Raw genomic sequence first — 43,232 nt, 5'->3', positions numbered from 1 at the left:
AAGTAAAAAAGGCGTGAACTGCATAAGCAGTCACGCCTTTAAAAACATAAAGTTAACGCTTAGAAGTGGAGCTCTAAGCCTGCGAACACACCATCAAATTCCATGTCAGCGTAAACGTCATCAAGGTCTTCAATATCAACCGTTACGTTTCTGTAACCTACTTGAAGCGTCATATCGACCGCTAAACTTTCAATAAACGAATATTGAATAGCGGCTTGATAATCACTTAGCTCGTGGTCATCGAACGATAAATAACTGCCTTCGAAATACGCTGATAGCCCCGTAAACGGGAGACCTAGCTGAACTTTTGAATATGCCATTGGTACAATGCCAGAAAATTCAGCAGAGCCACTAGTGTCACTTGCAGTATCGACAACAAATAGTGCACCGTCGATGTATTTTGCATTTATACCAAGGTCAAAGCTTACCAAGTCGTTGTCAAATAACTCGTAGTACAAGATAAAATCAGTTGCATCAAGTTCAACATCGGTATTAACGGTCGTGCTTTGCGCAAAGAGTTCACCATCGAAGGTAAAGGTTGAATCCAGCGTGGTAGTACCCGAATTATCTAATGTAGTGTGATTTATCTTCACATTCGGTAAGAAAGGCACTGGGTGTTCAAAGGCAATATATAACGCCGTATTGGTTTCATCGTCAAAGTTGAAATCAGCAGTGTTGTTGCTATCTGCAAAACCGCCTTGCGTGTCGGTTTGCCAAACGTGAGCTCCAACGTAAACGCCTGCAATAGTGTCTGCTTGAGATGAAACTGAAAATAATGCGCATCCCAATGCGGCAGCTATAAGACCCTTTTTCATTAATTATCCTTGATTAAGAAGTTCTGATATTTCAATTAAAGCAGCGTTTGCTCGAGAAATATAGTTAGCCATAACTAGAGAGTGATTAGCTAACATACCAAAGCCGCTGCCGTTTAAAATCATCGGACTGAATACAGACTGTTGTGTCGCTTCCAGTTCGCGAATAATTTGCTGGAGACTCACTAATGCGTTCTTATCTTCTAACACATCGTTAAACTCAATTTCTACGGCTTTTAAAAAATGCAGTAAAGCCCATGTAGCACCACGTGCTTCATAGAAATTATCGTCTAATTTCCACCAGCTTGTCTGAACAACACGTTGGTTTGAACTAGGAGTCGATTGCTTCGCGTTAGCATCACCAGCTAAATCTGTATTAACTCTAGCAGATCCTACGCTGGCACTTAATCTTTGTGAATAGCTGCCTAACCGTTTTTCAACTTGTTTCAACCATTCGCGCAAATTATCTGCGCGGGTGTAAAACTGACTCTCTGAGTTACGGGTGTTTGCCAACTCGTCTCGGTATTTTTTAAGCAGTTCAATACCATCAGAATAGCTCGATTCAGACGATGGTAATGTCCAGCTCTTATGATCCATATTGAATTTAGGGTGAGCTTTTGTCAGGTATGGGTTTTCAATTGATTGAGACTGTGAGCGGCTGAAGTCTTTGCGCATAGAAAGCGCAAGGTCTCGCACCATCTCTAATGCTCCAAACTCCCAAGCTGGCATATTATCTAAAAAGACACTGGGTGGAATGACATCATTTGAAAGATAGCCACCAGGCTTATCTAACAAAGTTTCTGATACGTCAATCATGGTAGTAGTTAGTGTGTAACCCGCTATACTAGTCGGGTTCTCAACGGGTGAATTCTGCTCTAAGCGCTTTCTGACACCAAATGTGTCTGGAGATAAACTCCAATACCACCCGATTAACCAGAAAAGTAAAAAGACCACCACAGCGACAATCGCTATCCGTTTTGAGTTAATAGATTGTCTCATATAAACACCAACCTTCCTTTTAAATAACAAATAGCCGACGGTGGTCAGCTATTTGAAACAACTAATATTATGTGAAAAATGCGAAACCTTTATGACGGTTATCAACATAACACCACCTTTTACTACGTTAACACAATATAAAATTAATTATGTTAATTATAAAGTATGATGCATGTTTGTATCATTTTGCTGCTTATAAGCAGCAGAGTTGCGATTTTTCAGCGCATATAGTGCAATAGCGATAAGGATAATTGGCCAAAAAGCACTAACGCCCAGAACAAGTAACGCTAAGAAACCAGCACCCAACGCTAATAAAATTGTGCCCACAACGCTTATAGCAACAACAAAGCCCACTATGGCAAGTGCAACTCCAATTAGCGAAAGCACAGCCACGTTCTCCCAAGGGCTAAGCAGTTCGTCAGACATTACAAGATGCATACCTAACCAGCTATCTACAAGGCTTCCCAAGCAATTAACCAGTACAATGGCGATAACCAGTGCAATCAGAAAGTTTTTCATTACACTAACCTCGGTAGTAGTATAACGGCAGCCACGTAAGCCACTAGCGTGATGGGGGTTGCTATGAACAATCCCGCTACTGCTGCCGCTCTTACCCATACTGCATCGATATCAAAATAACGTGCAACGCCTGCACATACACCTGAAATAATTCCAGAATCAAGGTCTCTATAAATTCGTTTTTGTGATGGTACTTTCATCATCTTCTCCAAAAATGTTTACTTTCGATATCTACAATATAGATTGGCGGCACCTAAGGTCGCTTAAGCGACCTTTTTCTTCTTAAGCTCTGCCAGTTCATTTTCAATCGCTTCGTCTGCTTCCATTGCATCGAATTCGGCTTGTAATGATGTTGCTTCATTAGACTTTGTTAAGTCATACGCATCCACTTGCGCCTCAAGATGATCAATACGCTGCTCGTAGCTTTCAAAACGCATCATGGCATCATCAATTTTACCTTCGTGGTCAGCTTGCTTCACTTTCAAACGTGTTTGCGCTGAGTTTTTGCGTTGAACTAAGGTTTTTTGCTTAGCTTTGGCTTCGGCCAACTTACTGTTCAAACGTGCGGTATCGCCTTGAATCTTTTCGATACTCTCGGCAAGTTGTGATTCTTGCTCTTCGAAAGAGGCAAGTTTTGCAACGTATTTTTGCTTCTCAATTAGTGCCGCTTTTGCCAATGACTCTTTGTCGTTGTTCATTGCGATTTGCGCTTTGTGCTGCCAACCTTCCACTTCTTTATTTGCGGCTGCGATATGACGCGTCAGGGTTTTCTGCTGAGCAATAAAGCGCGCTGCGTCGGTGCGAACTTCAACCAGGGTTTCTTCCATTTCTTGAATAATCAAACGAATGATTTTTTCAGGATCTTCAGCTTTGTCTAACATAGCGTTGATGTTTGCTTGAACAATATCGTTAATGCGTGAAAACATACCCATGATTCTTTCTCCGTTAAAAATTGTGTTGTGGTTTCCAGCATTTATTTTTTAGTCCACACTGCTGGTTACCGCTGACTGAGTTCTCCTCAACACTTTTAGTATTACAATGACCATGCCATTTATTTAAGCTATTGATAATAATAAATTTATTAAAAATTAATTTGAAAACAGCTTGTTCATTTTAAGAGCGGATACGATTAATTAGCGCATTTAACCAACCCTATTGTTAATTTGACCACTTCCGAATTATGCTTTTAGGTTTTAGTTTTACCTCGGCACTTGGTTGTTAAATAGGCATGAAAAAAGCGCCCGTAGGCGCTTTTATCAATGCTGTTTAGGAATTACTCGGCGTCTTCTTCATCGCTCTGCGCTTTTTCAGCGACAACTAAATCAGTAACACTTACCTTACCGCTTCCACGAAGTTCTTGCGGGCTCAATTCAAAATGGTAGGTGGCATTGGCTACTGCTTGGTATACATCAGAGCGTATTTCTTGTGTCGTTGTAGTGACAGCATTCGAAACCACATTTGTCAAAAACGTTTGAAGCACTGACTCTTCTGCATTTGCTACGCCGCTTGTCATGCTTGCTGTCAGTAAAGTTACTGCGATTAGTGAAGTTTTCATAATATCCCTCTAAATTTAGTCAGTGCAACAACACGTTGTCGTTGCGATACTTAGAGGATTGCGAGAGGTGTGCCAACTCCTTAATATTATATTAAGCAGCTGATTTATATAAATTTAAAGAAAAGCTCGCCAAAATGCGAGCTTTAGATGAAATTGAACAATTATTAAACTTTGGTCAAAAATACTAAATCGTTAGTCTTTTTGACTATTGTACTCAGCCACTTCTTTTTGCGTGCTCTCGACAGCGTCGAGTGCGTTTAAAAGTAAATTAGGATCTGGATTTTTACCTGTACCGTTTTGGCTTAAGTATCTTCGCCAAATTCGACCACCCGCTTGCCCTTGATAAAGGCCCAGAATGTGGCGAGCTGCATGCCAAGGTTTGAAATACGGGTCGTCTTGGCGCTCAATGTACTGCTGCATTTGCAGTACTATCTCACGACGTGACAGGCTTTGTGCATTAGCATCACCGTATATATCTTTATCAACGGTAGACATAATATACGGGTTTGCGTAAACCTCACGCCCTACCATAACACCGTCAACGCTCTCTAGCTGTTGCTGGGTTTCAGCAAGTGTTTTAATACCACCATTAATGCTAATCGATAACTCAGGGCGCGCTTGTTTTAGTCTGTGAACCCTAGGGTAATTTAACGGAGGAACTTCACGGTTTTCTTTTGGGCTTAGACCTTGTAGCCATGCTTTTCTTGCATGAACAATAAAGGTATCACACCCAGCGGCTGCCACTATATCGATAAAGCGAGCAAAATCTTCATCTTCATCCATATCGTCAATACCAATGCGGCATTTTACAGTTACAGGAATATCTACAGCAGCTTGCATAGCTTTGACGCAGCTTGCCACCACTTCGGGTTGCGCCATTAAACAGGCGCCAAAGCTACCGTTTTTCACTCTATCACTCGGGCAGCCTACGTTTATGTTTACTTCATCGTAACCACGCGCTTGTGATAACTCAGCACACTTAGCCATGTCAGACGGGTCGCTGCCACCTAGCTGAACAGCAATTGGATGTTCTTCTTGGTTATAACCAAGGTAATCGCCTTTTCCGTAAATAATCGCGCCTGTAGTGACCATTTCAGTGTAAAGCAGCGTGTGCTTAGACATTAATCGTAAAAAGTAGCGACAATGTCTGTCTGTCCAATCCAGCATTGGAGCGACAGAGAAACGGCGGTTAAAGGGGGTGATTAGCACTGCGTTACCTTTTCTTATCTGTAAAACGTGGTTAAAAATGCGCCATAAAATTAGGCGATGCGCATTCTACCTAGCTATGTGCCAAAACAAAAGCGGCCAAGATTATAAACATGGCTTTGGCATATTTTATTTTTCACGAAGCTCAGAGTTAGAAAAAATGTTGTAGTAATAGGTTGCTGACCAAGTCAGCATCATAAAACCAACAAGGGAGATTGAATCGATAATAATTGCCAGCTCACTGTGCGGTGTATGGGTCAAACTTCCTAACGTCGTAAAACTACTTGCCGCAATATGAACGTAATCATCTATGGATAAACTAACATCACCTTGAAATCCATTGACACCCCATACTTCATAGGCGAAATATGTCATCAAGGTATACCAGGCAATCTCGACAAGGTGAATGAGAAAGAGGCACACTACTACCGATACACTCATCTTGAAATGAGAAGAAAAGCGTTTTGAAAACTGAGTGATTGTTCTTAATCCCCAGTAGTGAAATATGATTATTTCTATGGCGCTGAAAAGCATAAAGAGAACGCAGGCAAAGAGTAACATTATTCACCTACAGCTTCTTCGTATGCGTCGGTTTGGACACAATGATGAGCGATTTGCTTTCCAAAATCTGCGCATGTTCCTAAACCAGGAATATTAATATACCAAGGTGTCACGAAAGCAGATCCCACATAAAGTTGGGTAGACTTGCCATTTATCAATAACTCGTGATTTTCAGTAACCGACCACTCATCACCGTTTATGAACGCCTCTCTTTCGTAGGTTTTTCCGCTGAAGGTTAACAAGCCCTTAAGTTTTGCTAGTTTGTCTTCACATTCGATTATACCTTTAGCGTTAATTTTTATGCCCTCTGCGTTATCATCTTCCTCTAACTTTGCATCTTCAGTCTGTTCGAAAGTGAGTACTTTGCTGTCATACAATGCAATGATCCGATTTGCGCTCTCTAGTGGAATTGAAGCGAAACTCGCCGATAGCTGCGACTTTATATCTTGATGCTGAGTAAGAAAATCCTTAAGTAACAGGGGCGATTGCTGAATGTAATCGATACCCGCAGCAATAACAGCGGGCCAATCCGACTGACGACTTTCATCAGCTAAAGAAAGCAATTCAGCCTTAAGCTTTAAAATAGGATGGCTTTGTCCATTGCGCTGATTGAGAAAAGTAAGGCTTTCAGCGAAAGACATGTTTTTTATCTGATGATAAATTTTCGGCATGCTTTGCTTAAAAAGGGGCAATAACTTGTGGCGAAAGAAACTTTCCACATTACTAACATCGATTGCACAGTCTGCATTTAATATTTTTTTGTAGTCAGCAACAGCATCACTGTTATACCAAACTTTCGGAAACACTCCCGAACGTGAACGCATTACTACTTGGAAGTCGTGTTTACTTCGATATTCAAGCCCACTCGCAGTGTCGTAGAACTTCCCTTTAGTTCTCGCAATAGATAAAGCGGCGTCAATTGCCGTCAATGACATTCCGTCAATGTTAAATTCGCTGGCATCTTCATGTGTATATTGCTTTGGGGGGTAAGCCCAAAGCGCATCATCAAGTTTGTCTTTGGCACATAGATCGCCGCCCATGTTGACCACAACACGATCGAAACCTGAACACCGTTCTTTGTTCGTATCAACGGTAAACTGTTGGTTATCTAAAACAATGGATTTGACTTCAGAATGAAGTTTTACGGTAACGTCTAAACCTGTTTGTTTTAGGCTCTGAATCGCTCGATTAAAGCAAAAGCTTAAATACTCTCCTAATACTCCTCTTGGAATAACCTTGTTTGCTGAACCCTCAGAATAGTCAGCGCGCGAAAGAAAAGTCTTTAGGGTCGTTGGAACCTTGTTTTCACTATATATTTCATGGAGCCAAGCGGAAAAAGAGACGTTAAGCTTTGGGATTTCATTCTCTTTTAAATTGGAAAGTAAATTGGGGCTAGCATTTTCATTTCTAAATGGCGTCCCTTTTCCGGGCTCAGCATGTTTTTCAAATATCACTACGGACTGCGGAAAGACATTTTTATCCAATAATTCGCAAAGAAAATAAAGCGTCGTTGGCCCCGCTCCTATTATAGCTATGTTTTTTTGCACACAATCTTCGCAACAATGATTTTCCACTACAACAATCCTTTATCCCTTTATTATTTTTATTTAATCTAGGGTGAATTAGATCATTCAATTTCATATTTATAGCTTCGGTAGTTACTCCTCGCCTACTGATAAAATTTCGTTCTAGACGCTTCTGTATTCATGGCTACAGGAATTCTGCAAAAGAAATAATGTGACTTTCGATGAAAACGAGCATGTATTTAATGTTTTGCGTTTGCCGCACCAATTAGATATAGAGTTAGCGCTGTCTATAAAACCCTACTAATTAACGCCTTAACTTTTCATTAGATTCGAAGGTCTGCCTATCAGCCTCACTTAATAGTGCTTGAAGTATCCTTGCACTGTTAAATTATTAACAACCCGCTGAAAAAATTTGAGTTTTTTACATAGGTATTTACCACTATTATGCTTTTAGCGTATTTCAAAGTTAGCGATTAGCGGCTATTGTATAAAGTAATAACCGTAATTATTAGCACAAATAAAAATGTGACCGCAGACTACTCGCTATTAAAAGCAAAAGAACTGCACCTTCCGGAGACATTTTATGGCGGACAAGAAGCCGAAGGATCAACAAGCACAAGACGTTAACGAAACGCAAAGCGCTCCTCAACCAGCTGACGAACTTGCTCAACTTAGAGAAATATTGTTCGGTCAAACAAACCGTGCTTTCCGAGCGGACTTATCAGCTCTTGAGTCACGTGTGAACGACAGCTTTACTAAATTAAACACGCATCTTGATAGTCAATTCAACGATATACGTAAACTTATCGATCAACAGATCACTGAATTATCGAATCAGCTAGCTAGTGCGAATAACAATAATAGTAACGTACAAGAGCAGCTGCAGCACACTACGGACAAGTTACAAAGTGAACTAGAGATCGCCGAGACTGCCGCGAAAAACGACAATGACACACTTGAAGCTCACGTGGTTAAAGAACTGGAATCACTCGACAACTTATTTAGCAAGCGTCATCAAGAGTTGTTGGAAAAGCTTCAGCAGGTAACCAGCGAGCTTTCAGAGAGTAAAACTGACAGGAAAACACTGGCAAACTTACTTTCAACTATGGCAACCAACCTCGCTACCGATCATTAATTAATGAGTGACAAGGTGCCGTCGTCTGAATTGCCGGACAACTCTCTTGAAAAAGTCAGAGAGCTACTTATTGGACGAGATGACAAGTTCGTTCAACAGAAACTTGATCGTGACGCAAAGGGCTTTGTGAGCAATGTTGTTTCTGAAGCGTTATTTGAACGGGAAACAAAAGATGGCTCGGTTAATAAAGTTCTTGTCCCCCTTGTCGAAAAATCTCTGCACCGCTCTATTGAAGCTAACAGCGAAAAGATTGTAGGCACACTTTATCCGTTAGTCGGTACGCTAGTAAGAAAGGCCGTTTCTTCATTTCTTGTGGAGTTTGTTGAGCGAACCAATGCGTTAATTGAAAATAGCTTTAGCCCCAAAAGTATCTCGTGGCGCTTTAAAGCCTGGCAGTCTGGCGTTAAATACTCTGAATATGTCGCTTCGCAAATTTACCAGTATCAAGTTCAACAACTGCTAGTCATTCATCGAGAAACCGGTACCTTGCTTCACAGTATCTCCTCAGATCCTGATAAAGAAAAAGATGCGGATCTCATTTCCTCAATGCTAGTGGCCATCAATGATTTTGTTGCAGATGCGTTTGGCGTCACCGCTACCGAGACTGATAACGAGCTAGGCGAGATTAAAACTGAAGATTTCACGCTACTGATTAAAATTGGCCCTCAAGCATTACTAGTCGCAGCGGTAACGGGAAGTATTCCTCCTGAGGTTCGCGGTAAACTTCAGCAGGCTTTGGAAGATTTTCATCAATTTTACCAACAACCTTTAGTCAATTATGAGGGAGACAATGCCCCTTTTGACGGATGCGAAACTATCCTTGCGGATTGCTTAGTCAGTGAAAGAAAAGAAGGTGAAGGCAAAAAGTCGAAACGTTTAATAGGCGCTGCCGTGCTTTTAGTAATTTTTGTAGCGTTAGCGATATTGTCATTTATGCGACTATCCCTAAGCATTTTAAAAAGCGATCTACACGAGCTTACGCCTCCCCCTGGTATAATTGTCACCGATACCTATATCTCAAATGGCATTGTACATACAAAAGTACTGCGCGACCCTGTTTCCACCAGCATTGAACAATGGTTTAGCGACAATGGAATCGATGCAGAAAAGGTTACGGTAATTGAAGAGCCTTTTGTTTCCTTAAAACCAAGCGTAGTAGAGCGAAAACTTGAAACGCTCGTTGCCGAATACCCACTTAACGAGCTTGAAAGCATAACTATAGAAAAAAAGGAAAACCGCACATTCCTGATATCAGGAGTTGTTTTTAACACAACCGCCATAGACCTTACCCAGCAAATAAGTGCAATCCCAGGTATCTCGACAGTTGCTGTGGACACTACTACTCTTAAAGTAAAACCGGCATATGATGTTGATGATGCAGTACTTCAAAAAGCGGCGCTAAATCGACTCGTTGATAAGGTTTCTTCACAAAATGTACTTTTTGCTACTAACCAAGAAGCGCTTTCTGAAGTACAGTTAGCAAAATTAGAAACGCTGGCAAATGACATCAAGCAATTATTAACCCATGCAGATAAGACAAGCACTGTTGTTAGTATTATTGTGATGGGCGCCAGTGACAATTCAGGCTCCAGCGCACGCAATCGTGCTTTAAGCCAAAAACGAGCAGAGAATGTTGTGAATTCATTAATATCACTTGGCGTTGCAAATGATATTCTTATACCCGTAAGCTTAGGAGAGTTACCATTGCAGAAGGCATCAATGGGACGTTCAGTTATGTTAAATGTTTTAATATCCAGTGAGCAATAGAAAGGAAGCTTTGCGGTGATACAGAAAAAAGTTTGTATTCTAGGGCCTACTGGTGTTGGTAAAACAAGCCTAGTTAAGCAGTTTGTTGAAGGTATTTTTTCCGAAAAGTACAAGACGACTATTGGCGTAAAAATCGACAAAAAACAAGTTAATAAAGACGGACGAGGTGTTCAACTTCTTCTTTGGGATTTAGAGGGTATCGATAGATACTGCGGTTTTAATCCCCGCTACCTTCGCGGAGCCAGTGCCTATATTATTGTAGTTGATCAGACTCGCTCTCAATCTTTGCTTGAGGGTATCGAAATTCTTGATCTTGCTCAAGAGCACTACCCTGACATTCCCGCCTTTTTCGTAGTGAATAAAACCGACCTACCTACTAGCTGGCATTGGAGTAGGAAGAACTGATTACTTACGCTCAGAGATTTTCTTCACTTACCAAAACAAGTGCGAAAACCGGCGAAAATGTAGAAAACTTATTCAGTACAATTGCGTTTTGGTAGGAGAGTGCCATGGATATCCATTTATTAAATGCGTTGGGTATAACTAACTGCGCGTTGTTTAAGTGCAATTCTGAGAACGATATTACGTGTTTAACACCGGAACTTTCATGGCTATCGAACGTTGTTGCACTTGACGAAAACAATAAACTGCAAAAGAAACATATCCCATCTATCTTTTTAGATGATTTCTTTTTCGATGCTGATGAGGTGTGGAAAGGAGAAACTTCGTTTACCCTATCTTCAGGCTTTTGGACCGAAAAAAACGAAAATCAGCTTTTGCGTCTTGAAGCTTTAGCGATAAATAGTGGGGCCGGCTCTCGCTATCTTGTGGTTAAAAATGTTGAAGAACAATTTGATGAAAAACAACAGACGCTCCAAGCAGCCCGTGAATTGCTGCTAAGCCACCATGAGATTGTAGGGCAGCACGAATATATTAGGCATAAATTAAACAATGTTCTGCGCAAAAACACCCGACTCCAAAAGCTAGTACCGCCTATACAACAAGCTATTCATAATTTAGATACAGGCGTTGTGATTTTAGACAGCGAGGGTGGTTTAATTCTAGACAACAAAGCTTCTCATAGGCTTCTGCTTTGTAATAGCACTATGCCAAGTTCTATTCGTATCAGCGAGTTGATAAAGGACATTGATGCGCCGTCTACCTTTCTACCTACTTTGATACAAAAGAAAGCGCCGTGGCAGGGGGAAATATACTGGCAACCCGTAGACGATTATAAAGTCTGGCTTCAGGTAACCATTCACCCAGTTCTTCATGGCGACGAGCTCACTCATTGGGTTTATTTATTCACTGACATCACGCACATACACAACAAAGAAGAAAGCGTGCTTACTGCTAGCGGCATGGACTCATTAACGAAAGTTGCCAACCGAAATTTGTTCACCGATACGGTAAGGCGGTTAGTACAGGAAGAGACCGCTTTTAAGCTGTTCATTATTGATATCTGTGACTTCAAAAAGATAAACGAAGCGCTGAGTTATCAATCTGGGGATGAAATTCTAAAATCTTTTGCTTTACGACTACAAGCCTTCGTGGGTAACAGCGGATTTATTGCTCGAATAGGCAGTAACGAATTTGCACTAGTGAAACGACTAGATACTTTTAAAGATGTAAGTGCCAGTGAATATGTACAGCAGCTTTTAAACAAAGTTACACAGACCTACACCGTACTTAATGGTAGCGAGCCTAATCTCAGTATTAATGTTGGTGAAGCAAGCTTTCCTCAAGATTGCTCTTCAGCAGAGACCTTACTCCAATGTGCAGATATCGCGCTTCAGGCTGCTAAATATCAGGGCAGAAATATCTCACTTGTTTACAGCGACGATCTGCATAGTCAGCACAATGCTATTTACGAACTTGAATCGAAACTTCGACGAGCGATTGCAAATAATGAGTTAAAACTATTTTTACAGCCTATTGTTGACCTTTCTTCGGGTAAGATTGTGAAGTGTGAGGCGCTAACCCGATGGATAACACCGGAAGGTAAGTTTATATCGCCGGAAGTTTTTATACCGTTAGCAGAGAAAAGTGAGCTTATTTTTCCCTTTGGCGAGTGGCTTATTAATGAAGCCTGTTATGCCATTGAGGCGTTAAAGGCTTCAAGTCTAGACATCAGACTGGCTATCAATATTTCCGGTCGTCAAGTATCCGATTTAACGCTGCTCAATCAGATTAAAAACGCGCTAGAAGATCATCAGCTTCCCGGCTCCAACCTTTCTATAGAGTTAACAGAGAGCGTATTCATTGATAGCTTAGACACAGTTTCTGTGTTACTCAACGAGCTTAGGGCTATGGGAATTACCGTGTCTATTGACGATTTCGGTACAGGTTTTAGCTCGCTAGTGTATCTGAAGAAGCTTCCTATAGATGAGCTTAAGATTGACCGCTCTTTTGTAAGTGAGCTTGAGCAAAACACCGATGACCAAGCCATTGTGCAGGCTATTCTGGGGCTAGCGAATAATTTAAATATCAAAATTATCGCCGAAGGCATAGAGACTCAACAGCAGCAACAGTTTTTACAAAATCACCAATGCGCTTACGGACAAGGGTATTTGTATCAGCGCCCGGTAGCGATTGCTGAATTTATCGCACTAGCGCAAAAGTTAAAGTAGCCTACCTACAGCCTTTAAATTAGTTCGACACAAAAAAGCCAGTGAGCTTAGTCACTGGCCTTAGAAAAACCGTCAATTTTTTTTAAGACGGGCATATTTTAGGACGAGATCGCGGCTTAAATAAACACGCTTAAATTAATCCCATATGCCCTGCGTGAAACTCCAAATGCTCTTCGATAAACGATGCAATGAAGAAATAACTGTGGTCATAACCTTCATGCATATTTAGCGTAAGTTGTGTGTCTGATTGTTGCGCAGCGTGAACCAGTGATTGTGGCTTCAACTGCTCGTGCAAGAACTCATCTTTTGTGCCCTGCTCTACTAACAAAGGTACACTATGGGTTTTGCTAGCTAACAGTAAAGATGCGTCGTAGTCCATCCATGACGTTTTGTCGTCACCTAAGTATCGACCGAGTGCTTTCTCGCCCCATGGGCAATCTGAAGGATTCGAAATAGGGCTAAAAGCTGATACCGAAACAAACTTGTTTGGGTTGCGCATACCGATAACAAGTGCTCCGTGTCCGCCCATTGAATGGCCGCTAATAGCTCGCTCCTTGGTCACGGGAAATTCGCTTTCGATAAGTGCGGGAAGCTCCTCAACAATATAGCTATACATTTTATAATGCTTATCCCACGGCGCTTGCGTTGCGTCAACATAGAATCCAGCCCCAAGACCGAAGTCGTAAGCCCCTTCTTCATCATCGGCCACACCTTCACCACGAGGCGAAGTATCAGGTGCCACAATGGCCATACCCAATTCTGCTGCAAGCTTCATTGCGCCGGCTTTCTGCATGAAATTTTGATCGGTACAGGTAAGGCCCGATAGCCAATATAATACCGGCACTGGTTTATCTTTCGAGGCAAATGGGGGAAGGAAAATTGCGAAAGTCATGTCGCATTGTGTGGTATCAGCTTTGTGGGTATAGCGTAAATGCCGTCCCCCGAATGCTCTATTTTCGCCAATAAGCTCCATTTCAGCTCCTTAAATTCGTAAATTTGCACCTTTATTGATGATTCAGTAAAGGCTCTATCGGATTTTAGATCAAGTTCGTTTACACTAAGCGCCTAATTTTTGAGGTAAGTACAATGGTAAAAGCCCTGTTGCATCATATTGTTGGCACTATTTCGGTCATCGTTTATTTCTTGAACACAGTTTTGTGGTCAACACCTATATTCATACTAGCGATTTTTAAATTAATCCCTATAGCTCCGTGGCGTCGCTTCATCTCTTATTTACTAGATGCCTGCGCAACCGCATGGATTGGAGTTAATAATATAAACCAGCGCATCAGTGGCAGGACAAAATGGCAAGTTACCGGTCTTGAAAAACTAACTAAAAAAGATTGGTACTTAGTTGTAGCTAACCACCAATCTTGGGTCGATATCTTAGTTCTTCAACGTGTATTCAACAGAAAAATTCCTTTTTTAAAGTTTTTCCTCAAAAAAGAGCTAATTTACGTGCCCATTTTAGGTCTTGCTTGGTGGGCGCTCGACTTTCCATTTATGCAGCGTCATTCAAAGTCGTTCTTGGCCAAAAATCCGCACTTAAAAGGAAAGGACATGGAAACCACGCGTAAAGCGTGTGAAAAGTTTCGTAACAAGCCTGTAAGCATTATGAATTTTGTAGAAGGTACTCGTTTCACCCAAGCGAAACACGATAGGCAGAACTCACCTTTTCAACATCTGCTCAAACCTAAAGCAGGCGGCATTGCGTTTGTACTATCAGCTATGGGCGACCAGCTTCATAAACTTATTGATGTAACCATCGATTACCCTAATGGTGTCCCCTCGTTTTGGGACTTTGTAAGCGGTAAAGTGCGCGATATTCGTGTAAACATTAACGTTATGCCAATTAAAGAAATTATGGACAAGGGTGTTTTCAACGACAATTATTTTGACGACCCGCAAGTTCGCGCTCGTTTCCAAACGTGGCTAAATGATCAATGGCACGCCAAAGACCAGCTTTTAGATTCACTTAACGCAACCCAGAAACCATTATGATCCGTGTAGTACTTGCGCCTTTTATTTTTGTTTTGCACACCACGCTGCAAATTCTCAACCTCGCTCTATGGGGCGGACTAATAATTCTACTTGGGTTAGTGAAGCTACTATTACCAAACGGTAAAATTAGAACTGCATGGAACAAGGTTATGCATGCCCTATTGTTTAATTTCGGACGTGTTAGTGTGCTTTTAATAAGGTTATTCAATAAGGTTGATATTGAGTGTTCGGTTCACGGTGAGCTTTCAAAAAATAGCTGGTATCTAATTATCGCCAATCATCTGAGTTATTTAGATATTATTCTGCTTATTGAATTTGCGACACACCGCATTCCAGCGCCCAAGTTTTTTCTTAAAAAAGAGCTGATATGGTTGCCATTCGTAGGGTTAGGCGCTTGGGCTCTCGACATGCCATTTATGCATAGATATACCCGCGCATATCTAGAGAAGAACCCAGAGAAAAAAGGCAAGGATCTAGAAACCACTAAAGCGTATTGTGAAAAGTTTAGAACGGTTCCAACTACCGTGATCAACTTTGTGGAGGGAACGCGCTTTACAACCCAAAAGCACTTGTCTAAACAAAGCCCGTACGAAAATCTACTACCACCGAAAGCAGGCGGAGTTTCCTTCGCTCTATCAGCTATGGGCGAGTTGTTTACTAACGTTTTAGATATCTCGTTACTTTACCCAGAAAATAAACGTCACCCCATGATGGCGATGCTAAGTGGCCAGATGACAAAAATCGTTATCGACGTGAACGTTACCCCAGTGCCAGAGCTACAACAAGAATCAGAACGCACTGAGTCTGAGTTTCGTCTTTATTTCCAAAACTGGTTAAATGGTCTATGGGAAAATAAAGACAATCGTATAAAGAAACTGTTGGAGTCGTAAATAATGGAAGTCAGTGCTTCAGTACGCGATCACTTCATACATTTGGTAAAAGACATTTTTCCAAATTTAACCACTGAAGATCCGCTTTATAATTTGCTTGCACTAGGATCTATAATATTCGTAGCAGCTCTTATCTACGTAGTTGCACGCCTGCTAGTGCGCCCTCAAATTGCTAACTGGGTGTATAAATCGAATAATAAGTGGGACAACGCGCTACAAGAACACGGCTTCTTTAGACGCTTAATGCATCTCTTTCCGGCTCTCTTTATTTACGTTACCACCCCCGTTCTCATTGACGATGAAGCCGTCATACACGGAATGATGATTAAGAGTGCGCAACTGTACATGCTATATAGTGGGCTATTAGCTTTGTATGCCATGCTAAGCACGGTAGAAGATGTCTACAATGCGTCGGCCCTCTCTCGGCGCGCCCCTATTACAGGCTTCATTCAAGTAACGAAACTTGCCTTCGCCATCATTACCATACTCTTAAGTATTTCGTTAATTGTAGATAGAAGCCCGTTGCTTATCGTGTCGGGCTTAACAGCTATTGCTGCTGTGCTGCTATTAATATTCAGAGACACCATTTTAGGCTTTGTTGCCGGTATTCAAATTGCTGCCAACCGCATGTTTAATACAGGCGACTGGATTGCCATGCCTAAGTACGAAGTAGATGGGGAAATACTTGAGATAGGTCTGACCAACGTGAAAGTTCAGAACTGGGATAAGACAATCTCGACGTTGCCCACGTACAGCCTTACCACTGAAGCGGTTAAAAACTGGCGGGGCATGCAGGAGTCTGGTGGTCGCAGAATAAAGCGCGCAATCTATATCGACGTGCACTCTATCAAGCTTTGCGATAACGACATGCTAGAGCGCTTTTCCAAAATTCGTTATATCAATGAGTATGTCGAGAAAAAGAAGAACGAGCTTCGCGCCTATCACAGAGATTATTCTATTGATGAATCGGATCTGTTAAACAACCGTCGTCTTACTAATATTGGTACCTTTAGGGCTTATTTAGAGGCTTACATACGTAAACACCCAGACATTAACCAAGAACTTACCCTTATGGTTAGGCAGTTACCGCCTAATGAACTTGGTTTACCTTTAGAAATTTACTGCTTTAGTATTCAAAAAGACTGGGTTAAATACGAGAAAGTTCAGGCAGATATTTTTGACCATGTTATGGCCATGCTAGACCTGTTCGACTTACGCGCTTTTCAGCGTGATGGGCATTTATCGTTACTTGCCCATCGTGAACACAGCGTTTTTGAAAGCAGCCTTGAGCGCGGAAAGAATATCCCTGAGCGCGAAAAGAGTAGCCCTGAGCGCGAAAAGAGTAGCCCTGAGCGCGAAAGAAATACCTCTGAACACGAGGTAAGCACCCATAAACACAAATCCGAAGAGACCTCTGTTCAACACCGTATTGATGACAAAAAATGATAATACTTCTTCAGAAGGTCACGAGAAGCTCAAACCAAATCGCAAAAACGACGTTGAATAAAACGAACTAGACGTTTTTCGAGACAAAAAAAACCGGCTGCAATAGCCGGTTTTTTCATAATGCTTATCGCTTAAGCCAATGCGTAGGCCATCAGTAAGCAAAGTACTAAACCAGTAACGCCAAAAAAACCATACTCGACTTTTTCCTGCATACCTTCAGCACCTGCTTTAGCAGTCATAAAGCCCATAACGATGCTGCTTAGCCCTAGCGTAAAGGCAATTAGCGCAACACCAAACATAATTGCATTAATCCAATCAGCCATTGTGATAACCCCTTAAAAATATTGGCGGTATTATGCACCAATAAATAAGATTTAACCATGCTTGGATGGGCTTAAATGTATCGCTATTGGTTTTAATTGATCTTAGTCAAAACTACTAATTAGTTATTAAATTGACTAAATAGTGAATTAAACAAAGCACCAAAAAACCACCTTACAACCCTAACCAACTGAAAATTATGGGATTTAAATATTGGCAAGACCATTGCTCTACTAAAGACATACCAACGAATAACGCATAGCAGTATGCCCTGTGCCCCAAGGTTAATGCGTAACACGTAAATTAAGGAATGAACAATGTCTAACAAACTTTTACTTTCAATTGCCGTTACCAGTGCTTTAATGAGTGGTCACGTATTTGCGCATGACACAAGTTTTCAAAACAACAGCTGCGATATGGAGCTTGATGGTCACATCCAATACTACCAAGGTGATTTAACGGTACAGATGGACAATGGCTCAGTGATGACGATTGACTCCCACCACAATATGACCATTAACGGTGAATCGGTTTCGCTAAACAGCGACCAGCAACGCTGGGTAAGTGAATATTACAATAATATTGATATTGCTATTCCTATGACCCTTACCATTGCCAGTGAAGGCCTACAAATTGCCAACGTAGCAGTAACAGAAGTGTTTACTGAACTACTGGGCGGCGACCAAATGGGTGATGACTTCAATGAATTGTTCGACTCACTAGAGACTAAACTAAACACCTCATTTTATGATGACGCGGGCAATATTCGCGTCGATTCTACGAAATTCGACGAGCCGGGTTGGTTTGACGAAAGCTGGGAGCAAGAATTCGAGACGCAAATTGAGTCTTTAATCAGTGAATCTATGGGCAGAATTCTTATCGCGGTAGGCACGCAAATGCTGTGGGAAGGCGGGGACATGTCAGAGTTTGAACAAAAGATGGAGCGCTGGGGTGAAGATTTAGAATATCGTCTAGAAAGTCAAGCCGCTTCGCTAGAAGAGAAAGGTGATGCTTTGTGTAAAGTGCTGAAAAAAGCCGACTATGCCGAAGGTAAAATGCAGGCATCCATATCAGGGCTTGATGATTTAAACCTATTGGACCTTGATCTTAGGGATCACCAGGACCAACGCGGCCACGACGACGAAATGAAAATGTAGTTGAGCAATTTAGCGAACTAAACACGCAAAACGAAAACACTTACCTTTCTATGCCGCTTAGCTTTGAAAACCGACTGTAAACCAGTCGGTTTTTTGTTTTTATACTGGTCGCACCTTATTTCGTTATTGCACCTCTTTCAGATTTCTGACGTTACAGTTAATTAGAGATACACAGTTAAAGACAGGCGTACCTTTAACGACAAGCGCCCCTTAATTATTGTAACCTGAAGTTCTAAACAAAAGGGTATTCAAACTATGACTCAAAATGTAGTAATTAGCGGTTACGGATGGTTAGCCGGCTATGTAGGCAACGCGCTTTTAGATAAGTTAAATATTGTTGGTACAACACGCAATAAAGATAAATGCCTTGCGTTAAAAGAACAGGGTATTACTGCAATTGAGTATGCACTAGGCGACGATACATCTGCACTGTGCAGCCACCTGCAAAGCGCGACTTTGTTGCTGAATATTCCCCCTGGTAGAAGAAACACTAACCTCGAATCATTCACCGAGAATATGCTGCAACTTATTGATGCAGCGCTCAGCGCAAACGTCGCGCATATTGTTTTTATCAGTACCACATCGGTTTACGGCGATACCACGAACAACGTCCTCACTGAAGAAAGTGCTACAAACCCGCAAACCGCGTCAGCGAAAGCCCATGTGACTATTGAGAACTATTTGCTGTCTAAACGGGACCAAGCCGATATCAGTATTGTTCGCTTAGCGGGCTTGGTTGGCCCAGACCGTCACCCTGCCCGTTCGTTAAGTGGAAGGCAGTTAGATGCCGGAAATAAACGAATTAATCTTGTGCACGTACACGACATTGTATCTGCGTTAACCACCATCATTTGTGACAAGCCGATTAACGACGTTTTGCACCTTTGCAGCTTATCCCACCCTAAGCGCGGTATCTATTATGTGGATGCTGCGAACGCTATGGAGATAGACGCCCCACGCTTCTCTGATACAGAAGCTGAGCCTAGTGGCAAGGTAATCGACGCTACACAAAGTTGGGCAAGGCTCAACATTACGCCAGTGTATGGCGACCCTTATCGCATGTTTTAAGTCTGATACTGAGTTATTTTCTGACACAGCTTACTTGAGTTGAAGTGGGTTTAACCAAATGTGTTAACCGAGTAACTACTCAAAAACAGTGAGTGAAAAACAAATACTCTGTTAGAAACAAAAACGGCAAGCTTAACGCTTGCCGTTTTTTCAACTGAATTTACTGCTATTGCGCTGCAAATTCAGTAATTCTTTGTAGTGAACCTTATTAACCAAAAAGGCTCAGCCCGAAGTATTTCACCGCGACGGTATTTACAAAAATCACGAGCAAAATAAGTGGAATGAACGTCTTCAAAGAAACGTCCACGTACTTTTCAAACCAGCTTCCTTTGTAGCCGCTGCTACCTTCTTCCAAAGAGGCATTGAAGTTTGCACTCTTCCAGCGGTAAATAACAAACAAACAAATTAGCAGGCCATTTAACGGCAAAATAGTGTCGTAGAACACATCGTAAATCACGTCGAAAAGCGATTTATCTGCGCCGGCGTAGTGCATAAATGATGTCAGCATATCAACTTTACCAAACGACAAAGCACTTAAAATTGCCAGCACAATCATAATGCTACCTAAAGAGCCGAGCGCCCATTTACGGCTTACGCCTTTTTCGTCCATCAGTGCTGCAACCGGTACTTCGAAAATAGAAACCAAAGAAGTTATTGCCGCAAAGAACACCAGTAAGAAAAATAAGCTCGCGACTATTGATGCGCCCATATACCCAATCGAATCTTGTAGTGCTAAGAAGATGCTAGGCAGATAAGTAAAAATCATACCTACTGACGATTCACTTAGCTCATCAGGGTTAATATCTGGGTTGAAAGAGAATATGGCAGGAAGAATCATCAAACCTGCGGTAAAGGCCACAGCAGTGTCGGTTAACGCAACCAGCTTTGCAGCGCTCGGCACATCTGCACGCTTATCGATATAGCTGCCGTAGGTGATAAGAATACCCATACCCAACGATAGAGAGAAAAATGCTTGTGATAAAGCCCCATTCACAACATCGGCTGTAATCTTTGAAAAGTCAGGAATGATATAAAACTCAACACCGGCCATCGCGTTTTCGCGGGTTAGTACGAAGATAACAAGGCCAATAAGCATCACAAAAAGTGCAGGCATAAGCAGCTTTGCCGCTTTTTCTATCCCTTCTTTTACCCCGCCCTGAAGGATTAGGTAAACCACTCCAACGACGGCCGCCATATATACAAAGATGGCTTCTGAATTAATAAACAGACCAAAGGTTTCTGGGTTAGCTAGCTTGTCTAGATTTCCGCTTACCGCTTCGAATAGGTAACCAAAAAGCCACACGGTTATAACCATGTAAAAAACGGCAATCATAAACGGTGTAGCAATAGCTAACCAGCCTGCAACTTTCCATTTCTTTTCATTACCACTTATATCGCTATATGCACCCAGCGGGTCTTTTTTAGCATGGCGGCCCACTGACATTTCAGCCAACATTACCGGCAAACAAATTGCAAAAACGAAGATAGCGTACATTAAAAGAAATGCACCACCGCCATTTTTAGCTGCACCAACTGGAAAACCTACCAAATTACCAATGCCCACTGCAGAGCCTGCAGCAGCCAATATAAAACCTATGCGCGATCCGAACTGTTCTCTGGCCCCGCTCATATCCCTTCCTCTTGTTGAGTTATTGTTATAGCAGTTCGCTTATCACGCCTTGTGACATACAAATTAGCCTTGTATAGAACAAACACTTTTTGCACTCACAATTTGTACTTGTTGTTCACGCTTGATACTCATTGGAATCAAGCCGTGCGAACTGGTTTTATTTATTATCAGGATGGCGTTTGTTTTTATGACTCACGTGTGGCGTCAACGCGTTGTATTGCTACCTCTATGGGCGTATCAATACGCTGCACCATTCCCAAAATAGCATGGTAACAGCAGTGAAATAAAAAGTCTTGATGTTGAACTAGCTGAAATGATGTTAGACCGTATCACCAAGTTACCACTTCGCCATTCCAGTCGATAAAATGGCAAGCTTGGTTTCGATCTAGCTTTGATACGTGCTGAATTAGTTGTTTAGCAGTGAATTGAGCAGTGAATAATTTCTTAGCAGCAACATTCTTTTGAAAAGGCTTAGAAAGTCCAGTATCGACCGTGCCAGGGTGGTAACAGACGAGCATGACATCCTTTAATCTGCGCTTGTATTCTACCGACGCTGTTTTAACAAACATATTGAGCGCCGCTTTCGATGCACGGTAACCATACCAACCGCCAAGCCCGTTGTCTGATATGCTTCCTACTCTTGCACTTAAGCAAGTTAGGGTCGACCCTTCTTTACTCATAACATTAACCAAATGCTTGAGCCATATTGCGGGAATAATGCTATTTGTCGCGAAATAAGCTGCTAATGCTTGTTCACTCACATCTTCTAAACGTTTCTCGGGGTGAATACCATCGTTTTCGCGATGCAAAAAACCCGTTGTTATTACCACCGTATTTAACACAATTTGCTGTTCAGCTAACTGCGCTACAAACTCGCTAATGTGCTTATCATCCTGTTCAGCAAGTTGATGATACGAAACGCTCTGTATTTGACTAATTTCAGTTGCAGCTGCCCGACTTACCGCAAATACCTTTGCACCTTCACTGCGATATTGTTCAATAAGCGCAGACGCTATACCGCCCGATGCTCCCACAATAAGCACGTTATTTTCCATTTAGATCTCCTGGTACACACCGAGCACACTGGCGCTTTTTACCCGTTAAAAGGTAAGAAATGGTGTATCTATGTTTTGCGAATACGTTGTAGAAAGCATCGGCGACATAACGGATGCCAAGCCAACGAAGCGGCGCATAAATCCAGCCCATTCCCACAGCTTTCCACGCTTCGTGCGTGACATCAAGCCCGGTTATTAATGTACCGTCCTCTCGAAGCCCGTGAATTCTGGCGTTAAGCGCATGCCAGTCCATATTTGGATAGCGGCTTAAAAAATCGGGCGCCTGAATGTCTTCCAAGGTTAGTTTGTTGTACTTATCTCTTTTACGTAAATGACGCATTTCTGCTAAACACAAGGGGCAATAACCGTCATAAAAAATAATCACTACTGAACACCTCTGCAAAATTTAGAACGCATTATTCGTTTTGTCATATGTAGCAACGCACTTCGATATAATAGATTTATCGCTTAGGTTAAATCCTTTTTCCGAACCCGCACGTTATTCTTATTTAATATTCATTTATACGATAAAAAAACACGCTTGGATGACTTGTGTTGTGTCCTACGCGCACCCACACTACAGTCAAAGATTAAGAGAGGTTTTATTATGGCAAATTTACAGGTGGCCACTTTAGCAGGCGGATGCTTTTGGTGTATCGAATCTGCGTTTAACACTGTTGAAGGCGTAGAAAAAGCAATTTCTGGCTATGCTGGAGGCGAAAAAGCCGACCCAACCTATGAAGAAGTATGCACAGGAAATACTGGCCACGCTGAAGTGGTACAGGTGACCTTCGATTCTGATAGCATTAGCTACCGCGAGATATTAGAAATATTCTTTGCACTACACAACCCTACTCAGCTTAACAGACAGGGTAACGATGTAGGCACACAATATCGCAGTGCGATCTTCTATCATGACGATGCGCAAAAAGCTGAAGCTGAAAAAATTATTGCAGAAATTGTAGAAGAAGAAATTTGGCCCGACCCAGTAGTCACTGAAGTAGTGGCAGTAAATAACTACTATGATGCTGAAGACTATCATCAAGATTACTTTAAAAATAATCCGCAGAACCAGTATTGCTCTATGGTGGTAGCGCCTAAGCTTGCAAAGTTCAAAAAGACCTTTGCCTCTCGCCTTCGCAGCGATGCATAGATAATACGGTTAATATGAAGCTCGCTTTTAACAGCATTGGCTTACAGCAAAAGGGTTGCTTTGAAGCAACCCTTTTTGGTGCAGATGCGCAGCTTACACGTTAAGTTTATTCAAACCAAACATCATTAATTTTCAGCGAAAATAGTAGCGGCGCTAAATCTTCATAACGCGTCTTGTGCGCTTCACAGGTAGCGTTTTTCAAGTAATTCTTTTCCCACGGGTCGTTGATGATCCATAGCGTATCACCAATAGTGACCAACCCTTCCATCGACGAGTTATCCATTGTGTACTGTTCGCAATTCTGGTCACCAGCAACATCAAAGATAATGGGAATGCGCTTTGTTGGCTTGCTACCAGTGGTATCAATCACCCATAGTTCATTGTCGTTTCTTGCCGCACCAAGTAAATAAGATGCGCCTGTTGAATGCGTATATAAAGCCAAGCCATTTATGGGGTGATTACCCGAGGCAAACGAAGGAAGCTGAAGGTCTGGTTCGCTCACAGTGGCAAAATCGCTCGATGAAAAAAAGTTTTCATCGATAGACAATGTGAAGATTCTTGGCTGCCCCGCTTTGTCTTTTTCTAGCGCCAAATATAACGTGCCGTCTTCCGCCATAGTCAGGCCTTCAATACCGTCATTTGGAAAATTTCCTACTTCCAAATCGTTAAGAAACTGCAGTGGACGTACATCCGACATTTCAACATCGCCATTGTCCTTTCGCGTTAGTTTAACTAACAGGGTTGGATAGTCAGTAGAGCCTGTATCTTCGTACTTGGTTTCACAACGAGGGCTCAAGGTTCCTGTTCGGGTTGCATCCTCGGTAACCGTGTAAATGACATTGGAATCTCTGGGGTCTAACGCTAATGCTTCTAAATCTGGTTGCTCGCTCAAGTAGCTATAAAAGCAGCTTCGACGCACATCCCTTGAAAATGAAAAGCGCTCAGTAGATGCGCTTAGCGTTGCAGTGTCTGGGGAAATGCTATGTAACTTCAATTGCTGCGTAAAATCCGCGCTCGCATCTGCAATCGTAACCAGCTGTCCATCTAGCACGACAAGCCCCGATGTCTGTGGGTCAAACATGACTTTTCCATCTTCATCGAGGATCCACTTCCCTACCGTTGTTTCCGTCAAATCGGTGGGTTCTGGGCTAATAATGACACCTTTGGGCTCACTGCATGCGGTAAGTAATAACGCGGTAAAAACACTAGCAGATAAATATTTAAGCATAGTATGAAATCCTCTCTCGACTCACTAACGCAAGAGCAAAAGCTAAAACTGAAAAAATTGTAAGGGAGTATATCGAGCATACCGTTTATGCACAAAAAAGAGTAAGGTTATAGCGTTAATTTACACTGCGCCTACTCTCTTGGCGTCTGAAAGAAACTATGTAGACAATAAAGTCCCATCAATATGGGAATTGAAAAGTTTCAGTTAGTAAATCGATTATTAAAGGAGAAAGCCATTCCTACGCAGCACTTGCCCCAAGTCATCGCAGGGCCAATAGTTAGAAAAGTGACACCTACTGAATGCCATTTATGGGTAGTCACCAGTAACGCCGAAACACCATCGCTGAAACTGTCGTTCTGTGACCAGGCAATAGCGGGTGAGTGTCAGAGTGAAACCGTACGCGTAGGTTCTTTTGCCTTCATTCACCTTATTTCTTTTTACACATCTGAGACGTTTAAAGATAGGGCGCGAATTAGCTATCAACTGTTGTTTAACGACTCGTCTGCCCAAGCCATATGGGAAAAAGAACAGCGCTCAATACTATACGATGGCCAGTCCGCGCCAAGCTTTCACTACACAGAAACGCCTGAAACTATCTTACACGGCTCTTGCCGCAAACCCCACTTTCACGACGACGACGCGCTCGCGCAAGTTGATGTACTGCACAAACATGCGTTCGAAAAGGGCAACGACTTTCCTGATCTTCTCTTAATGACTGGGGATCAAATTTACGCAGATGATGTAGCAGGGCCTATGCTTAAAGCCATTCACAGTGTAATTGACCGCTTAGGTCTTTATCACGAATCGCTTGAAGGGGCAGTGGTAAGCAATACGAGTGAACTTGCAACCCATGAGTTTGGGTTTTATGAACGTGAGCAGCTACTTCCGCAAATAGCGACCAATACAGTACTGTCTTCAATTTTCTTCGGCGCTAAAAAAAAGCCAGTATTCACATCGGTAAATGCACAAAACCACTTAATTGGCAGCGCTGAGATCATCGCTATGTACTTGCTGGTGTGGTCCGATACGCTTTGGACTAACGTATCCATAGATAAAAATGGGATCCCAGAAAAGTACTTGAGCATTTTTGATAAAGAAAACGGTGCTCTTACTGGTTTCGTAAAGCAGCTACCGCAAGTACGCCGAGCGCTGGCACACATTCCTACCTACATGATCTTTGACGATCACGACGTAACTGACGACTGGAATTTAACCCGTGGTTGGGAACAAGAAGTCTATGGTAATCCTTTATCGAAGCGCATGATTGGCAATGCACTCATTGGCTACTTGCTTTGCCAAGGTTGGGGAAATGCGCCTAAAAAAGTCGCGCCGCTGATTGCTAAAGTAAAAGGATCTGTTAGCGAAGAAGGCTTCACCGCGCACGAAGAGATTATCAACGATCTTTTGGGTTTTGATCAGTGGCACTATCGCTTAGATACCACGCCGCCTATTGAGGTATTAGACACCCGCACACAGCGCTGGCGTAGTGAATCAAACATGAACAAGCCCTCAGGTTTAATGGACTGGGAAGCACTGTGCGATTTTCAGCATTCTATTATCGGCAAAGAATCTGTCATCGTTGTCTCTGCCGCCCCTATCTATGGCGTGAAAGTTATCGAAGCCATTCAAAAAATGTTTACGTTTTTTGGTAAAGCCCTTACCGTAGATGCTGAGAACTGGATGGCCCATAAAGGTACTGCCAACGTTATATTAAACATCTTCAGACATTACAAAACGCCCCCTGAATTCATTATTCTATCTGGCGATGTTCACTACTCCTTCGTATACGATGTGCGTTTACGCTTTAGGCGTAACAGCCCTCATATCACCCAGTTCACCTGTAGCGGGTTAAAAAACGCGTTTCCGGATGGACTAATTAAGTGGCTAGATAGATTGAACCGCGCACTGTATCGCTCCAAGTCTCCCCTGAACCTTTTCACAAGGCGTCGAAATATGTCGGTAAAAGCAAGGGAGCCAAGCACGGGTTATGGTGAATTATTCAACGGTTGCGCTATTGGTGTATTAAAAATTTCACAGAATAACGCCGATGTTCAGTGCAAAGCTTTGTTGAGCAACGGTAAAGAGGTAGAATTCCCAGCTTCCAAAGACGATTAGTTCAAAAGAGGTATCTAATGAGTGATAGCGCACTGTCCATCGGGTTATTTTACGGCTCAACAACCTGCTATACCGAAATGGCGGCGGAAAAAATCCAAGTGCAGCTCAATAGCCTTTTTGACGAAGACATTGTTGATCTTCACAACATCAAAGATGTTAACTTAACGCGTACAGCCGACTATGACATCATCATATTTGGTATTTCCACCTGGGATTTTGGTGAATTACAGGAGGATTGGGAGTCCCACTGGGAGGAAGTTCACGGATTAGATTTAGCAGGGAAAACCATTGCCCTATTTGGTCTTGGTGATCAACTTGGGTATGCCGACTGGTTTCAGGATGCACTTGGCATGCTTCATGACGCAATTTCGCCGTCAGGCTGTAAAATTGTGGGCTACTGGCCAAACGATGGCTACGATTTCACTGCCTCTAAAGCTTTAACCGAAGACAAAACTCAGTTTGTAGGCCTGTCTCTTGACGATGAAAATCAATACGACAAAACAGATGCACGCATCGAAGCATGGTGTGAGCAGTTGCTTATCTCGATGGCCTAAACACATATTGCAATGGGATGTCAGCGTTGGAAAGTAAAGGCCGTATTCATCAACAGTTTTATCGCAATGGCCCAAGCCACAGGGACGGCGCAGATGTTTCATTTCAAGATATTCGCAAACTGTTTAATTTCGCTACGATAACGGTTGGCAGATGGGTGACAGCTGAAGAGCAACAGATCGCTGCCAATTTATTTTTTGATGCGCTGTACGATCTGGTTGCGATCCTAAATATCAATGAGCAAGTGCTATCCTTAAACGGATCCCTGTCGCTGGCTTTTGGCAGCGGCGGTCAAAAGCACAGTAGTGCCCACTACAACAGTGCTAAAAGGCAGCTAGCGCTAGCAAAAAATGCGGGAGCCGGTGCCCTCGCCCACGAATGGTTTCACGCTTTCGACCACTACATTGCACCCCGTATGTTCGACGGTATTGCCGCTGGCAGTTTTGCGACACAAGCATGGCTTGATAACGCGCCTATGAACGCCCATCCGTTGAATCAAAAATTGAGCGATTGCTTCTCGCTATTGTTCTTAAATGATCAAAAAAGACCGAATGAATACTTTGTGCGATCCGTAGAAGCTGATCGCGCGCTAAAAATGTATTATTATGCTATGCCTCAGGAGATGGCTGCCCGAGCATTTGAAGCCTGCATTCAAGATCACGAGATCAAAAATGCGTTTTTGGTGCAAGGTACAAAAAAATCAACGGAAGCTAGACTTGGCATTTATCCTCATGGTAACTTGCGTACATCACTCAATCAGGCATTGATGTTGTATTTTTACCAATTAGGTGTCGCTATTTCACGCAAACAAACCTAGTTTGTTGTTTAATTACCGTGAAACTGAGTATTTTTCCAACAACAAGTGTTAATGAGCACACTGTTTTTATACAAAAGTCTGTATATTTTTGTAACAAGCAGTATACTAAATGGCTCGAACGTAACAGAAGAAAGAAGACGAGATGAAAAGAAAGAAGCATACCTCGGCTGAAGACGAGGCTCAGATTGATATGACCCCCATGTTGGACATCGTGTTCATCATGTTGATTTTCTTCATCGTAACGACCTCGTTCGTGAAAGAGAAAGGTTTAGATGTAAATCGTCCTGAAGATAATCAAGCGAAAAACGATAAGCCTTCTAAAGCGCTTTCTATCCGTATTGATGCTGACGGCACAATTATGATGGGCGGCCGAGAGGTTGATATTCGTCGTGTGGTTGCAAACACACAGACATACCTAGCAGAAAACAACACTGATTCAGCTGCAATTCAGGCTCACGAAGAAAGCGAGCACGGAACTGTGGTAGAAGTAATGAACCAAGTTAAAATTGCTGGTATTGAAAAAGTATCTGTTTTGGTTAAGAAAAGCAGCTAGCAGCTTTCATAATCAAATATAAATAAAAAAGCCACCTTCGGGTGGCTTTTTTATTTGTGTAATTCGTATTGCTTTACAATTAAGCTTCAGCGTTTTTAACTAACTTTAGCGAAGCTTTTGTGGATCTTTTTTGATGATAAAGCCGCGCCTGTTCAAGAACGTTCAGAGGCGCACCAGAATCTATTGCGGTTTGAAAAATCTTTTCTAGCTCTGAGAAGCACTCTGACTGAGATGAATTTTTAACTAACTTCATTGCTTACATTCCTTTATCACTTCTCTGGAATTGTATTACCACCGATGACCAATAAAAGTTGCCAAGGATATACATAGTAATTTGAGATCATACTTAAACGGCAGCTTTTATCTATTCAACTTTAGTTTTTCAGCAGCGTCTTTAAAGGATTTTCATTCGACATTTTTGTTTTTCACGGCACGAATTTTACTGAATATACTCAACAAATTACTTACGTTGAATACAGTACCAAACAGGCTCCCCACAAGAATGGCATAAATAAGCCCTAGCCCCTCAGCGACGATAAATACTTGGCGAATAGTTCTCACATCTCGAATAACCAATGAACCTACGGTAAAAATAAGTGACGAGGCATAGGCAATAAAAATAATCCAGCTGTGTTCTAGCACAAACCATTCATAGACAAGGAAGCCTAGATTCACCGCAACGAAAAAAAACAAAATAGCATTGCTTCTGTGTTTGATAGCAATAAAGTTACGCACGCTGGCGAGCAAGGTCCCAATACCAGCAGCCATAGCGTCTAGCATAAAAAAGTGCGCGCTCAGTGCACTTAGGGCAAACGCTGAAATAAGCAAATATTTGTCTACATTGGTTTGGCGATACCCAATAAAGTTTAAAACAACGGCTATTGCGCCAAAGCCTTCTGCGACTATGTTCATTTAAGTAAGCTCATTAAAATTTAAGGTAAAAGGGCTGACAAAGGGCTTTGTATTCACTTGTGTAATTACCCTCGCGGTCTCTAATAGTCAATTCAGTTTCATTCGTAACTTTTTTGGTAAAAAGCTGATGGTCTGCATACGCAGTGCAATCTGCATGTCCGCCGTCAGCATTCTTCATTACTTTGTTAAAGCGAAATGCACAGAGGTATGGGTCTTTATCCGACGTGTGCTTTACATAAAGCATCGCTTCCAAAAATAAGCCATGACCAGCAGCGATTTCGATAATGTCGGCTTGCATCGACGCTGGGTACACGCAGTACATTTGTCCGCATTCCGCCAATAATGCGCTACTAGCGCTAAAAAGCTCGTCTGGGCTCAATGTAGATGTTTGTCTTGCCATCAAGCGAGTGTGGCTTTGCTTATTGTATGCATTAGAAAGTTTCGCTGGCGAATCAAAGTAAGGCGGATTAGAAATAATTAAGTCGTACAAATAAGCTGATTTAAAACCCGCCACATCGCAGTTGTGAATATGAAGCTGCCCTGCCCACTTTGAATTTTTGAAGTTATTTGCTGCCTGCGTCGCCGCATCCTTATCAATTTCGATGGCATCAATTTTGATAGCATCGATTCGAGGTGCATCATTGTTGTTACTTAACAGGCTTTTCCCTGATGAAACAAAGCTACTTGTGCTTTCTTTCTCTATGCTTTCTTTCTCTATGCTTTCTTTCTCAGTACTCTCTTTCCCAGTACTGTCTTTCTCTCCATTGCCTTTCTCTAGACCGTCTTTCTCAGTGCTGTCCGCACTTGAACTATCTGTACCATGGCAATCTAGCTCAAGACCACTGCAGCTTAGCGGATAAAAGCCTTCAGCTTTTTGCGCCATCATTAGGGCTAAAATGCCACTGCCGGTACCAATATCTAAAATACGTGGAGCATGTCTACTCCCTGCACCAAGCGTAGCCCAACTCCCTAAAATTAGGCTGTCGGTGTTCACTTTCATGGCGCATTTATCTTGCGCTACGGTGAATTGTTTACAGCGGAACATGCGGAAGTCATATTACCTGGTGCGTTAAAAGGCGCGCATTTTATACCAAGTCGGTTTGCGCTTCACGTTAAGCTTGTGACATTTACTGCTAGCGCTTATTAACTGTGCTTATTGCCATCGCTGCAGCGACATCATGTTTCTGGCCACATCAACGGCATGAACGGGACGATATTTCTTTAACGGCCCTTTCATTATGCTTTGCCAAATAGGCGCGGTCTTCTGCGCAATATCTTCTAACGTTCGTGATTCATCTCGCTCACCCAGTAGCAATGAAGGTCGAACTGCCGAGGCATGGGGTAATTGCGGCATACGCATAATGGCGTTCTCCAGTTCTCCTTTTACCCGCAAATAAAAGTTACTGCTTTTAGCATCAGCCCCTACCGAAGATATCCACACAAAGCTGTCTGCTCGTTGAGCGCGGGTAAGTTGCGCAGCAACGTGAACATACTCAAAGTCAACGCGGCGAAAGGCTTGTTTGGACCCCGCCTTTTTAAGCGTAGTCCCCAGGCAACAGTACACATGGTTTACACTAAAATAACCTTGGTAGTCTTGTAAGTTGTCAAAGTCCATAACCACAGGCTTTAGTCTGTTGTAGGGGTCGTTAAACATGCTAGAAAAAAGAGGCTTTCTAACTAAGCAGGTTACTTCATTGTATCGTCTGTCCTGTAACAGCATATTTACAAGCGTTCGTCCTACTAAACCTGTCGCTCCTAGCACCATTGCGGATTTCATACGTCGCACCTTGTATCATAAATTGATATAACTACAATCAAACCTTCGACAGTCAAATATGCAGATAAAAATGAAAAAAGCCCTTTTAATTGGAGCCGCTATGCTCTCTACTGCTTTAAACGCTGAAACGCTCACTATTGAGCGTATTTTCTCTTCTCCTTCACTTGATGGCAATGCGCCACGTTCATTGAAAGTATCCCCAGATGGCCAACGTGTAACCTTCTTAAAAGGTAAGCAAACTGACTACGAACGCCTAGATTTATGGGAATACCATATCAAAAGCGGTCAAACTCGTATGCTTTTCGACTCAAACGACCTACAAAGCGGCGAAGAAGTCCTGTCTGATGAAGAAAAAGCACGCCGCGAGCGTATGCGCTTATCTGGCAGCGGCATTGTTAGCTATCAATGGTCAGACGATGGTAAAGCATTGTTATTCCCGCTAGGCGGAGATGTTTTCTACCACAAGCTAGGTGAAAAAGGCGCAAAACAGCTTCTTGATACTGAAGCATTTGAGACCGATATTAAATTATCACCGAAAGGTAACTACATTTCGTTTATTCGCGACCAGAACCTTTATGTAAAACACATAGATTCAGGTAAAGAGACAGCGATTACCAAAGAAGGCGGCGGCAACATAAAATTTGGTATGGCAGAGTTTGTGGCACAAGAAGAAATGGGCCGTATGACAGGATACTGGTGGTCGCCAGATGAGACTAAAATTGCCTTTACCAAGGTTGATGAAAGCCCTGTAGAAGTTATTACTCGCTCTGAAATTTATGCTGACGACATCAAGCTTATTGAACAGAAATATCCTAAAGCAGGCACGCCAAACGTATTGGTTGAACTTGCTATCCAAGACATCGATTCTGGAGATCGCACCTGGGTTGATTTAGGTAAAGATAAAGACATTTATTTTGCTCGCGGTAAGTGGATGCCAAACAACACCACCTTTACTTACCAGTGGCAAACGCGGAATCAACAAACCTTAGAGCTTCGAGCGTTCGACCTAAGCAGTAAAAAAGAAAAAACATTGCTTACAGAGTCAAGCGACACCTGGGTAAACCTGCATAACGACCTTTACTTCCTAAAGGATAAGGGCCAGTTTATTTGGGCCTCTGAACGCGACGGTTTTAAACACCTTTACCTTTTCGACAACAACGGCAAACTGGTTAAGCAATTAACCAAAGGTGATTGGGTAGTCGACAGCGTTGAAGCCATTGATACCGCAAACAACCGTTTGTACTTTTCTGGTCGCAAAGACACGCCGCTAGAAAGTCATGTTTACAGCGTGCCGCTAAACGGCGGCGATATCTCACGCGTAACTGAGTTAGGCGCATACCATAGCGCAGCCTTTAGCCAAGATGCTTCTATCTTTATTGACCGTTTCTCAACCATTAACTCCCCTGCTCAGGTAAGCTTGAACAGTGCAAGCGGCGAGCGAATTACTTGGCTTGAAGAAAATAAAGTTGAAGAAGGCCACCCGCTACATACTTATATGGACAGCTGGACAGCACCCGAGTTTGGCGACATTACCACTAAAGATGGCGCAAACCTTAAGTATCGTATCTACACGCCCAACAGCGCTAAGCAAAACCCTAAGCAGAAACACCCGGTTATTGTTTACCTTTACGGCGGCCCGCACGCACAGGTTGTAACAAACAGCTGGGCGGGCAACCGTGGTTTGCTGTTCCAACACTGGGTTGATCAAGGTTACGTAGTATTCACATTAGATAACCGTGGCTCTAACTATCGCGGTAAAGCGTTTGAAGATCCTATTTACAAGAAAATGGGCTTTATTGAAGTGGACGATCAGGTTGCAGGTGTAGAGTTCTTGCGTACCCTTCCTTATGTTGACGCCGAGCGCATTGGCGTGCACGGCCACAGCTATGGCGGCTATATGACGCTAATGACCATGTTCAAAGCAGGCGATTACTTCGCAGCGGGTGTATCAGGCGCGCCGGTAACCGACTGGCGCTTATACGATACTCACTACACTGAACGCTACATGGGCAACCCAAATACAGATGACGATGCTTACACCGCATCTTCAGTATTCCCTTACGCGAAAGACTTGAAAGGCGACCTCTTGATTTACCACGGCATGGCAGATGACAACGTACTGTTTACGCACTCAACCATGCTATACAAGCACCTTCAAGATTTGGCGATTCCGTTTGAAACCATGGATTACCCGGGCAAGAAGCACAGTATTCGTGGTAAGCAAACGGGCATTCACTTATACAAGACGATTACAAACTTCTTTAACCGCAACTTGAAAGACTAATCGGGTTATGACCTAAGGTAGTTGTAACAAACAAAAAGCGATGCTTGTGAAAGCATCGCTTTTTTATTTGGTCTGTTTGATTGTTAACTATTGTTTCTACAGGCTGTTTTTACACTTTGTTTTTACACATTAGCTTTTCAACGCTTTCTACGTCCGTAAAATGACTCAGCGTTTTTCACTCACTGCTCGCCATTGAAAGCAACAATCAAGTTTCACGAAATGCAGAAACTAGCTAAACATTTGCGTTGCTAAATTCTGCTGTACTGCCTGAGCAGACGATGCACTTAATTCAATTTCAACAGCATCGGCTTTTCCTGATAACCAAATTTTAAGCTCTGCATCGGTATCAAAATGTCCGGCAGTTTCTACAATAAACTGCGTAATCGACTTGTAAGGTATAGAGTGATAGTTCACTTTGCGGCCCGTAAGGCCTTGCTTATCAATAAGGATCAAACGCTTATTGGTAAACACACTTAGGTCGCGCACTAGCTTAAACGCAGAGGTAACCGTCTCATTGGTGGCAAGAATAGGCGCAAGCTCCTCTTGCACGTCTGAGGCACTCGTTTCGCTTGCATTACCCATAATGGTATCAAATAAACCCATAACTATTTCCTTCAGGCAGAGGCAAGTTTAACTCGCCATTGAACTCTATGCGCCAGCGGTTTGGGTTTATCCAAAGCAAAGCCTTGGCCGTAGTCAACCTTAAGTTCCTTAAGTAATTCTGCGGTAGCAATGTCTACCACAAACTCAGCAACGGTTTGTTTTCCCATACTGTGCGCAATATTATTAATCGCTGTTACTGTAGCATGATCGATAGGATCGTGAACGATATTTCGCACAAAGGAGCCGTCAATTTTAACGTAATCAACATCAAGATTTTTGAGGTAGGTAAATGAGGACATGCCTGCACCAAAATCATCTAGAGCAAAGCTACACCCCAAATCACGCAATGCAGAAATAAAACGTTTTGCGGCACTCAAGTTAGTTACGGCTGTTGTTTCTGTAATTTCAAAACAGATTTTTTCAGCGGGTACCGAGGTACTTTGCATACGTTGAGAAATTTTATGCAGCGCCGTTTCATCACCGAGCGTAATCCCCGATAAATTTATGGCAACCTTACCTACGTTATCAATATGAGCAGGATTGCTTTCAAGGGTTTTAAGGGTGTTTTCCACAACCCACAAATCAACTTTGTTCATTAAACCGTGGCGCTCTGCCAACGGTATAAATAGCCCTGGGCTGATGAGCCCATTATCTTTTGCGTTGAGGCGCAAAAGAATCTCGTAATGCTGCGGTTGCGCGCCTTTGTCTTCTTTAGGAACATTCAGCGGCATAATAGCTTGGCTGTACAACTCGAAACCGTCGTTTTGTAATGCGTGATGCAGAGCATGTAATACCTCATTTTCACTATCATCAATAGCCATTTGAGAGTCGCTATCATGAAACACAAAATAACGATTTCGACCTAGGTGCTTAGCTTTATAACAGGCATTGTCGGCGGCTTTAATTAATGCCTCTGCGCTTTGTGTGTTCTCGTTAATTTCAATAACACCAATGCTTGCACCAACGAAAAACAGTTTATCGTCGTAGACGAAACGGTAATTTGAAATGGCCAACAAGAGTTTGTCTAGGTGCTGTGTTACCTCGTCCAAACGTTGATTGCGAAATATAATACAGAACTCGTCTCCACCGATCCGAGCAAGTAGATCTTCCCCATTTATGTATTGTCGAAATATAGTCGAGATTTCTTTAAGTAACTTATCGCCAGCTGGATGACCACAACTGTCGTTTACCAACTTGAATCGATCCATATCGATAAAACACATCACACTTTGCTTGTGCTGAGCGCGGGGCGAATTGATGCTCGCCACGCTTTTTAAGCCGGCTTGGCTTAAACCCACGCCTTCGCCTTGATGACCGGCCTTTTCATGCGTTTCATCAAGAATCACTCGTAGCTTTTCATCAAAAGCATAGCGATTAAACAGCCCTGTTAACTGGTCATGATTAGCCTGAAAATTCACTTCTTCCTGCAACGCTAACTCTTTGGTTACATCCCGAGCTATACCTTCAACGGCAACCAATAGACCTTGCTCGTTAATTATTGGTGTGTCAGAAAACTCAATGGATAACGGTTCGCCAGTTTTGCTTTGATAGCACATAACATAAGGTTCGGGCTTTTCACCTCGAGCAATGGTTTGACGTATTTCAAAAGTCTCGTCTGGTACTTGGCGTACGTATCTAGACTCGTTAGCACAAAAATCTTCCATACTAAAACCTAGGATCTTTTCTATGCCCGCGCTTACATAAACAAAGTTATGGTCAACAGTTTTAGTGTAAACAAAGTGACGCTGCATACCATCAACAAGACGACGGTATTTCTCTTCACTGCGTTTTAAGTCATGTTGCGCACGAAAACGATCGGTAACATCCCTTATGGTAACCGCAATGTTGTCACCTGCTTTTACCACTTGAACTTTTATCCATTCGGGCTCTATTTTATCGCTATTTACCGCTAGATGCGCCTCAAAAGGCACACCATTAGCAGCAACACTTTGCACATTTTCAAATTCACCATGCACTCCTAAGTAACGGGTTTGTTCTGCCAAACTCATAAAGCGCAATGCGTCACAGGCACCACGAAATAAATATCGGCTGTATGAGTTTGCTTCCACAAGCGAAAAGTCGCCGTCTGTAGGCTGATAAATAAGTAGAGCGTCAAGTGAAGCTTCACTGGCCGTTAAATAGCGCTGATGGCTTATAGATAGGTGAACTGCACCCTTAAGCTGTTTATGCAGTACGTAACTCACCAGTGCTGACATCAATAGGCCAATCATTATTATCAACAAACCCGCGTTATAAGGGCTAAGTTGAGACTGCATGGTAAGAAAGAACTCTCGCTCTAAGAAGGTGAATGGCTCAAGCCTTACTATGGAGCCATCGTTCAATAGCTCACCGCTTTGGAACAATGTTTCGCTGTCACTCTGAAGCTTAAAGTTAAACTGCGGGCCCACTAGCTCGCCTAACATCACGCCTAGAATAGTTTGTACATCAAAGCCCGCGACGAGAAACCCATGTTTTGGCTCTTGGGGGCTGATAGCTCTGCCTACAACGATAAAGTGATGTTTAGCATTCTCTGAATATAAAAGCTTACTTTCCAAGCCCTCTGAAAAACGGGATATGTTTAAGCCTAGCGCTTCCATCGGCTTGCCAATCAGGCTGTTGTCTATGCGGGTTTTAATACCCGTTGATGGAGTCGCAACCCAAGCTATCTCGCCGTTAGCATCAATAAATACTAATGAAGAAAACCCCTTCTGCATGCCCATTAGAGAGAGGGCTTGCGCATTAAACCAATCGACTTGGTTAGGTTCAAAGGTTGGCCAGTTTTGCATAAGGTTATGCAGTGCTTGAATACGTTCGCTAGAGAAAACCTCTAGACTTATTTTTACTTGCTCGGCTACCGACTGGGCCTTAGAAATACGAGCGGTGCGTTCGTCGTTTTGAATAAAAACGCCCGCCGATACAAATAATAGTGCAAGGAAGATAAATAGAACTGTAGGTAGGGCATAAATACGATGATTAAGTTTGTTTAACATGTGCCTACCTCAGAAAACGTGCTCAAGCAGACTAAAGTAGAATTATGAAACAAATATGAATTGCCTTATACACAATCTGGAATAGGCTCTAGCGTAATCGAAGCGTATCTGGCACTGTATAGTTTTTTATCTTTAATACATGAAGGTACGAAGCCTTTGCGTGTTAAAAAAACATATTTAAAAGAGCGGTATTTAATGAGCACTCCCCCCAGTTTCGACGATATAAAACACGCTTACGCGCGCATTAAGAGCGATGTTAAAAGAACACCCATTGTTGAATCTTCGCTGTTAAATGAATGGATGGGCAATCGCATTTTGTTTAAAGCAGAATGCTTACAAACCATTGGGGCATTCAAACTTCGCGGCGCAATGAATTTTTTAGCCCGCTTAAAAGAGGAAGGTCGCCTTCCAAAACATGTGGTTGCCAATAGCTCTGGAAATCACGCTCAAGCTGTTGCTTATGCAGCTACACACTACGGTTGTAGCGCCACGATTTTCGCAAGTGAAACTATATCGCCCATTAAGGCTGCGGCAACGCAAAGCTATGGCGCAGAATTAAAGTTATACCCTACTCGACCAGAGGCCGACGCAGCGGTTGAGCAAGCATCAAAAGCACCAGACACTGTGTGGATACCGCCGTTCAACCATGAAGATATTGTGGCGGGGCAAGGCACAGTGGCATTAGAAGCGTTAAATGAAGTAGGTGATGTGGACGCAGTTTTTGCACCGTGCGGCGGTGGCGGTCTGCTATCTGGTACCTTGCTGGCAACCCGCGAATTGCAGCCTAATGCTTTGGTTATAGGCGCAGAACCGGCCGAAGCAAACGACGCTTCAATGTCGCTACAGGCAGGCGAAATAGTTTCTTTGCAGCATACGCCTAATACCTTAGCTGACGGCGCAGCCACACCTTCTGTCGGCGACGTTACTTTTCCTATACTGCAAGAGCTTGACGATTTTTATGAAGTAGACGAGCTACAAATTGCCTACTGGACGCAATGGTTGCACCATTTACTAAAGCTTCATATTGAGCCAACGTGCGCCATGACGATGGCCGCTGTAGCAGCTTGGGCGGCAAACACACCGAAAGGACAAACCGCATTGGTGATAATAAGTGGCGGCAACATTAGCCAAGCTAATATGGCAAAAATTTGGGAAAGAGACTTTTTATTGCAGCCGCCTATCCTAGACTTTGAAGACGCTGACGAATTAGAAGAACTTAAAGACGCTTAGGCTTAGAACAGTGCTATATCACTGTTATGCTTTAAAGTGAATTTGAGCGAACCGAACGACTTAATACTAAGAATAGAAAAACAAACAGGCAGAAACTCACTATGAACTCAACATTGTCTACGCTGACATTTAAAAAGCATTCGCTTTCAAAACTACTAACAGCAACCTTTGCTACAGCGGCAACACTGGCCGCAATGTCCACTACGCTTAAAGTAGAGGCAGCCACCCTAGTTGAGAATGTAAAAGGCTACACCTTAAATGAAAAAGGTGAGCTCACTACTTTTAAAAACCTTCTCTTGGACGAAGGTAAGGTCGTTGCACTAAACGTAGATAAAGGTAAAACCTCTGTTGATGACACCATAGACGGCAAAGGTAAAGTCATGCTCCCCGGTCTTATCGATGCTCATGGCCATCTTCTCGGTTTAGGGGCAAATTTGTTAGAAGTGAATTTGCGAGAAAGTAAAAGTGCGCAAGACGCGGCTAAAATGGTTGCCGAATACGCCTTTGCAAATGGACAGCAAACTTGGATTACCGGGCGCGGCTGGAACCAAGAGTTGTGGTCTGATAGAGCCTTCCCGACCGCTGCTGATTTAGACAATGTTGTGTCTGATAAACCGGTAATGCTTACTCGAGTTGACGGTCACGCGGCATGGGTTAATACAAAAGCTATGGAGCTAGCTGGCATTACAAAAGACACCCAGTCACCTGTTGGCGGTGAAATTATTAAAGACGCCGACGGCAACCCTACTGGTGTATTCATCGATAACGCATCACTACTAATTGAAGAGCACTTACCGAAAGCCAGTAACGCGATATACGAGCAGCAATTAAATGCCGCAGGTGAGCACTTACTAGCAAATGGTATTACGTCAATGCACGATGCTGGCGTAGGAAGAGACGTTTACGACTTCTATGTAAAAGAAGCGGTAGAGGGTGACCTGCCTGTACGTATTTATGCAATGGTGAGCGCGACTGATCCTGAACTTTCAACCATGTTAAGTAACGGTACAATTCGGGATGAAGACGACTTTTTGTATATTCGTTCAGTGAAAGCCTATGGTGATGGTGCACTAGGCAGTCGTGGGGCAGCATTACTCGAACCTTATTCAGATGCGCCCCATCAACATGGATTGCTATTAACTCAACCAGAAGATATGACCCAACTTTTCACCACCGTAATAGGTGCGGGTTTCCAGCTTAACTATCACGCTATCGGCGATAAAGCGAATCATGTAGCGCTAAACGAATTTGAAACTACCTTTAAAAATATAGGCGGCAGTGAGTTGCGCAACCGTATAGAACACGCGCAAGTAATTGCACCTGATGATCTAGCGCGCTTTGCAACGTTAAAAGTACTACCTTCCATGCAGCCAACCCATGCCACCAGCGATAAAAATATGGCGGAAGACCGCCTTGGTAAAGACCGAATGAAAGGCGCTTACGCATGGAAAACGCTGCTTGATTCAGGCATAGCTCTTCCCTTAGGTTCAGATTTTCCTGTAGAGCTTGCTAACCCGTTTTACGGTCTTCACGCTGCGGTTACGCGTCAAGACAGAAACAACCAACCGGTAAAAGGCTGGTATGCCCACGAAGCCTTAACCATTGAACAAGCCTTTAAAGGCTTTACGCTAGATGCAGCCTACGCAGGGCATATGGAAGATACGTTAGGTACATTAACGCCAGGGAAATGGGCTGATTTCATTTTGGTAGACCAAGATATTTTCAGTATAGACGCCAAAGACATTTGGAAAACCGAAGTTCACGCCACCTATGTGGCTGGAGAAGAAGTTTTCTCTAAATGAGTAGCGAAAACAAAAGTCTCTTAACCAAAGGGATTGGCGGCATAGGCGCTGCCCTTTTGGTATTAAATGGCCTTATTGGGGCAGGCATTTTTGCACTGCCCGCTAAAATGGCCGCCGCGCTTGGTGCTTTCAGCCCCTACATCTTTTTGATCTTTGGCGCACTTATGCTAGCCATAGTATGGTGTTTCGGGCAGTTAGCGGTTCGCTATCAAGAGACTGGCGGGCCAGTAATTTATGCCCAAAAAGGCTTTGGCAATGCAGCCGCGTTTCAGACGGGGTTTGTGTATTACTTGGCTAGAGCTACGGCAATTGCCGCTAATATGCACGTTCTGTTACTTTATGCTGGCTATATGTGGCCAGAGCTTAATACAGGCGCAGGCAAATCATTTGCGATCATAGGGCTGACAACAGCATTAATTGTAGTAAATATTGTTGGTCTTAAAGCCGCTATGCGTTCGCTTGATACTATTTCCGTGCTAAAACTCGTGCCATTTGTGGCGCTTATTGTTATAGGTTATTGGCAAGTAGACTTTTCTACCGTCTCTTCCGCTACCACCATCCCTGCCTTCGACACCATATCTGCGGGTGCCTTACTTACGCTTTACGCTTTTATTGGTTTTGAGACGGTAGTGGTGACGAGCGGTGAGACTAATTCACCGAAAAAGACTATTCCTCGGGCGTTGATGCTTACGGTTTCAGGTATCGCCATATTTTACTTTTGTGTGCAGTGGCTTTACTGGCACACCGTAGGGCCTGCTAAGCCGGATAGCGCACCGCTTATTGCCCTTGCCAATAAGATATTTGGAGAAACTGGAGCGCTTGTAATGACGTTAACCGCCGTGGTATCGGTAGCCGGGAACTTATTGGCGAACGTGATATCTACCTCTCGGCTTACGTTTTCTATGGCACGACAGTCTCTTATTCCCGGAAAGCTTGGCGAGATACTAGGTAAGGTTCATAGCAAGTTTGCTACGCCCTCTTCATCCATACTGGTACTTGGATTATTCGCCGGCGCGATGGCACTTACCGGCAGTTTTGTATGGCTGGCGATTTCAAGCGTGCTGGCGCGGCTAGCAGTATATGCAATGTGTGTAGTGGTGTTAATAAAAGCGCAAAAGGCTTTTTCTCATGGAAGTTCTTCACAGGTGGGCTCTTCGCAAAGCTCGTTGCTATTTAATGAACATGGCCGAAACTCTGACCTTACTACAAGCTCGTCCGCTAACGCTATAAACCCGTTTAAACGTTTGATACCCTTTGCTGCATTAGTGGTTTGCGCATGGTCTATTGCACAATCGTCAACGAACGCATGGCTATTTTTATTAGGTGAATTAGCTGTTGGCGCACTGCTCTACTTTGCGCTTTTTCATTTAGCCCTAAGCAACAAAAAATCAAAAGGTTAAACAGTGGAAATTCAAGTTATACCGGTTACGCCCTTTGCCCAAAACTGCTCGCTAATTTGGGACCCAGCTACTAACAAAGGTGCGTTTGTCGACCCAGGCGGCGATATTGAAAAGCTTATTGATGCAGCGTCAAGTAAGGGCGTGAGTATAGAAAAAATCATACTGACTCACGGTCACCTCGACCATGTTGGCGGCACAGTCGCCATTGCCGAGCACTATGGTGTGCCCATTATTGGTCCGCATATCGGTGATAAATTCTGGCTAGATGCCCTCATGCAGCAAAGCCAGATGTTTGGCTTTCCACCCGCGCAGCCTTTTACTCCTAATGAGTGGTTGAATGACAATGACACCATTTCAGTGGGCAATTTAACCTTAGAAGTATTACATTGCCCCGGCCATACTCCTGGGCACGTAGTGTTGGTAGAGCGTACGAGCAATCGGGTTATTGTCGGCGATGTGATATTTGCCGGCTCAATTGGCAGAACCGACTTTCCACAGGGCAATCATCAGCAGCTTATCGACTCTATTAAGCAAAAAATTATGGTGCTACCTGATGATATGACGATTTATCCTGGACATGGCCACACTACAACGGTAGCCACAGAAAAGGCATCCAACCCTTATGTATCCGGTCAATTTGGATAAAATCTCGCGTTTTATCAGCAAGTAAAGAACAAAAAAGGCGAGGTGCGTTAAACAAGATTTTGCTTGTTTCGCCCTCGCCTTTCGCTTATTTAAAGCTTGCTATGCACTTGCTTAACGCAATGCCTAAAAAGCGATATTAACTAACGCTTACTCGTAAGCGCCGCTTGCATAGTGCAACTCATAGCTGTGGCTATAAATTTCAAGAATGTTACCAAACGGGTCTTCCATATAAATCATGCGATATGGCTTCTCACCCGGATAGTAGTAGCGCGGCGCCTTCATACGTTTTTTACCGCCAGCGGCAACAATCTTCTCTGCCAAGCCTTCTACGTCTGGGTCTTGAACACAGAAGTGGAAGATACCGGTTTTCCAGTACTCGAAGTTATTCTCAGGGTTCTCTTGGTTGCTGAACTCGAAGATTTCCACGCCTACGCGGTCACCTGTTGAAAGGTGAGCAATACGGAATTTACCCCATCCTGCACCAAATACATCGGTACACATTTCACCAATGGCCGAATCGTCTTCAACAATTTCGGTCGGCTTCATGATTAAATACCAGCCGAGTACTTCGGTGTAAAACTTCACGGCGCCTTCTAAATCGGGTACAGAAATTCCAATATGAGAAAACGTACGCGGATACGGTGTTTTTACTGCTTCAGTCATCACTTACTCCTTGGTAGTGCAAGTTGTCAAAATGGCTTAAGCGGCTAATTCGGTGTCTATTTCTGTGTTTGGTTAGATAGCGTTTTCGCCTTTACCCCCCCAAAAAAACTTCAACAAGATAACTAATCGAAAATAGCGCTTAAGTGAACATGGATACATAGTAGCTAGACAACGAACAAACTTAAAATTATGATATTTTCTAAATTTGATAAATCTAAATTATACCCAGA

40 protein-coding genes and 1 pseudogene are annotated in these 43,232 nt (G+C 43.0%); 19 read left to right on the top strand and 22 right to left on the bottom strand.

What is annotated here, in order from left to right; all coding sequences use genetic code 11:
- Positions 1-59: 59 nt before the first annotated feature.
- From KL866_RS06480 to KL866_RS06440, 9 genes are all read right to left on the bottom strand, one after another.
- The gene (locus KL866_RS06480) at positions 60-815 is read right to left on the bottom strand and encodes a TIGR04219 family outer membrane beta-barrel protein (protein WP_025254032.1); all 756 of its coding nucleotides are present in this window, start codon (positions 813-815) and stop codon (positions 60-62) included.
- 3 nt (positions 816-818) lie between these two features.
- Complete coding sequence (locus tag KL866_RS06475; protein ID WP_214994114.1) at positions 819-1,811, bottom strand: DUF2333 family protein; 993 nt, start codon at positions 1,809-1,811, stop codon at positions 819-821.
- A gap of 156 nt (positions 1,812-1,967) precedes the next feature.
- Complete coding sequence (locus tag KL866_RS06470) at positions 1,968-2,330, bottom strand: hypothetical protein (protein WP_025254030.1); 363 nt, start codon at positions 2,328-2,330, stop codon at positions 1,968-1,970.
- Positions 2,330-2,530 (bottom strand): PspC domain-containing protein, encoded by a 201-nt coding sequence (locus KL866_RS06465; protein WP_025254029.1) that lies wholly within the window; start codon positions 2,528-2,530, stop codon positions 2,330-2,332. Before KL866_RS06465 ends, KL866_RS06470 begins: the two co-directional genes overlap by 1 nt.
- A 63-nt stretch (positions 2,531-2,593) precedes the next feature.
- Entirely contained in the window at positions 2,594-3,262 is a 669-nt protein-coding gene (pspA, locus tag KL866_RS06460) for a phage shock protein PspA (protein WP_025254028.1), read from the bottom strand.
- A gap of 341 nt (positions 3,263-3,603) precedes the next feature.
- Positions 3,604-3,885, bottom strand: coding sequence for a hypothetical protein (locus tag KL866_RS06455; RefSeq protein ID WP_025254027.1), 282 nt, complete (start codon positions 3,883-3,885; stop codon positions 3,604-3,606).
- A 192-nt stretch (positions 3,886-4,077) separates the two neighbouring features.
- Positions 4,078-5,094: a tRNA dihydrouridine(20/20a) synthase DusA gene (gene dusA, locus KL866_RS06450; protein WP_081765808.1), complete on the bottom strand. Its 1,017-nt coding sequence runs from the start codon at positions 5,092-5,094 to the stop codon at positions 4,078-4,080.
- A gap of 126 nt (positions 5,095-5,220) precedes the next feature.
- The gene (locus KL866_RS06445; protein WP_025254025.1) at positions 5,221-5,466 is read right to left on the bottom strand and encodes a hypothetical protein; all 246 of its coding nucleotides are present in this window, start codon (positions 5,464-5,466) and stop codon (positions 5,221-5,223) included.
- 185 nt (positions 5,467-5,651) lie between these two features.
- Positions 5,652-7,199 carry an FAD/NAD(P)-binding protein gene (locus tag KL866_RS06440; protein WP_214994112.1) on the bottom strand — a complete coding sequence of 516 codons (1,548 nt, stop codon included), beginning with the start codon at positions 7,197-7,199 and terminating at the stop codon, positions 5,652-5,654.
- Positions 7,200-7,761: 562 nt separating this feature from the next.
- Here KL866_RS06440 and KL866_RS06435 point away from each other — a divergent pair.
- From KL866_RS06435 to KL866_RS06420, 4 genes and pseudogenes are all read left to right on the top strand, one after another.
- Positions 7,762-8,313: a hypothetical protein gene (locus KL866_RS06435; protein ID WP_025254023.1), complete on the top strand. Its 552-nt coding sequence runs from the start codon at positions 7,762-7,764 to the stop codon at positions 8,311-8,313.
- A gap of 3 nt (positions 8,314-8,316) precedes the next feature.
- Positions 8,317-10,080, top strand: a complete 1,764-nt coding sequence (locus KL866_RS06430; protein ID WP_214994110.1) for an OmpA family protein — start codon at positions 8,317-8,319, stop codon at positions 10,078-10,080.
- A gap of 15 nt (positions 10,081-10,095) precedes the next feature.
- Positions 10,096-10,580 (top strand): annotated as a pseudogene (locus tag KL866_RS06425) (Rab family GTPase).
- Between the two features lie 9 nt (positions 10,581-10,589).
- Positions 10,590-12,710, top strand: a complete 2,121-nt coding sequence (locus tag KL866_RS06420) for an EAL domain-containing protein (RefSeq protein WP_214994109.1) — start codon at positions 10,590-10,592, stop codon at positions 12,708-12,710.
- Between the two features lie 130 nt (positions 12,711-12,840).
- Here KL866_RS06420 and fghA read toward each other — a convergent pair whose 3' ends face one another.
- Complete coding sequence (gene fghA / locus KL866_RS06415) at positions 12,841-13,683, bottom strand: S-formylglutathione hydrolase (protein ID WP_025254019.1); 843 nt, start codon at positions 13,681-13,683, stop codon at positions 12,841-12,843.
- A gap of 113 nt (positions 13,684-13,796) precedes the next feature.
- Between fghA and KL866_RS06410 the strand changes: the two genes are divergently transcribed.
- Genes KL866_RS06410 through KL866_RS06400 form a run of 3 tightly spaced genes read left to right on the top strand, consistent with a single transcriptional unit; the run spans position 13,797 to position 17,047 of the window.
- Positions 13,797-14,711, top strand: coding sequence for an acyltransferase (locus KL866_RS06410; RefSeq protein WP_214994107.1), 915 nt, complete (start codon positions 13,797-13,799; stop codon positions 14,709-14,711).
- Positions 14,708-15,601 carry an acyltransferase gene (locus tag KL866_RS06405; RefSeq protein WP_025254017.1) on the top strand — a complete coding sequence of 298 codons (894 nt, stop codon included), beginning with the start codon at positions 14,708-14,710 and terminating at the stop codon, positions 15,599-15,601. The genes KL866_RS06410 and KL866_RS06405 overlap by 4 nt, the downstream gene beginning before the upstream one ends.
- A 3-nt stretch (positions 15,602-15,604) precedes the next feature.
- A complete protein-coding gene (locus tag KL866_RS06400; RefSeq protein ID WP_251139881.1) occupies positions 15,605-17,047 on the top strand; it encodes a mechanosensitive ion channel family protein in 1,443 nt (480 codons plus the stop codon).
- A 131-nt stretch (positions 17,048-17,178) separates the two neighbouring features.
- On the opposite strand, the gene KL866_RS06395 is transcribed toward KL866_RS06400, so the two are convergent.
- Positions 17,179-17,370, bottom strand: a complete 192-nt coding sequence (locus tag KL866_RS06395; RefSeq protein ID WP_025254015.1) for a hypothetical protein — start codon at positions 17,368-17,370, stop codon at positions 17,179-17,181.
- A 315-nt stretch (positions 17,371-17,685) separates the two neighbouring features.
- On the opposite strand from KL866_RS06395, the gene KL866_RS06390 reads away from it, so the two are divergent.
- Positions 17,686-18,525, top strand: coding sequence for a DUF2884 family protein (locus KL866_RS06390; RefSeq protein ID WP_025254014.1), 840 nt, complete (start codon positions 17,686-17,688; stop codon positions 18,523-18,525).
- 255 nt (positions 18,526-18,780) lie between these two features.
- Entirely contained in the window at positions 18,781-19,593 is an 813-nt protein-coding gene (locus tag KL866_RS06385; protein ID WP_214994105.1) for an NAD-dependent epimerase/dehydratase family protein, read from the top strand.
- Positions 19,594-19,801: 208 nt separating this feature from the next.
- On the opposite strand, the gene KL866_RS06380 is transcribed toward KL866_RS06385, so the two are convergent.
- The 3 genes from KL866_RS06380 to KL866_RS06370 form a co-directional block, all read right to left on the bottom strand.
- Positions 19,802-21,223, bottom strand: a complete 1,422-nt coding sequence (locus tag KL866_RS06380) for a sodium-dependent transporter (protein WP_214994103.1) — start codon at positions 21,221-21,223, stop codon at positions 19,802-19,804.
- Between the two features lie 329 nt (positions 21,224-21,552).
- A complete protein-coding gene (locus tag KL866_RS06375; RefSeq protein WP_025254011.1) occupies positions 21,553-22,278 on the bottom strand; it encodes an SDR family NAD(P)-dependent oxidoreductase in 726 nt (241 codons plus the stop codon).
- Positions 22,268-22,663 (bottom strand): thiol-disulfide oxidoreductase DCC family protein, encoded by a 396-nt coding sequence (locus KL866_RS06370; protein ID WP_214994102.1) that lies wholly within the window; start codon positions 22,661-22,663, stop codon positions 22,268-22,270. The genes KL866_RS06375 and KL866_RS06370 overlap by 11 nt, the downstream gene beginning before the upstream one ends.
- A 222-nt stretch (positions 22,664-22,885) precedes the next feature.
- Between KL866_RS06370 and msrA the strand changes: the two genes are divergently transcribed.
- Positions 22,886-23,431, top strand: a complete 546-nt coding sequence (gene msrA / locus KL866_RS06365; protein ID WP_025254009.1) for a peptide-methionine (S)-S-oxide reductase MsrA — start codon at positions 22,886-22,888, stop codon at positions 23,429-23,431.
- A 106-nt stretch (positions 23,432-23,537) separates the two neighbouring features.
- Here msrA and KL866_RS06360 read toward each other — a convergent pair whose 3' ends face one another.
- On the bottom strand, positions 23,538-24,659 hold the full coding sequence (locus tag KL866_RS06360) for a hypothetical protein (RefSeq protein ID WP_214994100.1): 1,122 nt from the start codon (positions 24,657-24,659) through the stop codon (positions 23,538-23,540).
- A 249-nt stretch (positions 24,660-24,908) separates the two neighbouring features.
- Between KL866_RS06360 and KL866_RS06355 the strand changes: the two genes are divergently transcribed.
- The 4 genes from KL866_RS06355 to KL866_RS06340 all read left to right on the top strand — a co-directional run bounded on the left by KL866_RS06355 (position 24,909) and on the right by KL866_RS06340 (position 28,696).
- On the top strand, positions 24,909-26,774 hold the full coding sequence (locus KL866_RS06355) for an isoleucyl-tRNA synthetase (RefSeq protein WP_025254007.1): 1,866 nt from the start codon (positions 24,909-24,911) through the stop codon (positions 26,772-26,774).
- A 17-nt stretch (positions 26,775-26,791) separates the two neighbouring features.
- Positions 26,792-27,328, top strand: a complete 537-nt coding sequence (fldB, locus tag KL866_RS06350) for a flavodoxin FldB (protein ID WP_025254006.1) — start codon at positions 26,792-26,794, stop codon at positions 27,326-27,328.
- 26 nt (positions 27,329-27,354) lie between these two features.
- Positions 27,355-28,143 (top strand): CLCA_X family protein, encoded by a 789-nt coding sequence (locus KL866_RS06345; RefSeq protein WP_025254005.1) that lies wholly within the window; start codon positions 27,355-27,357, stop codon positions 28,141-28,143.
- Between the two features lie 142 nt (positions 28,144-28,285).
- Positions 28,286-28,696: a biopolymer transporter ExbD gene (locus KL866_RS06340; protein WP_025254004.1), complete on the top strand. Its 411-nt coding sequence runs from the start codon at positions 28,286-28,288 to the stop codon at positions 28,694-28,696.
- Positions 28,697-28,775: 79 nt separating this feature from the next.
- On the opposite strand, the gene KL866_RS06335 is transcribed toward KL866_RS06340, so the two are convergent.
- The 4 genes from KL866_RS06335 to KL866_RS06315 all read right to left on the bottom strand — a co-directional run bounded on the left by KL866_RS06335 (position 28,776) and on the right by KL866_RS06315 (position 31,385).
- Positions 28,776-28,949, bottom strand: a complete 174-nt coding sequence (locus KL866_RS06335; protein ID WP_155852383.1) for a hypothetical protein — start codon at positions 28,947-28,949, stop codon at positions 28,776-28,778.
- Between the two features lie 152 nt (positions 28,950-29,101).
- Complete coding sequence (locus KL866_RS06330; protein ID WP_025254003.1) at positions 29,102-29,608, bottom strand: YgjV family protein; 507 nt, start codon at positions 29,606-29,608, stop codon at positions 29,102-29,104.
- 13 nt (positions 29,609-29,621) lie between these two features.
- A complete protein-coding gene (locus KL866_RS06325) occupies positions 29,622-30,653 on the bottom strand; it encodes an RNA methyltransferase (RefSeq protein WP_285801309.1) in 1,032 nt (343 codons plus the stop codon).
- A 108-nt stretch (positions 30,654-30,761) separates the two neighbouring features.
- The gene (locus tag KL866_RS06315; protein ID WP_214994098.1) at positions 30,762-31,385 is read right to left on the bottom strand and encodes an NAD(P)H-binding protein; all 624 of its coding nucleotides are present in this window, start codon (positions 31,383-31,385) and stop codon (positions 30,762-30,764) included.
- 70 nt (positions 31,386-31,455) lie between these two features.
- Here KL866_RS06315 and KL866_RS06310 point away from each other — a divergent pair, with 70 nt between their 5' ends.
- Positions 31,456-33,669 carry a S9 family peptidase gene (locus tag KL866_RS06310; RefSeq protein WP_214994096.1) on the top strand — a complete coding sequence of 738 codons (2,214 nt, stop codon included), beginning with the start codon at positions 31,456-31,458 and terminating at the stop codon, positions 33,667-33,669.
- Positions 33,670-33,897: 228 nt separating this feature from the next.
- Here KL866_RS06310 and KL866_RS06305 read toward each other — a convergent pair whose 3' ends face one another.
- Positions 33,898-34,272: a PH domain-containing protein gene (locus tag KL866_RS06305; protein ID WP_025253999.1), complete on the bottom strand. Its 375-nt coding sequence runs from the start codon at positions 34,270-34,272 to the stop codon at positions 33,898-33,900.
- A gap of 11 nt (positions 34,273-34,283) precedes the next feature.
- Positions 34,284-37,262 carry a bifunctional diguanylate cyclase/phosphodiesterase gene (locus tag KL866_RS06300; RefSeq protein WP_214994094.1) on the bottom strand — a complete coding sequence of 993 codons (2,979 nt, stop codon included), beginning with the start codon at positions 37,260-37,262 and terminating at the stop codon, positions 34,284-34,286.
- Positions 37,263-37,457: 195 nt separating this feature from the next.
- Between KL866_RS06300 and KL866_RS06295 the strand changes: the two genes are divergently transcribed.
- The 4 genes from KL866_RS06295 (at position 37,458) to KL866_RS06280 (ending at position 42,339) form a co-directional block, all read left to right on the top strand.
- Complete coding sequence (locus KL866_RS06295; RefSeq protein ID WP_214994092.1) at positions 37,458-38,492, top strand: serine/threonine dehydratase; 1,035 nt, start codon at positions 37,458-37,460, stop codon at positions 38,490-38,492.
- A gap of 101 nt (positions 38,493-38,593) precedes the next feature.
- Positions 38,594-40,294, top strand: coding sequence for an amidohydrolase (locus tag KL866_RS06290; RefSeq protein ID WP_214994090.1), 1,701 nt, complete (start codon positions 38,594-38,596; stop codon positions 40,292-40,294).
- A complete protein-coding gene (locus tag KL866_RS06285; RefSeq protein ID WP_214994088.1) occupies positions 40,291-41,694 on the top strand; it encodes an APC family permease in 1,404 nt (467 codons plus the stop codon). Before KL866_RS06290 ends, KL866_RS06285 begins: the two co-directional genes overlap by 4 nt.
- A 3-nt stretch (positions 41,695-41,697) precedes the next feature.
- Positions 41,698-42,339: an MBL fold metallo-hydrolase gene (locus KL866_RS06280; protein ID WP_214994086.1), complete on the top strand. Its 642-nt coding sequence runs from the start codon at positions 41,698-41,700 to the stop codon at positions 42,337-42,339.
- 147 nt (positions 42,340-42,486) lie between these two features.
- Here KL866_RS06280 and KL866_RS06275 read toward each other — a convergent pair whose 3' ends face one another.
- Positions 42,487-43,002: a lactoylglutathione lyase family protein gene (locus tag KL866_RS06275; RefSeq protein ID WP_214994084.1), complete on the bottom strand. Its 516-nt coding sequence runs from the start codon at positions 43,000-43,002 to the stop codon at positions 42,487-42,489.
- Between the last annotated feature and the right edge of the window lie 230 nt (positions 43,003-43,232).

The organism is Alteromonas sp. ALT199 (assembly GCF_018619335.1).
Lineage (GTDB): Bacteria > Pseudomonadota > Gammaproteobacteria > Enterobacterales > Alteromonadaceae > Alteromonas.
The sequence above is the reverse complement of the archived record's forward strand: the minus strand, read 5'-3'. Positions and strand labels throughout refer to the sequence as shown.

Bases quoted from the DNA above. Each gene is read 5' to 3' on its own strand.
- KL866_RS06295 (WP_214994092.1), top strand. From the start codon at position 37,458: ATGAGCACTCCCCCCAGTTTCGACGATATAAAACACGCTTACGCGCGC.
- KL866_RS06475 (WP_214994114.1), bottom strand. From the start codon at position 1,811: ATGAGACAATCTATTAACTCAAAACGGATAGCGATTGTCGCTGTGGTG.
- KL866_RS06410 (WP_214994107.1), top strand. From the start codon at position 13,797: ATGGTAAAAGCCCTGTTGCATCATATTGTTGGCACTATTTCGGTCATC.
- msrA (WP_025254009.1), top strand. From the start codon at position 22,886: ATGGCAAATTTACAGGTGGCCACTTTAGCAGGCGGATGCTTTTGGTGT.
- KL866_RS06375 (WP_025254011.1), bottom strand. From the start codon at position 22,278: ATGGAAAATAACGTGCTTATTGTGGGAGCATCGGGCGGTATAGCGTCT.
- KL866_RS06285 (WP_214994088.1), top strand. From the start codon at position 40,291: ATGAGTAGCGAAAACAAAAGTCTCTTAACCAAAGGGATTGGCGGCATA.
- KL866_RS06385 (WP_214994105.1), top strand. From the start codon at position 18,781: ATGACTCAAAATGTAGTAATTAGCGGTTACGGATGGTTAGCCGGCTAT.
- KL866_RS06435 (WP_025254023.1), top strand. From the start codon at position 7,762: ATGGCGGACAAGAAGCCGAAGGATCAACAAGCACAAGACGTTAACGAA.
- KL866_RS06390 (WP_025254014.1), top strand. From the start codon at position 17,686: ATGTCTAACAAACTTTTACTTTCAATTGCCGTTACCAGTGCTTTAATG.
- KL866_RS06325 (WP_285801309.1), bottom strand. From the start codon at position 30,653: ATGTTCCGCTGTAAACAATTCACCGTAGCGCAAGATAAATGCGCCATG.
- KL866_RS06380 (WP_214994103.1), bottom strand. From the start codon at position 21,223: ATGAGCGGGGCCAGAGAACAGTTCGGATCGCGCATAGGTTTTATATTG.
- KL866_RS06300 (WP_214994094.1), bottom strand. From the start codon at position 37,262: ATGTTAAACAAACTTAATCATCGTATTTATGCCCTACCTACAGTTCTA.
- KL866_RS06395 (WP_025254015.1), bottom strand. From the start codon at position 17,370: ATGGCTGATTGGATTAATGCAATTATGTTTGGTGTTGCGCTAATTGCC.
- KL866_RS06480 (WP_025254032.1), bottom strand. From the start codon at position 815: ATGAAAAAGGGTCTTATAGCTGCCGCATTGGGATGCGCATTATTTTCA.
- KL866_RS06400 (WP_251139881.1), top strand. From the start codon at position 15,605: ATGGAAGTCAGTGCTTCAGTACGCGATCACTTCATACATTTGGTAAAA.
- KL866_RS06335 (WP_155852383.1), bottom strand. From the start codon at position 28,949: ATGAAGTTAGTTAAAAATTCATCTCAGTCAGAGTGCTTCTCAGAGCTA.
- KL866_RS06310 (WP_214994096.1), top strand. From the start codon at position 31,456: ATGAAAAAAGCCCTTTTAATTGGAGCCGCTATGCTCTCTACTGCTTTA.
- KL866_RS06330 (WP_025254003.1), bottom strand. From the start codon at position 29,608: ATGAACATAGTCGCAGAAGGCTTTGGCGCAATAGCCGTTGTTTTAAAC.
- KL866_RS06455 (WP_025254027.1), bottom strand. From the start codon at position 3,885: ATGAAAACTTCACTAATCGCAGTAACTTTACTGACAGCAAGCATGACA.
- KL866_RS06420 (WP_214994109.1), top strand. From the start codon at position 10,590: ATGGATATCCATTTATTAAATGCGTTGGGTATAACTAACTGCGCGTTG.
- KL866_RS06340 (WP_025254004.1), top strand. From the start codon at position 28,286: ATGAAAAGAAAGAAGCATACCTCGGCTGAAGACGAGGCTCAGATTGAT.
- KL866_RS06275 (WP_214994084.1), bottom strand. From the start codon at position 43,002: ATGACTGAAGCAGTAAAAACACCGTATCCGCGTACGTTTTCTCATATT.
- KL866_RS06290 (WP_214994090.1), top strand. From the start codon at position 38,594: ATGAACTCAACATTGTCTACGCTGACATTTAAAAAGCATTCGCTTTCA.
- KL866_RS06315 (WP_214994098.1), bottom strand. From the start codon at position 31,385: ATGAAATCCGCAATGGTGCTAGGAGCGACAGGTTTAGTAGGACGAACG.
- KL866_RS06360 (WP_214994100.1), bottom strand. From the start codon at position 24,659: ATGCTTAAATATTTATCTGCTAGTGTTTTTACCGCGTTATTACTTACC.
- KL866_RS06430 (WP_214994110.1), top strand. From the start codon at position 8,317: ATGAGTGACAAGGTGCCGTCGTCTGAATTGCCGGACAACTCTCTTGAA.
- KL866_RS06305 (WP_025253999.1), bottom strand. From the start codon at position 34,272: ATGGGTTTATTTGATACCATTATGGGTAATGCAAGCGAAACGAGTGCC.
- KL866_RS06465 (WP_025254029.1), bottom strand. From the start codon at position 2,530: ATGAAAGTACCATCACAAAAACGAATTTATAGAGACCTTGATTCTGGA.
- KL866_RS06405 (WP_025254017.1), top strand. From the start codon at position 14,708: ATGATCCGTGTAGTACTTGCGCCTTTTATTTTTGTTTTGCACACCACG.
- KL866_RS06445 (WP_025254025.1), bottom strand. From the start codon at position 5,466: ATGACATATTTCGCCTATGAAGTATGGGGTGTCAATGGATTTCAAGGT.
- fghA (WP_025254019.1), bottom strand. From the start codon at position 13,683: ATGGAGCTTATTGGCGAAAATAGAGCATTCGGGGGACGGCATTTACGC.
- fldB (WP_025254006.1), top strand. From the start codon at position 26,792: ATGAGTGATAGCGCACTGTCCATCGGGTTATTTTACGGCTCAACAACC.
- KL866_RS06470 (WP_025254030.1), bottom strand. From the start codon at position 2,330: ATGAAAAACTTTCTGATTGCACTGGTTATCGCCATTGTACTGGTTAAT.
- pspA (WP_025254028.1), bottom strand. From the start codon at position 3,262: ATGGGTATGTTTTCACGCATTAACGATATTGTTCAAGCAAACATCAAC.